Origin of the sequence: Acinetobacter sp. 826659, assembly GCF_000588515.1 — a bacterium.
Lineage (GTDB): Bacteria > Pseudomonadota > Gammaproteobacteria > Pseudomonadales > Moraxellaceae > Acinetobacter > Acinetobacter pittii.
Map to the genome: position 1 here is coordinate 57672 of NZ_JFYD01000001.1, position 57671 is coordinate 115342.

Consider the following 57671-nt stretch of genomic DNA (forward strand, 5'->3'; position numbering starts at 1 on the left):
GGCAAACATGTGTTGCTCCAGATTATGCTCTTGTTCATGAAGATGATTTAGAAACATTTATTGAAGAATACAACGCCACAGTCTCTCGATTCTATCCAAACGGACCAGACTGTGATGATTACACTTCAATTGTCAATGAACGTCATTATGCTCGTTTACAAGGCTTGCTTGATAGTGCAAAACAAAATGGCGCACGAATTATTGAACTTGGAATCAAACCTGAATCGGCAAAGAATCGCACTCGTACTCTTGTTCCAACACTTGTTGTGGGAGCAAAAGATGATGATGCAATTATGAGAGAAGAAATCTTTGGCCCAATTCTACCCGTTCGCATCTACCGTAATATTGATGAAGTGATTAACTACATCAATGAACGAGACCGCCCACTCGCCTTATATTATTTTGGCGAAAAAGATGCTGACTGCAAAAAACTACTACGACGTACCACTTCAGGTAACGTTGGTATTAACAACACCATAATTCATGTAGCACAAGACGATCTACCGTTTGGTGGCATCGGCCCAAGTGGTATGGGCGCTTATCACGGAATTGAAGGTTTCCGTTCTATGAGCCATGCAAAAGGTGTCTTTGATCAGGGCCGCTGGAATTTCCCAAGCTTCTTACATGCTCCTTTTGGAAAATTCATGGAGTTAGCACTTGCCATTACTTTGGGTAAGAAAAAAGCTAAATCTTAATTATTTTTCATACTCAGCGGGATTGAGCACTAAGTCTAAATTCCGCTTATTTAATTAACAATATCTAATAAGGAAACAACTTTATGAAATGTATCACTTTTAACGGTGCTGGCGGCCCTGAAGTTATTACAGTTAGTGAAAGACCTATGCCTGAATTAAAAGATGATGGGATATTAATTGAAGTTGTTGCAGCAGGTATTAACGGTCCAGATGTAATGCAACGAAAAGGTTTGTATGCACCACCGCCTGGTGTGACAGACATTCCTGGACTAGAAGTTTCCGGAGTTGTTAAACAAGTAGGCAAGCAAGTCACTAAGTTTAAAGCTGGAGATGAAGTCTGTGCGCTAGTTCCAGGTGGTGGCTATGCTGAATATGTGGTTGCCCATCAAGACAATGTACTCTTTATTCCTGAAGGCCTAACTTTAATTGAAGGTGGAATTTTACTAGAAACCTTCATGACAGTTTGGTCACATCTTTTCCAACATGCAAAATTCCGCCCAAACAGTTCAATTTTAATACATGGCGGTACTTCTGGAATTGGTACTACTGCAACAATGTTAACTCGAGCTTTTGGAGCAACCCAAATTTTCACAACAGTATCGAGCAAAGAACATCAAGAAGCCAGTTTAAAAATTGGTGCTGATGTAGCCATAAATTATAATGAAGATGACTTTGTTGAAGTTGTTAAAAAACATACTGATGGTAAAGGTGTAGATTTTGTCTTAGATATTATTGCCGGAGATTACATCCAGCGAAATTATGTGGTCGCTGCAATGAACGGCACAATATTGCAAATAGGTGTGCTTAAAGGGTTAGCAGATAAAGTCAATATTTTTCCAATGCTCGCTAAACGCCTAACTCATACAGGCGCTACCCTACGCTCTCAATCTGCAGAAGCCAAAGCAGAAGTGATGACAGCACTGCAAGAAAAGGTATGGCCTTTAATTTCAAAAGGACAATTAAAACCATTATTGTATAAAACATTCGATCTTGAAGAAGCACGCCAAGCTCATGAGTTCCTTGATCAAGGGCAACATGTAGGTAAGTTAGCTTTAATTATAAAAAAATAAAGCTAGCTATAAAAAGAGACCAACATATGGTCTCTTTTTTTAATTGATTAGATCGCGTTTCTAGTCATCTCACCATTCACCAATCTTAAAATTTGCAACGGATTGCTGTCTTTTAAAGCCTCCGGCAATAAACTTTGCGGATAGTTTTGATAACACACAGGTCTTAAGTAACGGTCAATGGCCAAGGTTCCAACTGAAGTACCTCGGGCATCTGAAGTGGCTGGATATGGTCCGCCGTGTACCATGGCATCACAAACTTCAACACCCGTTGGGTAGCCATTTATGAGTAATCGTCCAGCTTTCTCTTCTAACACCGGAACCACATCTGCAAATTCACTTAAGTCTGCTTCGTCAGCAATTAAAGTCGCGGTCAGTTGACCATTCATGCTTTGTAGTGTCTGAATGAGTTGGGCTTTATCTGCCACTTCAATGATGACTGTGGTTGGCCCAAAGATTTCTTCTTGCAGAAGTTGGTCGCCTGCCAGTAACAACTCAACATCCGCTTTAAACAGTTGTGGCTGTGCCTGATTGCCTTGGTGGGTTTGACCTGCCAAATGTTTAATGCCTTGATGCTCAATTAAGTGCTCAAGACCATCGGTATAGCTTTTTAATGTTCCGGCATTCAGCATAGTTTGTGCAGGTTTGCCACCCATAATTTCGGTTAGGTTGCTAATAAGCTGAGTAAACTCGGCTGATTTAATTCCTAAGATTAAACCTGGATTGGTACAGAACTGACCACAGCCTAAAACGACTGAATCTGCCAAGTCCTGTGCAATTTTTTCAACACGGTTTTTTAAGGCTTCTGGCAACATCAACATCGGGTTAATACTGCTCATTTCAGCAAACACTGGAATCGGTTGTGGGCGGGCTGCTGCCATGTCACATAGAGCGCGACCACCACCAAGTGATCCAGTAAAACCTACAGCCTGAATTAAAGGATGTTTCACCAGTGGTTCACCCACGCCATTACCATAGATCATGTTAAATACGCCTTTAGGCATATTTGATTTTTCTACTGCACGTTCGATTGCTTGAGCCACAAAATCTGCTGTGGCCATATGTCCGCTATGCGCTTTGACTACCACAGAACAACCCGCAGCTAGTGCCGACGCTGTGTCACCACCCGCAGTTGAGAATGCTAAAGGAAAGTTACTTGCCCCAAAGACTGCCACAGGACCAACACCGATTTTAATCTGGCGCAAGTCTGGTCGAGGTAAAGGCTGACGCTCAGGTAAAGCGGTATCAATACGGGCACCTAAAAAGTCACCACGGCGCAGCACTTTGGCAAATAAACGCATTTGTCCACTGGTACGGCCACGTTCACCTTGTAAACGTGCAAGTGGCAAAGCAGTTTCCTGTGAGACAATTTCAAGAAAATCTGTACCCAAAGCATCGAGCTCATCTGCAATATTTTCTAAAAAAACAGCACGCTGTTCAGGAGACGTATGGCGGTAAGTCTTAAACGCTTGACTGGCGGCTTCACAGGCTTGATTGACCTCTTGCTCGGTTGCATGGTGAAACTCATAAGGCAGAGCTTCACCAGTCGTAGCATGAATACTTTTTAATAAGGTTGTACCTTGTGCGCTGCGTGAACCGCCAATAAAGTTGTGTCCAATGACCATTTTTATATTCCTTAGAGAGTAATAACTGAACCGATCGGTAATTCGGGTTGCATATGAGCAAGTTTGTTTTTGAGTGGATGGCCGAACTCTTTCATTTCAATTTCAAACTCATCGTTGACTTGCGCTTGAATACCATCGGCAAAAGATAGAGTCGCTGTACCGAAATAATGGATATGAACATCCCCTGCTTTTAAGAATTGTTGATACTTAAAGTGGTGATATTCCAGATTTGCCAAGCTATGACACATATTGTCTTCACCCGACAAAAATTCTTTTTCCCAAATAATTTGTCCATCACGGCGCAAGCGGCTGGTTCCGACTAAATGTTTTGGTAATTCACCTGTCCGTAAAGCTGGACCAAAACTACAAAAACGTAATTTTGAATGAGCCAGATATAAATAGTTACGACGCTCCATTACGTGATCAGAATATTCATTGCCTAGCGCAAACCCGATTCGGTAAGGTTTTAAATCTTCTCCAATCACATAGAGGCCTGCGATTTCAGGTTCTTCGCCGCCGTCTTCAGCAAATGGGGGTAAAGGTAATTCAGCTCCCGGTCTTACCACAATTGAACCATCGCCTTTATAAAACCATTCCGGTTGCGCACCGATCTGACCTTCTGCTGGACGCCCCTTTTGTAGCCCCCATTGAAATATTCGCATAGTGTCGGTCACCGAGTTGTCATCACTTAAATTTTGTTGATGCATTTTGTCGCGTGCAGATGCAGAACCTAAATGGGTTAAACCTGTACCGGAAATTAAACAATGCGTTGGATCTGGATGGTCTAAAGGCGGCAGTACCTTTAAATCTGCTAATAAAGATGAATAATCATAAGTTTCGGACTCAAACCCTAACGCCTCAACTTGTTGTTCCAGTGAAACTTTATTGCGGATTGCTAAAAGTGCTAAATCACGAACCGATCGAATACCTTTAACCGGATATACCATGTTGCCTTCTACTTTCGCGACGGCACGTTGATTTGCACGATTTTCAAATTGAATAATTTGCATGTTTTATTCCTTACAAAGGCTTTTGAATATTCACTGTTTGTGTTTTTTGACGTTCGAGCTTGGCATAGACGATGTAAGTCAGAATCAAGCCAAAAAGCATGACGATAGATAAGAAATACAAACCAGCAGCCATATTTCCCGTGTATTCTTTTAAAAGTCCGATCCCAAATGGACCGACATAACCACCTAAATTTCCAACGGAGTTAATTAAGGCAATACCAGCCGCTGCACTTGCACCCGTTAAGAAACGACCCGGTAATGTCCAAAACACGGCAGTCGATGAAAATAGACAGAACGCAACTACAGCCAAAGCTGCCAACTGCATAACTGGAGAATTTAGCCAACCGCTTAAAAACATTGCACAAGCACCTAGTGCATACAGAAAACTTAAGTGTCCGTAACGATCGTTCAGGCGGTCAGTACTACGCGGAATAATGAGAAGTCCAATAATTCCAAAAATATAGGGAATGCTAGATAAGAACCCAATTTGAATATCACTACCTCCGCCAAATTGCTTAATAATGGTAGGAAGCCAGAGATTTAAACCATAAATACTTAACGTTACCGGTAAATAGTAGAGTGCTAATAAAAGTACGCGTTTGTCTTTTAAAGCATGTAGTGGATTGGCATGTCGGGTTTGGTCATATTCGGCTTCATCTTTAACGAGTTCATTTTTAAGCCATTGTTTTTGTTCAATGCTTAACCATTTTACTTTATCAATGTTATCGGGCAGCCACAAAAATGTAGGTAAAGCCAATAAAACCGCGGGCAAGCCAACTGCAACAAACAACCATTGCCAGCCGTGCAAATTCGCAATGCCATCCATTCCAAGTAATAGACCAGCTAAAGGCCCTGCGATCATCATGGCAATCGGTTGTGAAAGCACAAACATTCCCATGATTTTTCCGCGATGTCGCACCGGATACCACTGTGTAATTAGGTATAAAACACCAGAAAAAAACCCCGCCTCTGCTACACCGAGTAAAAACCTTAAGAGATAAAAACTTTTAGGGCCTTGAATAAGCGCCATGGCCATGGTGATGAGGCCCCATGTTAATAAAATGCGGGTAAACCATTTACGAGCACCAAATTTGTCTAAAAGCAAATTACTTGGAACTTCAAAAAGAAAATATCCAATAAAAAATAAGCCAGCTCCTAGACCATAGGCAGCATCACCAATTCCTACATCGGCACCCATATGCAGATGGGCAAACCCGACAGCGGCCCGATCAATGTATGCCACCAGATATAGTATGACTAATGCAGGTATCAGCTTAAACGTGACCGTCCGTATTACATCCTTTTCGAAATCCATGTTCGACTCCATTTCCTATTATTTACTTATAGAGCATCTTGCTCGTAAATTATCCTTTCAATTTAAAATATAGTAATACTATTTAAATTTCAAACCTTTTAAAAATAAAATTTATGGTGTATTTTTAATTTAATCAATTCTAATAGTAATACTATATAGGGAAATTTGTATGAATAACAAACAAGTTCTTCGTTCGGCTGCTTGGTTTGGTACAACGGATAAAAATGGCTTTATGTATCGCAGCTGGATGAAGAACCAAGGAATTCCAGATCATGAGTTTCAAGGCAAGCCCATCATTGGGATTTGTAATACGTGGTCTGAACTCACCCCATGTAATGCGCATTTTCGAAAAATTGCCGAACACGTAAAAAAAGGAATTTTAGAAGCGGGCGGCTACCCTGTTGAGTTTCCAGTGTTTTCAAATGGTGAGTCGAATTTACGCCCTACCGCCATGTTTACCCGCAACTTAGCCAGTATGGATGTCGAAGAAGCGATTCGTGGTAACCCTATTGACGGTGTGGTGTTACTGACAGGCTGTGACAAAACCACCCCTGCCTTATTAATGGGTGCCGCAAGCTGTGATATTCCAGCCATTGTAGTAACAGGTGGCCCCATGCTTAACGGTAAACACAAAGGTAAAGACATTGGTGCGGGCACCATCGTTTGGCAAATGCATGAAGAGTTAAAAGCAGGAAAAATTGATTTAAATGAATTTCTGTCTGCCGAATCTGGTATGTCACGCTCAGCTGGTACATGTAATACCATGGGCACCGCTTCTACAATGGCGTGTATGGCTGAAGCCCTAGGCACTTCTTTACCACACAATGCAGCCATTCCAGCGGTAGATTCGCGCCGTTATGTGTTGGCTCATCTTTCTGGCATGCGTATTGTTGACATGGTTCATGAAGATTTACGCCTTTCTAAAATCTTAACCAAAGAAGCTTTCGAAAATGCCATTAAAATCAATGCAGCTATTGGTGGTTCAACCAATGCCGTAATTCATTTAAAAGCAATTGCCGGACGTATTGGGGTTGATTTACAACTCGATGACTGGAACCGTGTCGGCCGTGGCATGCCAACCATTGTCGACTTACAGCCTTCGGGTCGTTTTTTAATGGAAGAGTTCTATTATAGTGGTGGCTTCCCTGCCGTAATTCGCCGTATGGGCGAAGCCAATCTTTTGCCACATCCACAGGCTTTAACCGTAAATGGTCAAGCCATTTGGGAAAATTGCCAGCAATCACCTATTTATAACGATGAAGTGATTCGAAAAATAGATAATCCAATTCGACAAGATGGCGGTATGTGTATTTTGCGCGGTAATTTAGCCCCTAAAGGTGCGGTGCTTAAACCATCTGCTGCCACACCTGAACTAATGAAACACCGTGGTCGTGCAGTCGTATTTGAAAACTTTGATGATTATAAAACCCGCATTAATGATCCAGAGCTTGATGTCGATGAAACTTGTATTCTTGTGATGAAAAATGCCGGCCCTAAAGGCTATCCCGGCATGGCCGAGGTTGGAAATATGGGATTGCCTCCAAAGGTTTTAGCCAAAGGCATTACCGACATGGTTCGTATTTCCGACGCACGTATGAGTGGAACAGCGTATGGCACCGTAGTTTTACATGTTGCCCCTGAAGCCATGGCGGGCGGACCTTTAGCTGTAGTTCAAAATGGTGACTTTATCGAACTTGATGCCTATGCAGGTAAACTCCACCTAGAAGTGAGTGATGAAGAACTTAAGCAACGTCTTGAAAATTTAGCACCACCAGCTCCACCAAGTTTTATTGGCGGTTACCGCAAACTCTATGTAGAACATGTTTTAAAAGCCGATGAAGGCTGTGATTTTGATTTCTTGGTCGGTTGCCGTGGCTCAGAAGTTCCACGTCATTCTCATTAATATTTATTCTTGAAAAAGATGATCTTGTTAAAACACAAGGTCATCTATACCATAGGATATTCAACATGTCGTAATAGTGAAATATGAGTAAAGCTGACTATAAAAATCCTATTCCAAGCAAAAGCCAACATGCATTGATTGTTCAACAATTGGGATTAAAAATTGTTTCTGGAGAAATTTCAGAAAATGAAAAACTCCCAAGTGAAGTTGATTTATGTGAGGAATATAAAGTCAGCCGTCCTGTCTTTCGCGAAGCAATTCGTGTTTTAAACGCGAAAGGCTTAACTTACTCAAGACCAAAAATCGGAACGGTGGTTAGACCTAAAGACGAATGGCATTTACTCGATCCGGATGTATTGTTTTGGCTAATTCAAACCACGCCTGAACACGAATTTTTTAAAACACTTTCTACTGTACGACGCGTTTTGGAACCAGAGCTTGCTTACATTGCGGCAAGTACGGCCAACGAAGAAGATATTGAACGTATTAAACATGCCTATGATGGGATGGAAAAAGCGACAACCGTTGAAGAGTTTATAGAGCCAGATATTCAATTTCATTTGGCAATTGCCAAAGCAACCCATAATGACTTATTGACTTATATGTCAAAAATGCTGGTTTTACCTTTACAACAATCCATTCAAGTCACCAGTCTGCGCCCAAATTTACAAGGCCATTCACTACCTAGACATAAAGCGATTTTAACAGCAATTGAAAATAAAGATCCGCTCTCTGCTCGCCATGCTTCACTTGTTCAGCTTGACGACACCAAAATGGCTTACGATTTAATTAAAAAATAATTTTTATATATTTTCTATTTAAAGCCTGATCACTCCAAATAAAGTCATCAGGCTTTTTTATTTATAAATTAGAATACCTTTTTAACTGAGACAGTAAATGTCGAATCAATCGGATTTGAAATTGGCGCGTCTGGTTCACCATTACTATACTTTTTATAAAACCCATCTTTATCCCAAGCTTTGGTATAGGCTAGTCCTGTAGTCCAACCCTCACCTAAATCTTTAATCAGCTCGACTTTCATATCTTGAAAGTTAGCTTTCGAGAAATTTTTAATTCTTTCATAGCCATAGTGAGCACCAAAAGTCCAAGACTCATTAATAGGCTGAGTAAAAGTTAAATCTAAATAAGTTGTTCCTCGTGAACGTTTACCCTCAGGTCCCTCCGTCGTATCTGAGTTATAGCCTGCATAATCTGGGGTATAGGTAATATAATATTTAAGAGTCAAAGGCCCATAACCAATTTGAGGCACAATTTCGCCATAGTTATAGCTTGTATTCCCCGTTTCAGGCGTACTTTCAGCTCCCGGATAGTAGTAATAAAAAACCGTCATTCCAGCCGAAAACTTATCAAAAGTTTTTATATAACCTGTGTAAAAATCCCACTCAACTGAAGCATTTCGAAGATAGTTAGAACTTACATTTGAAGCCCAAGTCCCCACAAATAATCCATTCGGATTTGCATAATCTAGACCAATTTGTAAAGCAGGCTTGCCCCAAGTTTGTTGAAAACCACGTGAAATATATTGACTTGCGAAGGTTACATTAGCACTGTATGGAGAAATTTGTTCTTGTTCGTTTACTTGTTCAGCATATACAACACCAGTAGACATAATAAGAGAAGCTATCCCTAAAATTTTTCTCATCTAATAATCCTTTTAAATATTACCTATAGGTTTAAAGTTTTAAAATAACATGATAATTCAATTTAAAACGTATTAAAAAGTTATAAATTTAAATTTCTGGATACTTCTTCTTCGCTATAGATCTCTTCAATACAATCTAAGATTTTAGGAATATATGAACTTTGGTCCATATTGCGCATCGATAGAGAAATGGGACTATAAGCTTCTAAATCTAAGATATTTAAATAAGTTAGATTCTTCATACCAATATCACAGGCGCTTTCTGGAATAATACAAATACCCTCTCCAGATGCCACTAAGCCAAGAGCCATATGAATTTCGCGGACTTCAGTCAGTTTGGCAGGAACAAGACCTAATTTGGTAAATAAAGCTTGAATAGTAGTCGAAAAATTCGGCTTAGGTGTTGTGGGATAAGAAAAAATTGTCTCATTGATAATTTGAGATAAATAAATTCCTGATTCTTGGAACTCACTTAAAGGATGTTTTTTATGAATCGCGAGTTTTAATTTTTCTTTTCGAAGTAGAAGTCGCTTAATGGCTGGATCACTAATGGGTAAACGACCAAAACCTAAATCGATTTTGCCTAACTTTAAAGCTTCGACCTGATCTCGTGTACCACATTCAATAAGCTCGACATGAATATCTGGATTTTTTTGTCTAAATAGATAAATGACCTGCGGTAATCGCCCATAAAGAAGCGAACTCACATAGCCAACTTTAACAACATTCTCGACCAGCTTCATTTTTTTAGCCATAGAAGCTGCTTGAGCCGTATGCGTTAGAATTTGTACTGCATGTTGGTAAAAAAACAGCCCAGCTTCTGTCACTTTTAATGGACGTGAGCCTTTCACAAACAGATCAATTCCTAACTCTTCCTCTAATTTCTTGATTTGACGCGTGAGTGGTGGTTGAGCAATAAAAAGCTTCTCAGCGGCTTTAGTCAGACTTTGTTCTTCAACAACGGTAACAAAATAACGTAGATGTCTTAATTCCATTAATATACCTTTTTAGTATCTTAAAATACCGTTCTATATCTATTTTAGGCTATTACATTCTTCTATGGTATGTAAACAAGTTCGTAATAGTTGAAACTTCATGTATAGAACCATAGAAACCATACTTGTGGATATTCCAACTATCCGTCCTCACCAGTTGTCTGTGACTACCATGCGTACTCAGACTTTGGTACTCGTTAAAATTACGACCACGGATGGTATTGTAGGTTGGGGTGAAGCGACCACCATTGGTGGACTGAACTATGGTGAAGAAAGTCCTGAAAGTGTCAAAGCCAATATTGATACTTACTTTGCACCATTACTCGCATCAGTTAAAGATTTAAATGTGGCTCAAACACTAAAACTGATTCGTAAGAATATTAATGGTAACCGTTTCGCGAAATGTGCCATTCAGACTGCTCTACTTGATATTCAGGCAAAACGTTTAGGCGTGCCATTAAGTGAAGTTTTAGGTGGCCGTCTGCGTAATAGTTTACCTGTACTTTGGACGCTCGCGTCTGGTGACACAGAAAAAGATATTGCTGAAGCTCGAAAAATGATTGAGTTAAAACGTCATAACACGTTCAAACTCAAAATTGGTTCACGCCCTTTGCAACACGATGTTGATCATGTAATTGCAATTAAAAAAGCACTCGGTGCAGATATTAGTGTACGCGTTGACGTAAATCGTGCATGGTCAGAGCTGGAATGTATTCAAGGTATTCAACAGCTACAAGATGGCGGGATTGATTTAATTGAACAGCCTTGTGCTATTCAAAATACTGAAGCACTTGCTCGCCTCACCCATCGTTTTGATGTCGCAATCATGGCGGATGAAGCTTTAACTGGTCCTGACAGCGCATATCGTATTGCAAAAAGTCATGGTGCAGATGTATTTGCGGTGAAGATTGAACAATCTGGTGGTCTGATCGAAGCGTGTGAAGTTGCCAAGGTTGCAGGTTTGGCTGGAATTGATCTTTATGGCGGCACTATGCTTGAAGGCCCTGTAGGTAGCATGGCTTCTGCTCATGCGTTTGCAACCTTTGAAACATTAGCGTTTGGTACTGAATTATTTGGTCCGTTATTGCTTACCGAAGAAATTCTGAAAGAACCGCTACGTTACGAAAACTTTGAATTGCACTTGCCAACGGCTCCCGGCTTAGGCATTGAAATTGATGAAGATAAAGTCGAGAAGTTACGTCGTTAAGGCAACAGGATAAGGAGTTTCCCATGTTATTTCATGTACGTATGGATGTGCATATTCCACTTGATATGCCAGCCGACAAAGCAAATGAAATTAAGGCTGTTGAAAAAGCCTATTCGCAAGAATTACAGCGTCAAGGCAAATGGCGTCATATCTGGCGTATTACAGGTCAGTACTCGAACATCAGTATTTTTGATGTCGAGAGCAATGAAGAATTGCACAATATTTTACAGGGTTTACCTCTCTATCCTTACATGAACATCGAAGTTATGGCACTTAATCGCCACCCTTCTTCTGTTCGTGATGATGATTCGTAAACCAAAAGAATTTTTTAAATGTGATCTCTGAAGTCCATTTAAAAACCAAGCAGATTATTCAGAAGGTAACAAGGAACGTGGCGGCACTTATTCGCTAGCAAAACAAAATGCCCGCAGCGTTGCCACCCAAAACCGTATTGCATACTTAAGGAGTTTTAGTATGAACCGTCAACAAATTGATGCGCTTGTAAAACAAATGAATGTCGACACTGCAAAAGGTGAAGTTGATGCACGTGTTCAACAAATTGTAGTGCGCCTTCTCGGGGATTTATTTCAAGCCATTGAAGATTTAGACATCCAACCTTCAGAAGTATGGAAAGGTTTGGAATATTTCACAGATGCTGGTCAAGCAAACGAACTTGGTCTTTTGGCAGCTGGCTTAGGTTTAGAGCACTATCTTGATTTACGTGCAGATGAAGCTGATGCCAAAGCTGGTGTTACGGGTGGCACACCACGTACCATCGAAGGCCCACTTTATGTAGCTGGCGCGCCTGAATCTGTTGGTTTTGCACGTATGGATGATGGTACAGAATCTGGCAAAATCGATACCTTAATTATTGAAGGTACCGTAACTGATACTGATGGCAATATCATTGAAAATGCCAAAGTTGAAGTATGGCATGCCAACAGTTTGGGTAACTACTCATTCTTTGATAAGTCTCAATCTGACTTCAACTTACGCCGTAGTATTTTGACTGATGCTGATGGTAAATATGTCGCATTAACGACGATGCCTGTAGGTTATGGTTGCCCGCCAGAAGGTACAACTCAGGCCCTTCTTAACAAATTAGGCCGTCATGGTAATCGTCCATCTCATGTTCACTACTTCGTTTCTGCACCGGGTTACCGCAAGCTTACAACTCAATTCAACATTGAGGGTGATGAGTACTTATGGGACGACTTTGCTTTCGCAACCCGTGACGGCTTAGTTGCAACAGCAGTTGATGTAACTGACCCAGCTGAAATTCAACGCCGTGGTTTAGATCACGCTTTCAAACACATCACATTTAACATCGAACTTGTTAAAGATGCCGCTGCTGCTCCTTCAACTGAAGTTGAACGTCGTCGCGCTAGTGCTTAATTGAAAGTATATGTGAGTTAAAAGTTCGCTTTTGACTCACAAAATTTATTCCATTTATTACTACCATTAAGAATTTAAATAAATTTTTAGCGGTAGTAATACATCACGTTACCTCATGCTCTAGGGTTTCTCACATGATTGACAAAAGTAAGTCCTCACTAAGCGAGGTTCTATCGCAGATTAAAGATGGTGCAACCATTCTGATTGGTGGTTTCGGTACCGCAGGACAACCCGCTGAACTCATTGATGGTCTTATTGAACTCGGTGTTAAAGATTTAACCATTGTCAGCAACAATGCCGGTAATGGCGATTATGGTCTGGCGAAACTGCTGAAAGCCGGTTCAGTTAAAAAAGTGATCTGTTCTTTCCCACGTCAGTCAGATTCTTATGTATTTGATGAACTGTACCGTGCCGGAAAGGTCGAGCTTGAAGTCGTGCCGCAAGGTAATCTGGCGTGTCGTATTCAGGCAGCTGGTATGGGCCTAGGTGCTGTGTTTACACCAACAGGCTTTGGGACACTTTTAGCTGAAGGTAAAGAAACCCGTGAGATTGATGGGAAAGATTATGTACTTGAATATCCGATCAAGGCTGACTTTGCCTTGATTAAAGCCTACAAAGGCGACCGTTGGGGCAATCTGGTTTACCGTAAATCTGCACGTAACTTTGGCCCAATTATGGCGATGGCTGCTGATGTCACTATTGCTCAGGTGTCTGAGGTCGTTGAATTAGGTGGATTAGACCCTGAGCACATTATCACCCCGGGTATCTTTGTACAGCATGTTGTACAAGTAGCGCCAGCACAGTAAGCAATAAGGAGAAATAACATGAGCTACCAGAAACTCAGCCGTGACCAGATTGCACAACGTGTGGCACAAGATATTCCCGATGGTGCCTATGTCAACTTGGGTATTGGCCTACCAACCAAGATTGCCAGCTACTTACCTGATGATAAAGATATTTTTCTTCATTCTGAAAATGGCCTGTTGGCTTTTGGCCCACCGCCAGCTGCAGGTGAAGAAGACCCTGAACTGATTAATGCGGGTAAAGAGTTTGTGACCATGCTTGAAGGCGGTAGCTTTTTTCACCATGGCGACTCGTTTGCGATGATGCGTGGTGGTCACCTTGATATTGCAGTACTCGGTGCATTTCAGGTTGCCGCCAATGGTGACTTGGCCAACTGGCACACGGGTGCACCGGATGCGATTCCTGCGGTGGGTGGTGCGATGGATTTGGCGGTTGGTGCCAAGAAAGTATTTATCACCACAGACCATGTGACCAAGCAAGGTGAGCCGAAGATTGTGGCTGAGCTGACTTATCCGGTTACGGGTAAGAAATGTGTGGATCGTATTTACACTGACCTATGTGTGATTGACGTGACTAAAGATGGTTTGAAGGTGATTGAGAAAGTGGAAGGTCTTAGCTTTGATGAGCTACAAGCTTTAACGGGTGCAACTCTGATTGATGCGACTCAAGGGTAAGGTTTACACAGCATAGCCAATGCTACTACGGTCATTGCCTGTAAATGATAGTGGTCTTCGAAAGCCCTTTGTATAGGCAATACCTTACTTTTTAAGGATAAAAAGTAACAAAAATCCTTTGTTACTCTGACACAACATCCCTGTTGTGCTGAGCAACGAGGCGACATCCGTGTCGCCATCGCGAAACACTGAATAGAACTCTTTGAATACGGTTCTTGCTTATTAATTTGGATTTTACCGTAATTCGCTATTGTGACAGGCGACATGGATGTCGCCCGTTGGACAGGGAGGCATGGAAGCCTCCTCTGTTCAACAAAGGTTTTTGGTTACTTTTTTAAAAAAGTGACAAGAATTAGCTACTGGCATTTGACTCAACACGATAAGACTCTGTCATGACTACTTTTAACTTAGTAACCATGATGATCGCCAGCAAAATCTGGAAAAGTCTAACAATGTGGCAATGACAGCAACAGATTTCAAAATGGAAATGTAAGAATGAAAAACGCTTATATCATCGATGCCATCCGTACCCCATTCGGCCGTTATGCCGGTGGCCTTGCACCTGTCCGTGCCGATGACCTTGGCGCTGTGCCGATTAAAGCTTTAATCCACCGTAACCCGAATGTAGATTGGGAACAGGTCGATGATGTGATTTATGGCTGTGCCAACCAAGCCGGTGAAGATAACCGTAACGTTGGCCGTATGTCAGCACTTCTTGCAGATTTACCGTATCAGGTTCCAGCAACCACCATTAACCGTTTGTGTGGTTCTTCACTCGATGCGATTGCCATTGCTGCCCGTGCTATTAAAGCCGGTGAAGCAAACTTGGTGATTGCAGGTGGTGTAGAAAGCATGAGCCGTGCACCCTATGTGATGGGTAAGTCAGACAGTGCTTTTGGCCGTAGCCAGAAGATTGAAGATACCACTATGGGGTGGCGTTTCATTAACCCGAAACTTAAAGAATTGTATGGTGTAGACACCATGCCCCAGACTGCCGAAAACGTGGCTGAACAGTTTAACGTGAATCGTGCAGATCAGGACCAGTTTGCCTTGGTGAGCCAACAACGCACCGCAAGCGCGCAAGCCAAAGGCTTTTTTTCTAAAGAAATCGTGGCAGTTGAAATCCCTCAGCGTAAGGGCGATGCTGTTGTGATTGATACCGATGAGCATCCTCGTGCATCGACCACACTTGAAGCTTTAAGCAAACTTAAGCCTGTGGTTAAAGCAGATGGTTCTGTGACTGCAGGAAATGCTTCAGGCATTAACGATGGTGCAGCCGCTCTGCTGATTGCATCTGATGAAGCGGTTCAGGCTTATAACCTCAAACCACGTGCCAAGATCATTGCTTCGACAGCAGTGGGTGTAGAACCACGCATTATGGGTTTTGCTCCAGCACCAGCGATTAAAAAATTACTAAAACAAGCCAATCTGACTTTAGATCAGATGGATGTAATTGAGCTGAATGAAGCTTTTGCTGCTCAGGCTTTGGCCGTCACCCGTGATTTAGGTTTGCCAGATGATTCTGACAAGGTAAATCCAAACGGTGGTGCCATTGCATTAGGTCATCCACTTGGTGCATCAGGTGCGCGTCTTGTGACTACAGCCTTGAACCAGCTTGAACAAACAGGTGGTCGTTATGCCTTGTGTTCAATGTGTATTGGCGTGGGCCAAGGCATTGCTTTGATTATTGAACGTGTTCAAGCACTTTAAGGAGAAACAAATGCCATCTTTTCAATCTGCTGATGCACAAATTAACTATCAAACTTTTGGTGAGCCATCTTCCCCTGCTCTGGTGTTTTCCAATTCTTTGGGCACTAACTATGGCATGTGGCAAAAACAGTTTAATGAATTAAAAAATCAATTTTTTGTGATCTGCTATGATACTCGTGGTCATGGTTCATCATCTTCACCTGACGGTCCATACATTGTAGAGCAATTAGGTGAAGATGTTGTTCGTTTACTAGATCATCTGAATATTACCAAAGCTGCCTTTTGCGGTATTTCTATGGGTGGTTTAACGGGTCAATGGCTTGCGATTCACTACCCTAACCGTTTTAGTCATGTGGTTGTGGCAAATACTGCCGCTAAAATTGGACAAGAACAGGTATGGTTTGATCGTGCAAAATTGGTACGTGAGCAAGGTTTACAACCAATCGCAGCTACAGCAGCTTCGCGATGGTTTACAGATCCCTTTATCCAAAGTCATGCTTCAATTGTCAACAACCTGTGTAACGACTTAAGTGCTGGCAGCGCAATGGGTTATGCCAATTGTTGTGAGGCTTTGGCTAAAGCGGATGTCCGTGAGCAGTTAAAAGACATCAAAATTCCTGTATTGGTGATTGCTGGAACTCAAGACCCTGTAACGACTGTTGCAGATGGTGAGTTTATGCAGCAACGCATTCCACAATCAAAACTTGCAGAAATAGATGCCTCTCATATTTCCAATGTAGAGCAACCAGAAGCTTTTAATAAAATCCTAAGGGATTTTTTATTAGGTTAATTTAATGATTCAAAAAAAAATGACCTATAAAGGCCATTTTTTTATATCTCGTAGAAACTTAATACCGAATCATCACCGATTTTAATTCGGTGTAATCTTCAATAAATGCATCTGAAAACTCTCTACCAATTCCTGAAGCTTTCACGCCGCCAAATGGAACTGAAGGATCTAAGAAAGTATGCATATTGACCCATAAGGTCCCTGCTTCAATTTTAGGAATTAAACGCAAAGCTTTCGATAAGTCATTTGTCCAAATACTTGCCGTTAAACCAAAGCGTGACTGATTCATCAGTTGAATGAGCTCTTCATCAGTGTCGAATGGCATTACCCCGACCACTGGACCAAAAGTTTCCTCAGAAAATAAAGGATCATCTGTATTTTTAAAGGAAATTAAAGTCGGCTGTACAAAATATCCTGTCTGATCTAGAGCCTCACCACCAGCAATAATCTGTTTGTTGGCTTTAGCCATATCTAAATAATGTTTTACTTTATTAAAATGTGGCTGATTAGAGAGTGGACCAAACATATTTCCCTCATCCATAGCCGATCCAATTTTAAACTGCGAAAGTGCTTTAGAAAGTTTTTCCACCAATTCATTATATTTTGTACGGTGTACAAAAAAACGCTCTGGGGATGCACAAACTTGCCCCTGATGCACAAAAGTTGCTTGTAGCAAAGTCGGTAATGTCTCATCGATATTTGCATCAGCCAAGATGGCTATGGCATTTTTACCACCCAGCTCCAGACTTACACGAGTTAAATCACTGCTCATCGCGAGCTTACCAATCGCAATGCCTGTTGGTACTGAACCTGTAAACGAGACTTTCTTAACGAGCGGCGACTCAATTAAATATTGTCCTGTATCGCCCTTACCTGTCACTACATTAATTACACCAGCTGGAATACCTGCCTCGATGGCAAGTTCAGCTAAACGCAATAAAGATAAACTGGCAAACTCACTTGGTTTAAGCACAATGGTACAACCAGTTGTTAAAGCTGAACCGATTTTCCATACACCAATCATCAGTGAAAAATTCCAAGGTACAATCCCTGCAACCACACCCACTGGTTGTCTTAAAGTAAAGGCTGTATATTTCTCACCTTGCATAGAAGGAATAGAGGGTTGCATGGTTTGACCATTAATTTTAGTTGCCCAACCTGCAAAATATCTTAAGAAAATAACAGATTGTGCGATTTCAAGATGTCTTGAAATATTGATAAGTTTTCCAGTAGACAACGTCTCGAGCTGTGCAAGCTCTTCCCCATATTGCTCAATTAAATCTGCCAACTTATTTAGTTTAACGCCACGTTCATACGGCGTAGTTTCAGCCCAAGCATTTTGAAAAGCATGTTCAGCACTTTTCACCGCACTTTCCACATCGTGTTGACTACCAATACTAATTTGAGCAACAACTTGTTCAGTCGATGGATTTACAATATCCACTTTATCTAAATGCTCGGCAGCAACTAATTTTCCATCAATAAAATGTCCATGTTGACGTGCCATAAATTGCTGCACGCTTTGTAAAATCTGAACTTCACTCATTTTTTATTTCTCTCAATTCATTTAAAAGGATTTATTAATAGATGTATTGCAGAATCAACTGCGCATAGACATTGGTTTTGTCATCGTAGTTTTGAGTACCGCCACTATGGATATCGTGTTTTGGTTTATAAAGTCCCACTAAAGGAATCACGTTGAATTTTTTATTAACTGACCAGACCGAAAAGACATCCAGCTCATGTCCATCTACATTAGTTAAAGACTTATTTACTGTTTTGAACTTATAGGCCAAAGCACCCAACATAAAATTTTCTTTCAAATTCATCATGTAAGAGACTTGATGAATGTCGGCATTTTTATTGAATGGTCCAGCATAGTTTCCGGCAACTTCACCCTGAAACCATGTACCAAAGCCGACCGTATTTCCATAAAACATAGGGTCGTATTGGTCTGAAAAATGACTAAAACGGTAGCCTAATGAAGGCGTATATTTTGAAGATAAAAAGTTATAGTTCAGCGCTAAGTAGCCAGCATTTTCTTGGCCATCTTTTTTATCTTGAACTACAAACTCAGTTTTAACTTGTATCTCTGGTAAAGGTTGATAATTAAAGCGTAAAGCATAATTTTTAAGGTCTTGTCGTCCTGAAACGTGTTCAGCATCTTCAAGGTCTAATACGTTTAAATAGGTAAACCCAACGCCCTTATCTTTAAGCTGATACATCAGATCAGTCACAAATAGTTCTGGGGAAAATTGTGCTTTATTATCTGACTTTAAATAAGCCAGCTTTAGCGTTGTATTCTCTTGCGGTTTATATTGAAGCAAACTTGTAAAATCAAAGCTTCGACGAGCTGCCAGATAATATGCGCCGCCCCGATCTAGTGTGCCATCCGCAGGCGCTTTTCCAAGGTTTAATGCATCACCCGCAATAAAGAACCCGTCACCAATCATGATATTTTGCCGACCAATACTTAAATCATAGGTCGTTAACTCATCTTTATTGGTGCCGTCTTTAAAACCAATGATCCATTCATTCACATCTGTTTTACGTTCTTTGCCATTACTATTTTGGCCTGCGTCACCATCACCAAATGTGGCCGAACTAATACCACTCAAACTTGCATAGAGCTGATTGTTTTTAAAGGTGTATTGTCCTTTAGCACCATATTTAAGATGGCCTTCTTGCCAATTGATTCTTTCATCATGTAGGTTTTCGCCGTTATAGCTTTTACCACTACTAAAAGCTCCAAAAGTTGCTTCAAATGTTGGCTTAATTTCTAGCTCACTAGCATGCACAGTTGAAAAAAATGAGACAAAGAAAGTCCCTCTCATAACCTGAGAAAATAAATTTTTCATTGAGAAATTCCTTTTTGCGAACGGTCTAACCGTGCTCAGATATGGGTAACTTATTCGTTACCCATCCTCGTTCATGTTTGTCTTTAGTGATGGTCGTGCTGCGTGCTTTGCTCTTCTTCACCCAAGTTTAAAGTCGGGGTGTTGTCAAAGAAGTTCCAAGGTTTGATTAGGGTATAAACCCATTCTGTCGGCATAATTGGCCATTCTTCAGCACGTGCCACATGGGTTGTGCCTGTTGTCATCCACACCACAAGGTCTTTATTTTCAATATTTTCGTTGTTACCAATGAACTGTCCTAACCCTGTATCATGAGTTGATCGATTTGAATATTTCCCTTCAGGATAGCGTTCGTCTGGATTGTATTGAGTCACCCAAATTTGCTTATCCATAAAGTTCAAACGTTTAAATAACCATTCATCTTTAGAAAAATTGGCTCCTTTCGCCACAGGGTGTGTTCCACCTGCAAAAGGAATGAGCTGGTAAGAAACCGGATTACCTAATTTATTTTCCTTATTGAAATTCGTGAGTAAGCGAATGGTAGATGGATCAAACTTTTCAGCTGCATTTTGCTCATTGGTAATGACTTTACTGTCAATTTGCATTGAACTTGTACGAACACCACCTTTGTCATTGGCTTTCACTACAGGGTCCATATGCATAAAGCTGTTATTTTCCCCATCTACGTCCATGTCTAAGCGGAAGTTATAGATGTGCTGATGCGTTGTACCCACAATATTATGGTCAATTAAAGTTCCATATTTGGTGTCTTCTTTGGCAGTATTGTCATGCATGGTGCGTGCTTTAACACCTTTAACAGCTTCAATACCCGTTGCACCCGCATTAATTCCAATTACACCATTTTGGGAAAATACCCAGTCAAACATGTAATCGTAGTTTCCAACTGTACTAATCCAGCGCACGACAAGTTCACGGCGTGCTTCACTCGCATCCTGATTGCCAAAAATTTCGTGATGTTTATATTCAGGTCCTGCATAACGTTCAAACACGGCAATGGCATTTGGAATCACTTGTGGCTGGCCTTTATAGTCTGCAATCACGGCATCAAGTAAAACTGCATTGTCGGGTGCATCTGTTCCCAGAATAATAGATGAGGTAAGTGTTCCCATACCATATTCGCCAGAATCCAAATAAGATTTGAAGTACCATCCAATATCAGGGTCACCATATGGAACTACCATTCCACCTAAGTTACCTTCATACATGACTTTACGCTTCACACCTTTATCTTTATAGGTCACTGTTGAAAGCTGTAAGCCAACACGAGAATCTAACGCCACATGCAAACACCAGTTGCCCCAATGTATGGTTTGACCGGTAATGCTAAAGTTCTTACCCTCAGGTTCAGTAATATTGAGTGGTTTTAACTTACTTGCTACGGGCTTATTCGACATATAAGGTCGATTTGCCATCGGCACAGGAATGATCGCACCTTCTTCAATCTTGATAATTTTTTCTTTATCTAAATCGACTACAGCAACTAAATTTTCAATTGGATGCGCCCAGTAGTTACCATCCCCAACATCGAGGTAAGCAACGACTTTTAATATATTGAGTTGTTTATCCAGACCATCTTTACCGCCAAAATATCCAACAGTTAGCGGAGTAGCGATCACTTTCTTCACATCGGTAATGCCGCGTTTGCGCAAAGCTTCCTGATATTCTTTACTCGTCTCAATTACGCGCTGTACGGCTTCAAAATTATCTAGAAGCACCATACCGTGAGTATCTTTAAGTACATTCCATTTTGTGACTTGTTGAGTATTAAGATTAACTTCACCTTCAATCGCTTGATTGCCCTTTAATAAAATAAATGAGGCAATACGATCTTCTTTAAAATCTTTATGATTAATAAAGTAATCCCAGACTTTGGCTTTTTCAGGTTCTTTAAGCTTTAACTCGGCAAAACGCATATTTTTATAGGCGTATTTCGAGCGATTAATCACATCAAATGTTTTTTTAATTTCGTCGGAATTTAAGCTATTGAGTGGATGAAACGTATTTTCAATTTTAAAAGTTTGATCTAACCCAGACTGGAAGACTTCATTAAAAAAATCTTTTCCAATAACAGGCTTACCATCCTTAATTAATAAAGGCACACTGAGTTTGAAAGGTTTGCCATTTATCAAAACCTGATCTGAATTAGGTTTAGCTCGAACCACCATAGAACCTTTGGTGATCATATAAGTATTGGTAAAATCATCTTTGACAACTTTAGCGCCTTGCTCACTCATGTTTTGATAAAGTGAGACCATGTCGGCCTTTCCACCATGAGCAAACGCTTGAGTATTAAGTCCCCAAAAGCTTGCAGCGATTGATAAGTTAAGTGCCAGTATTTTTTGTATGTCATTCAATAATCGTTGTTTACGCATTGGTTTCATCCTTTTCATCTATCCCTGAACTATCTGAATCAGACAGTTAAAATGCACTTTCCTGTGAGTGAAATTCATTAGATCAACTTAATAGTTTTATGGTTATTAAGCTTATCTAACCTGCTCTAATGAATTTAATTTCAACACAGTTACATAGGGCTAGCTTGTTCAAGAATGACGTCGAATTTGTCTAAAAATGACATTGAGAGATGAAAGATTTAAACCGGCATACCCTCTCTAAATTCTTTAGGAGAGATACCATATGTTTTTTTAAAGATCTTTGAAAAATGAGCGCCGTCCCAAAAACCCCATTTCAAGGCAATCTGGGTAATCGAACTCTGTTTGTTCTTTTTATCAAGCAAATCCGCTTTGACTTTTTCTAGGCGTTTGAGCTGTATATATTTGTTAATAGATAAATTTTCTTGAAGAAATAAACGGTAGAGATGACGTAGCGACACCCCAATATGCTCTGCAATTAATTTAGGGGTTAAATCTGGTTTTGCTAAGTTTTCTATAATATAACGCTCAGCTTTTTCCATTAGATTATTTGAGCTATTTATATTTTTATAATTGATTGTGGGTTTGATTAAGGCGATCAGCGCATCTTCAAAAGCATTGCCATCCTCGGTTGCGTACCAAAGTTTGATGTTTTCAGCAGACATATTTTTCAAAATATTCTTGAGTAAAAAACCACTCATATTTTGCGTAATGAGCTTTCCAAAATATTCGGTACTAATATTTTCTTTCAGTAATTTTTCACGCGACAGGTGCACTGAAATCTGGCTTACCAAACCTTGCGGGTACATCGAAATTGTTTCGACTGGGTCTACCAACACAATATCGCCTTCATTCAGGCTTAAGGTTTCATTTTTATATTCGAGCAACATTTTTCCCGAATACTGCAAAATCAAAAAACAAAAACGATTATTCACTCGATCGATTTCATCGGCTTTTCGGACAATTTTATTGGCATTGTTTTTGATAAAAGCAATTTCGGTATCGCCCAATAAAAAGCACTGAACTTCACCAATGAATAAATTACGGGTCCCGTCAAAATCGGTTTCAAAATTGCCGCACACACTTTTAATATGGTGCGTCCATGTGAGTAATGCATCGCTTACATATTGGTTCATCCCTTACCTCTCTATACATGTACCACTGCTCAAAATTTTGCGTTTGTGGTGGTGCACTGTCTTGGCTTATTTGCAATCTTGTTTTATTGATAAACAAATTGTGTGCCAAAAATTCCTTATCCTTGGAATTGTTTTGCTGATAGTCAGCTAGATGTAAAGAAGCTGATAAATCAATTTAATTTATCAGCTTAATGGGACTTATGCTACTCCTGCAAAGTCTCGCAGCATGGTAATAAAAATATCCTTTTGCTCCTCAGAATACTTTTTAAACACCTCATTTTGGTGGCTGTCGGCAATATCAAATAAATACTGCGCCGTTTGTTTACCTTTCTCGGTCAGTGCATATAAATTATCGTGATCGACCAATAATCCTTCAAATTTTAAGATTTCAGCCGACCTTTCAACTTCCTGCATTGGCATAGCAATATCACGCGGTAAATCTTCCTTACTTGAGGCAGTACCACTGGCTAAAACGAGCAACAGCCGTGATTCACTGGTCCGGAAACCAGAAGCCATTTGCTTAGGAATATAGTCGGTTTGATAAGCTTTAAAAGCACGGCTCATCAAATAGCAGACATTGTTATATAAGTGCCCATAATGTGTTTGGTCTACGCCGTTCTCTTCAGTTTGCTTAACTTGAAGGCTTGGATGCGGCATGACACAAGAATATGCACCTTGATGGTAAACCAGCGGGCTTCGACCTTGGTCATGGAAACGAACCACTTTACCAACAATAATCCAGTGGTCACCACCTTCAATCACTTGATAGCGTTCGCACTCAAACACCGCAGAACAATTTTCTAAAATGGGTGCACGTCCTGCGCCAAGTTGAAAATTTGTGTCGGCAAATTTATCAATATTGCGTCTCGAAAACTTATTAGATAGCTCAATTTGCGTACCCGATAAAATATTGACTGCAAAATGTGTCGCTTCTTCAAACACTGAAAAGCTTGAAGACTTTTTATCAATGCTCCACAAAATAAGTGGTGGATCGAGTGACACCGAATTAAAACTATTTGCGGTTACACCAACTTTCTCACCTTGTGCATTTTGTGCAGTAACAATGGTAACGCCTGTTGCAAAATTTCCTAATGCTCGTCGGAACTGTAGTGGATCGACCGTAAACTCATCTATTTGTTGTAATACATTCATCATCTTTCTCCTAAACCTTCTCTTACATCCATATAAATCGCGAGAGCATTAGATATCTAAAACTAGTCTCGGTGTTTTAGAGCGTGAACAGCACACTAATATTTGCTCATTGCTGGATTTTTCTTCATCAGTAAAATAAACATCTCGATGATCAGGTTCGCCTTCAATTACATCGCACATACAGGTTCCGCATACGCCTTGCTCACAAGACATTTCAATGTCGATGCCTTCTTTAGCCAAAGCCTGCAAAATGGTTTCACCAGCTTCAACCATAATGATTTTTCCGCTCCGCTCAGCCACCACCTCAAATGAATCTCCCGAGGTGTCAGTTTCAACTTGGAAATATTCTTTGTGGATTTGCTGCTCAGGAAAATCGTGAGTCGTGGCAAGGTTAATCACCCAGTCCATGAAACCGACTGGACCACAGGTGTAAATATGGCTCTCAAGGTCAATATCTTTGATGGCAGATTCAAAAAATGCTCTATGGCTTTCGCCTTCGGATTTAAAATGGAAAGTTGTGTATTGTGCTAACACACCATTTTTAATTTCATCAACAAAAGCACATTTTTCAGGGCTAGCCCCGCAGTAGTGAAGCTCGAACGATGCACCTTCGTGTGCAAGTTGATAGGCCATCGTGATTAACGGCGTAATCCCGATTCCACCGCCAATCAATACACTGTGTTTGGCTTTTAAAAGTGGAAATAAATTTTTTGGCTCACTGACCTGAATTTGCATGCCATCTTTAATTTCATCAAAAGCCGAGACTGAGCCACCACGTGATTCAGGGTCACGTAAAATTCCAAGGCGAAACTTTCCTTCGTCATTTGGATTTTGGCAAAGCGAATATTGGCGCACCATGCCATTTGGTAAGTGCACGTCAATATGCGCACCCGCTTCAACTTTTGGCAAGGTTGTAGAAGTTGCAGATTCAAATTCCATGACTGCAATATTTCCACCTTCCACATGGCGATTTTTAACGACAACATCATAAAGTGTAGTCATGATTTAACTCCCTTTTCATGCGTAAGCTCGTGGCTTAGCGCATGAATAAACCACCGTTAATATCCCATGTTGCACCAGTCACAAACCCCGCATTTGGACTCGCAAGCAACCCACAAGTTTCAGCAATAAAGTGCATACTTCCTAAGGATTTAACCGGAATATTCTGGATGAACTGTTCCATTTTTTCGTCTGGCACCACACTATGAACGATTGGTGATTCCATCGGTCCCGGTGCAACTGCATTAACCGTCACCCCTTTTGCCGCAAACTCTTTGGCAAAAATTTTGGTTAACGTCACAATCGCGCCTTTGGTTGCCGCATAGTGTGCACCTGTTGCAGTACCACCGTTTTGTCCTGCTAACGACGCCATATTAATGATGCGTCCATAGCCTTTTTTCGCCATATATTGGCCAATAATTTGGCAAGCCTGAAAGGTGCCGCGTTGGTTGACTTGGGTCACCCAATCAAAATCGGCTGCGGTAATTTCTAATACTGGCGTTGCTTTAGTGACGGTAGCATTATTAATTAACACATCAAGTTTAGAAAATTTCTCTTCAATCCATTGCACCGCTGCATGAAAATCTGCCTCAACTGAAATATCTAATTTCAAGGGAAACATATTTTGGGCATATTGACTTTGAGCCTTGGCATTTTCGGCTTTTTCAAGCGTACTTGCCGACAAAATCACTTGATGGCCTTGGCTCGCAAAATATTCAGCAATGACATTACCGAGTCCAGAAGCAGCACCTGTCACTAAAACAACTTGTTTCATGTTACCGCTCCTAAAGAATGTAGCTAATACCAGCTAAGGTATCGGTTGAGTTAACCAAGTTAATGATTTTACGGTTAATCTTAAAACCTGTAGCCGCATCACGAGTTAGATGGTAGGTAATATCAGCTGTGTAATGCTTGAGGTTTTCTTTACGGAATTCACGTAAGTTTTGAGCACAGCGTAAAACGATTTCATCATCTTGATCTTGAATCACTCGTACACGAGAAATGCTACGCACAGTATTTGCTTTAGGCGCGGTAGAAATCGCTTCACCATTTTCAAGACGCTGTACACGTAAAGTACGCATATGTTTATCGTCATAGGCATAATTTAAGTTGTTTTCGTAGTCAGTGAGATTTGGGTCAATTGGAATGATATAAACCCCTTTTTCATTCCATAAATTAAGCCATTCACGGTACTCGCTGTGGTCTAACATATCTGCCTCAGCCCAGATGAAAGCAGTGACTTCATTTAATAATTGCAGATTCATATTCATTGCTCTCTCCTTAAGCCGTCATCATCTTTTTCCACTGCTGGTATGCTGCACGCATACCTGTTTCAGCACTGACATCACTTTTTAAGCCATCTTCAGTTTTGACTTCACCCGGTAAACCGCGGTTGAGCATGATCCATAAATCATTACCGGCATTGGCACCATGTTGTACGCGTTCCCAAGCTTCTGAGTCATCTGGCGTACCAAAACCAAATGGACCTTGGAAATGTTCATGCAAACGTAAGCGATATTGGTTGGCAATTTGCGGGCCACCATCCATCGTAATCACCGAGTGATGAATTTCTGTTTCAGCAACTGAAATTGGCTGTAACACACGGAAGAACGCCATCGAACATGCAATATTCGGGAATAAATTTAAGTTAAAGCCAGAACCACCAACTGCTCGAACAATACGGCGTACTTCTAACTCTTCATGGCCTTCGTCGCGCAAAGCTTGAGCCAAGTCTTCGAAACGCTCTTGAATTGGACGTTCCATGAGTTCTTCGTCTAAATCGACCAGTTCAGGAATCATCACCATGACACTGTGACCATTACCTAAGTCTTCAACAAAGCCCGGTTGGTTTTCGAAGTTAAAGAGTTCTTCGGTTTTTTCATCTACAGAACTTAAGAATGACTTATGTACCAACGGGAAGTGATATGCATCGGTAGTATTTTCAAGCTGGATTTTCCAGTTACCCGGAAAACGGAAACGGTGTTCACCTAACACTTTAATTGGATAACCCGCGCCCTGTTTCATAAACAGGTCAATCCATTTTTTCGCAGGCCCAAGGAACTCTTCAAGCGGTTGAATGTCTTCTTTAAATGAAGCGAAGATCATGCCGTTATATTCTTCTACCCGTAGACTCACCAGTGGTAATTCTGATTTATCTAAACAATCGCCGTAGCTTTCCGGAGATGGCACACCACGTAAACTACCGTCAAGTGCATAACTCCAACCGTGGTACGGACATACAAAACTATTAGTTTTTCCTTTTTTATGTTCGCATACGGTTGCTGCACGATGACGACAACGATTTAAAAGTACATGGACTTTCTTTTTACGGTCACGCACCACAACCACAGGCTGTTTACCGATATTAATGGTTTTATAGCTTCCACCTTCCGGAATTTCACTCGCATGTGCAACCCACACCCAAGTGCTATAAAAGATTTTTTCCATTTCTTCATCAAAAATGCGTTCATCTTTATAAAGAGAAGTATGGGCACGGTCACTTTGAACTAAAGCATCGTAATCAGTGCCAATGTTATGCGTCGGGATAATACTGTTCATATCAATAGTCCTTTTAAATATGTCCTGGGTCATTCCTGGGAAGGTAGCGGCAATTCAGCTTCACTGTGCCAATGCGATACGGGACGACTGAAAATATTCTGTGTTTGGAAATGTTTAATTTTCCATGTTCCATCTGCTTGCTTTTGAAACTTCACATTGAGCTTTGCTGTATTCAGATGACTACGGCCATCTTTAAACGTTGAAGTCTGCAACATCAGCCATGAAGCATTTGCATCATTTTGATTTACATAAATTTGTTCTGAATTTACAAAGTGTGCATTCATGACAAAGTGAGATTCTTTTTGGGTATAGCTTTTAAACATGTCGTAAATCGACTGCCAAGAAGCATAACGGCCAAAAGATTTGGCATATTTCTCGCCAATACCTTCCCAAATACAGTCCTGATCAAAAAGATTCATCAGCTCGTCAAGGTCTGTATTTGCATTGAGCTCGTCGCAGATTTCCATATAGCGGTTCAGGCAGTTACGAATGGCGTTGTGCGCTTCTAACTGTTCTAGTCGCTCTATGATTTCTGCCATATTCACTTTGTCAGTCATTGCCATCGCCTTAACGTTGGATAATCAATTCACGCCCAACACGAGCTTCAACTTTGCAATATTTCCAAAGTTTGTATGGCCCTTCACCCACCACGGTCGTTCTAAACAAGTTACAAGCCGCGTGTACGGTTTCAATATCCGGAACATCTGCAAGCAAGTAAGTTGTCCAAGGCCATCCCGTACTTGGGCCAACCATGCTTTGGTCATCATCAAGATTTCCAAAAACATGTACGCCCGGTAAGTCATGAATGCCATTCCACATTTCACCAAACGCTGCCCAAACCGCTTTGGCTTCAGCAGGTTCTGCATCAAAAAAGTTTTGGTTAATACCCATGCAGAACAAGACACGTAATGATTTTTTAGCTTCCATTTCAATATCCTTTTAAAAATTAAACTTATAAATAACCTGGGGTTGGTTTTAACCCGAAACTGATTGAGCCTGCATTTTGTAAAGTCGCATCGCCCATAAATGCATGCTGAGTCACCACGTTGGTGTCATTCACAAAACGGCTAAATGGATTGTTGGTATAAATCGCTGTCATGCCTGCGAGCATTTGCATTTTTCGGGTCACTTTGGCGCAAACTCGTGCTGCATGGGTACATGCCAAACGCATGTCACTGATCTGTTCAGCTGTTGCTTCACGACCAGCAATAATTTCATTCCAAACAATATCCATGGTTTGATAAAACCAAGATTTTGCAGCCTGAAACTCTGCATCAGCTTGAGCGAACTCATATTGAGTCACGGGGCGGTTGGCAATTTCTGACCCACCTGTAATAGATGCTTTACCCGGTGCTAATTTTTCAAACTCTTCTAATGCAGCAGCTGCAACACCAATACCCACCACGGTTAATACTTGCGTCGCTAAAGACAGTGACGGATATTTAAAAAATGGCTCACTTAGTTTCGAAGGTTCACCACGTACAAAGGTCCATTTCTTTTCGACTAATACATCTTCGACCACCAAATCATGGCTTCCCGTACCTTTTAGGCCAACGGTGTCCCAAGTCATTTCGATTTTGGCTTTTTTGGCAGGCATCACTGCCATACGTGGTAAGCCTTGCATTTCATTGTTTTTAAGCGGTGAAATCCCCACACCAACAATGTCCGCTCCCATACAACCGCTTGAGAATTTCCAACGCCCACGAACCACTACACCTTCATCGGTAATTTCAGCTGGTTGAGGTGGAAAAATACCTCCAGCAAATACAACATCTGGCCCGTTTTGATATAACTCTTTAAGTGTTTCTTCAGGCAAACTTCCTAAATACGCAGGGCTCATACCGAAACTTGCCACCCAACCCACTGAACCATCAGCTTTAGATAAAGTTTCGATCAACTCACAAAACTGACGTGGTGACCATTCTTCCCCGCCAAAACGTTTAGGCACCAAGGCACGATAAACACCAATTTGTTTAAGTTTTTCGATAATGTCTTGGCTCACATACGCCTGATTATCAAATTCACCTGTACAGGCACGCTCACGAATTTCTTGACACAAAGCATCTAAGTCAACTGCTTTGTCTTGAGAAGCAAACTCCATTTTAGACAACTTATTCATCATCTAACTCCTTGTAATTTATTGCATTGCATCAACACAAAATTTAGCTATAGCGCATAATTGCTCATCTTTTTGATGCTTTGATACGATCTGTAAGCCCACTGGTAAACCTTCACTGGTTTCAAGTGGCACTGAAATGGCTGGATGACCTGATAAATTAAATGGTCGAACTAAAGCTGTAAGATTCAAAAAAGCGACCGTGTTTTCAGCTTCAGAAACTTTCGGTGGAATTTGCGGAAGTGTCGGTAGAACCAATGCATCATATTTTTCTAGTAGAGCGTCAAGTTCTTGGGTCAACTGTGCTCTCACAACTTCTGCTTGTTTCACTTGCTCTAAAGTTGTTGCGGCAGCTTTTAATAAACGACCATTTACATCAGAACCAATTAAGCCCGTTTGAGTTAATTCACCAAAAGCTTGCCAATTTTCATAATTAATAATCTGCATGCCTGCGTCATAAGCCGCTTCAAAGTATTCAACTTTTTCTAAAACGGTCTCTAAATTCGCTTTTTGAAATGCTTGATAAATACAATTCCAAACAACGTCATCTGTGCTTACATCCAAAACAGCAAGTTTTGGTGCGCTAGTACATGCAGAAGGCTTGAAAGTTGGATCAATAATTTGCATGGCCTTTTCAATCATCTCGACTGAATTTGCAAAAGGACCAACGCAATCTAAAGAACTTGACGGCGGATATACGCCTTTTCTGCTAACACGGCCAAAAGTCGGTTTTAAACCAAAAACTCCGCAGCACGCAGCGGGCATACGAATAGAGCCGCCAGTGTCTGTGCCTAAAGTAAAGTCAGCCTGTTTAGCAGCAACTGCCGCAGCCGAACCACTCGAAGAGCCACCTGGAATAAGTTCAGGATATTTAGGATTTATAGGTGTACCAAAAGCATGGTTAATGCCTGTAATACCGAAAGCCAATTCGTGCAAATTTGTCTTGCCAATAATTTCGCAGTCAGCTTTCAAGATGTTTTTAACAACCTCGGCATCATCTTGAGCAGCTTCAACATTTAATAAAGCTCGACTGCCAGCAATGGTTTTTAGACCTTGAATATCAATTGTGTCCTTGACCATGACCTTGAGCTTGCCACTTCCTTTGTGCACGCTTTGGCTAACAATATTCATTCACTTTTCCATGTATTTTTATCTATTAATCAAAATATGGGAAAATTTAATGGAATTGTCAAGTATTTTTTATAATTTGTTCTCAAGGAAATATGCAAAATTTTGTTTATAATAGGATTACCCTTTTTTCACTAAGTTATTGCTTAGCTATGCTTGATCATTTAGAACAATTTCTTCCTAATAAAGAACCGTCGAGTATTCAAAATTTCCCTTTTTTTTGGGTTTCCCAAGTGAATGGAAAGTATTCACAACTGATTGAAAAATCAATAAAAAAGCTAGGTATTGATAATACACGCCGTAAAATTATTTTAAGCACTAATGCCCTTGGGGAAGCCAGTATTACCGACATTGCCAATCTTTCTACTTTAAAGTTAACGACGGCAACAAAAGCTGTATATCGCTTGGTAGAAGATGGAATTGTCGAGGTCTACTCTTCTACTTCTGATGAACGGATCTCGATGGTGAAATTAACGGCCAAAGGTATTGAGCTGGTTGAACAGATTAATCAAATTAGTGTGGTCACCTTGGCAGGCATCCTGAATGCTTTTTCAGAAGACGAGCTACATAATTTAAATACCCAGTTAAAGAAATTATTTGACCTGATGCCATCCAGCTAAATATTTCTCATCAGGATAAATTAGCTCTCTTAGAGCAGTTAAAAATTTCCTTTTCTTTAGCTGCTCTTTCGTTAAAACAATAAAAATAAATAAAATCAAACTCTTATATCATAAATTTATCTATATATAATTACTTAACATACTTTTTAGGTATTCTAACATACTCAATAAGTAATGGAATTTTACATATAAAAAGAAAATAATAATTCCATGATCTTAAAAATCCCATTAACTCCTAATTGGGTTTAGACGCACTCTTCCGGTCTGTACGAGACCAAATTACTCATTTCTAGCCTATTTATTATTCTTATCTAAAAGGGGGAAATATCGAAAATTTTAGAGGAATAATAAAAGTTAGATATCAATTTCTTTAAGCGTTTTATACATAAGGATTAAGTGTATGAACCAAAGTAATATCGCTGTTGAAAGGACACAGAAGAAAAGCAATGCATATGCATGGTATGTCGTCATACTTTGTATGCTGGCATATATATTTTCATTTATTGATCGCCAAATTTTGGCGCTGATGATTGAACCCATCAAAGCAGATCTCCAACTTTCAGATACACAATTTAGCTTGTTACATGGCCTCGCCTTCTCACTGTTTTACGCCGTTATGGGTTTACCCTTAGCCTACATCGCCGATCGTTTTTCACGACCAAAACTGATTTCAATCGGGATTATTGTTTGGAGTCTAGCAACGGCAACTTGTGGTTTAAGTAAAAACTTTATTCAACTGTTCTTAAGCCGTATGGCGGTCGGTGTTGGTGAAGCTGCGTTATCTCCAGCCGCTTATTCAATGTTTAGCGACATGTTTAGTAAGGACAAACTAGGACGTGCTGTCGGGATTTATTCAATTGGCGCTTTTTTGGGTGGAGGTATTGCCTTCTTAGTTGGCGGTTATGTCATTAACCTGCTTAAAGGCGTGACACTCATTGAAGTTCCTTTATTAGGGGCCCTTAAAGCATGGCAAATTGCCTTTTTAGTGGTGGGTTTACCCGGCATCATTATTGGTTTGCTGTTTATTTTGACCGTTAAAGACCCTGCACGTAAAGGCCAACAACTCAACCAAAATGGACAAGTTGACCAAGTTAAATTCACACAATGTCTTCAGTTTATTAAAAAACATTCGAAAACATTTGCTTGTCATTATTTAGGTTTTACCTTTTATGCAATGGCACTCTACAGCCTGACTAGCTGGACACCTGCATTTTATATTCGTAAGTTTCAACTCGCACCAACTGAAACAGGCTATATGCTCGGTACGATTCTGTTAATTGCCAATACCTTAGGTGTGTTTTGTGCAGGTTGGCTAAATGACTGGTTTATTAAAAAAGGTCGCCAAGATGCACCAATGTTCACAGGTGTAATTGGTATTGTTGGCCTGATTATTCCAATTGCATTTTTTACCCAAACAGATCAGCTTTGGCTTTCAGTTAGCTTATTGATTCCTGCAATGTTCTTTGCATCTTTCCCTCTAGTGATTTCAGCAACTGCTTTGCAAATGTTAGCCCCAAACCAATTTAGAGCACGCCTTTCTGCCCTCTTCCTTTTGGTAAGTAACTTAATTGGACTCGGTATTGGTACAACACTGGTAGCCATTATTACAGATAAAGTTTTTGGTAGCCCATTAATGGTGGGTTCTTCTTTATCTATTGTGGGTGGTTTGTCCTGTGTACTGGCTTTGGCTCTACTTTTTAAAGGCTGTAAATCCTTTAGTGAAAGCATAAAGCTTGAAAAATTACATTAATTGAAGCAACAGTCACTTATAAAAGCAGGAGTTCCCTTTAAACAATTTAGGGAACACCACACCAATATTTCACAATACGTAATGCCGAGGACTGGCATATATCTTGGAAATGGATTATGGAATTATTTCACCGTTTTAAACCACACACTTTAGCTGTTGCCACTTTATTTATTATGTGCAGCAGTTCTTGGGCTGCAAATCCAAATCAGCAAACTGAAGATGAGTGGAAATTCACTTTAAAAAATGCCTATATCAACCGTGATTTTGATAATGACGCCCTTAAAGATACCGGTAGTTGGTCTCAGGCAGCATCTTTATTTTATAAATCGAAAATGCATGACACTCCACTAGTCATAGCAGATAAGCCTATCACCATTGGAGCTGATGCTTCCGTTCAATACGCCGTACGTTTGAGTTCAGACAAACATGTCGCAGATACTGTTTTGCCTTTTAATAAAGAAACGCAATCTCAAGCATCTGATTATCTAAAATACGGCGCGACTTTAAAACTAGGTTATGACAAAACTCTTTTAAGTGTCGGTGAACTCTGGCTAGATTTACCTGTAACGGCTGTTGATGCTAGTCGTCAGTTACTCACTTCATATTGGGGAACCAATCTTAAGTCGCAACTTTCAGATCAACTTTATGCCGAAATTGGTCGAGTTGAAAAAGTCTCGCCACGAAATGAAGAAGATTTTAAAAAGTTTTCGTTCACAGCAAATGGAATTACCAAAGAATCTGATGGCTTAAATTATATTGACCTGCGCTATCAGTTTACGCCGTCTTTGAAGGGCGAATATTATTTTGGTAATTTAGAAGATCTCTACAATAAACACTATGTAGGGCTTGAGCATACGTGGAAACAACCAACTTTTGCCCTAACCTCCAAATTTAAATACTTTAATGCGAAAGATGACGGCAATACCTTTGATATTGATGCCCAGAACATTGGTTTACTTGAAACAGTTAAAGTAAAAAACCACACCTTTGGTTTGGGTTACCAACAAATTATTGGTGAGTCGGCTTACCCTCTACCAGATGGTTTCTTACCAGAAACCTATTTCATTAACTGGAATGCTACAGGTTTCTTTAAAGAAGATGAAAAGTCTTACCATGTCATGTATGGCTATGACTTTAAAGATTACATTCCCGGCTTAAACGCAATGGTGAAATATGTTTACGGTCATGACTTTAAAGCAGCTAATGGTGAGAAAAACCATGAAACCGAATCAAACATCATTCTGAACTATGCCTTTCAGCAGCCGCTCTTAAAAGGCTTTGCCCTGCAATATATTCGTATTGACTACAACGTTAAACACGGCAATGACTTTGGCGAAGACCGTTTATTCGTCAATTACACCAAAAAATTCTAAATAAAAATTACCCCCTAAAATTTAGGGGGTAATTTTTTATCCTAATTTATTAACCAATCTCAAAGGTAAAACCTTCATGGCAATACTCATTGGTAACCATGGCCACTGCGGTACATAAGCTTTTATAGGTTGTTTTTCGATCGCTTTGACTAAAGCTTTACACCCTGTTTTGGCGTCTACTTCAAAAGGTAGATGTTTAGCACCTTCATTCATTTCAGTTCGGATGTAACCTGGGAAAATGGTTGAGACTTTAATTGGAGTATCTAGTAATTCAGCACGAATACCCTCGGCCAAGTGAGCAACTGCAGCTTTACTTGCCGCATAGGTCGATAAATGTTTTGGTAACCCACGCATCGCACTCATAGACGACATGACCACCAAATGACCTGCATTTTGCGCTCTAAAAATTTCAATCGCTGCCTCACACTGTGCTAAAGCAGAAATAAAATTTGTTTCAGCTGTGGCTCTGTTAATTTCGAAATTACCTTTACCAATACGGCGACCATTTCCGACTCCGGCATTTACAATAATTCGGTCTAAATAGCCAAATTCTTGTTTAAAGGCACGAAAAACTTCAAAAACCTGATCGTAATTGGTAACGTCCAGACTTTTCGCAATGACTTTAATACCGTACTGATTCTCAAGTTCCGTTTTTAAATCTTCCAATCTGTCTAAACGGCGTGCACAAATCGCCAAGTTATAACCTTTTGCTGCAAATTCATGCGCCATACCTGCGCCTAAACCAGAACTTGCACCTGTAATTAAAATTGTCTTCGCCATGCTTTTATCCTTATTTTAAATCCATGTCAGTAAATCTGGACGCTCGGCTTTTATAAAATGGTGTTCATTTAAACTTAAAACCTGAGCTTCATTTCCAACTAAACGTAAAGTCGTGAGGCTTGTATTAGCAATTGCCCAATTCAAAGCAAAAGTTCGATTAGGGCTCAGTTCAAGCAGCTTGCCAATTGCTACGGAAATCACGCCACCCGAGGTAAAAACGACTGCATAACGAGGTTTGGTTTTTGCCAACTCATCACAAAGTTGCTGTAGCGCCGTTTCGACTCTTTCTTTAAAGTGTGGCCAAGACTCATCATATTCATGATGAAAATCTCCATCTGTCCATCGTCCAATAGCGCCTTCAAATATTTTGGCAAGATATGCGCGAGGGTTCTGTTCTTGTGCTACGTCAGCTTTTAACAATTCAGGCTGTTCAAAACGTGGCTCATAACGTGCAAAAACCTGTTGGTGGTTAAACTCATTCCATAAATTATTATGATGAATTACCGCACCTGGAAAGCATTCATTGAGTGCGAGCTTTGCAGTTTGCTCGTGGCGCTGCATAGTTCCTGCAACCACATACGGTTGTTCTTTCAATATTTGCTTAAAATATTGGCCTAATAAAGTCGCTTGAGCTTCACCATTTTCAGACAACTCATCATAATTACTTTTGCCAAATGATGCCTGCCCATGTCTTACCAGATAAATTGTGGTCATTTTCTTAAAATACCCTGTATTTTCTGTAGAGATTGCTGAGCAAATTCTGAGTCTTGCAGTTTTTGCTGCGCGATAAGTTTTAAAGCTCGAATATGTAGCGCATGAATGACAATCCAGAAATCTTTAAAAGCGGGGTTTCGGGTTTGTTTATGGTAATAACGATAATAGATTTGCTGGGCAATCACGGCTAAACGGAATACACCGAAGACTTCATAAAAAGCCCAGTTTTGAGGCTCCAGACCTGTTTTTTGCAAATAATAGTCAACGACTTCTTTGCGAGAGAACATTCCCTTTAAGTGAGTCGGCTGACGGCGTGTTGATCTAAAAATCATATTATCCGTTGGCTCAACCCAATAGGCCAAAGCACTGCCCAAATCCATTAATGGATCCCCCAAGGTCGCCATTTCCCAATCCAGCACCCCAATCACATCTGTTGGATGCTCTGGATCTAAAATCACATTATCAAAACGCCAATCATTGTGAATAATACAAGTCGTCGAGTCTTGAGGGATATTATCATTTAGCCATTTTCGGACATATTTAAATGAAGGAACGTTGATTGTGCGGACTTTTTCATAGCGTTTATCCCAACCTTCAACTTGTCTACGACAATATCCCGCACCTTTGCCTAGTTCAGCTAAAGGCGTGTTCTCATAGGGAACTTGATGTAGCTCAATCAACTTATCAATAACATTTACACAAAGCTCATGAACATCTTCTTCATTAAAACCAAGTTCAGGCGGTAATTTTGCACGAGGAATAATGCCTTCAATCCGTTCCATGACATAAAAATCACAGCCAATGACCGATTCGTCCTGACAAAGTGCAACCATTTTAGGAAGCACTGGATAATAAGGCGCAAGATTTTTCTGCACCATATATTCACGGGCCATATCGTGGGCTGACTTCGCTTTTGTTCCTTTTGGGGGACGTCGCAAAATTAAATCGGTATTTTCATATTTTAAACGATAAGTCCAATTCGACGCCCCGCCCGTATATTGAGTAACGACTGCTGGGCCAACCAACTCAACCCCTTGGTTTTTTAACCAGTTTTCAACTGCCCCAATATCAAGCTCTTCACCTTCACGTACTTCACCGCCTACATCAATTACCGACATATTCACTTCCTTTAAACTTATACTTTCTTATGACGACCATAACCACGTTTGGCCAACTCTAATTTGGCAATCATGCCTTTATGTACTTCATCTGGACCATCAGCTAAACGTAAACTGCGTGCTTGGGCAAAGAAACCTGTTAATGGCGTATCTCTTGAAACACCTGCACCGCCATGTAGCTGAATTGCCATATCGACTACTTTTTCTAAAACACTCGGAGCGACCACTTTAATTGCAGATATTTCTGTTAAAGCAGCCATATTGCCTAAAGTATCCATTTTATAAGCAGCATACAAGGTTAAAAGTCTGGCTTGATCTATGGCGACTCGAGCATCAGCCACGCGTTCGAGGTTTCCACCGAGTTTTAAAATTTCTTTGCCAAACGCCGTTCTAGACATGCCTCTATCAATCATGAGTTCTAGCGCTTTTTCAGCAGCGCCAATACAACGCATGCAATGGTGAATACGCCCTGGCCCTAAACGCCCTTGTGCAATTTCAAAACCTTGCCCCGCTCCACCAATAAAGTTTTCAATAGGTACTCGAACATTATTAAAGTGAACCTCACCATGTCCATGCGGCGCATCGTAGTCACCAAATACAGGTAACATCCGTTGAATTTCGACACCTGCGGTATCAATCGGTACTAAAACCATGGAGTGTTGATGATGGCGGTCTTTGGTTTCATCTGGGGTATGCGCCATAAAAATAATGACTTTAGCATTTGGGTCACCTAAACCAGACGACCACCACTTTTTGCCATTTAAAACAATTTCATTACCGTCGATGAGTGCAGTCGCTTGCATATTGGTTGCATCGCTTGACGCAACATCGGGTTCAGTCATACAAAAAACCGAACGAATTTTTCCGTCCAATAATGGCTCTAACCATTGCTGTTTTTGCTGTTCATTACCATAGCGCCATAACAATTCCATATTTCCTGTATCTGGTGCATTACAGTTAAAAACGGTAGGTGCCAATAAGCTACGGCCAGTCAATTCAGCAATATGCGCATATTCTTGAACTGATAACCCTGCACCGAGTTTTTCATCGGGTAAAAACATATTCCAAAGACCAGCTTGTTTAGCTTTAGTTTTCAGAGTTTCTAACAGTTCAGGCCACTGCCATTTTTTCCAGTTCCCATCTGGATTTAGCTCATGAACCTCTTCCCAAAATTTTGCTTCGACAGGTTCTATTTCTTCTAAAATAAATTTTCTTGTTCGCTCAGCAAAATCTTGAGCTTTCTTGGAGAGTTCAAACATTCTTTTTCCTTTACATCATTATCTGGTCTTTACATCAACATAACTTGAAACTTAATATGAATGAAATGATTTTATTAAATAACATCTCATGAATAATATTCATAACTTACATGGTCTAGACCTAAGTTTTTTTCACCGAATTGATATCAATTTATATCCGCTTTTTATCGCGATTTATGAGCAAAAAAGTATTTCGAATGCTGCAAGTAGTCTCAATATTACGCAGTCAGCAGCAAGTCATGCTTTGCAGCGTTTACGCCAGCAACTTGAAGATGATGTATTTATACGTGTAGGCAATAAAATGTCTGCCACTCCTTTTGCAGAACAGATTTATCCAACTGTGAAGCAAGCACTTTTAACCATCCAAAATATTAGCCAACAGAAACATGTCTTTGATCCAACAAGTTTAAAAAGCTTAAAAATCGCCGTTCATGATGAGATTGAACCGATTATTCTTCCAAGACTGGCTCAACATTTTCAAAATCTTAATTTAGATTTGCAGTTTGTGAGTATGAAACTCGATCGAAAACATATTATGACTGACTTAGCGACACAACAGCTCGATTTCGTGATTGACCTAGAACAATACTTATCTCCAAAAATTACCTTTGATCATTTGGTAACAGATGAGTTTGTCATTTGCAGCCAACTTAAAGAAGTCGATTTAGCTAGTTATATCAGTGGTCGGCACATTGGTGTTTCGTCACGCCGTACGGGCGCTTTACTTGAAGATATTTATTTAAACCAACACCAAAAAATCTCTAGAAATGTATTTATGCGCTGTCAAAACTATTCAACGGCATTACAAGTTTTAGGAGCTCAAGCCGACGCAATACTCACTATGCCCCGAATGATTTTGCAGCATTTGTCTTATAGTCCTGAAATTTGCTTACATTCTCTGCCTTTTGAGATAACCAATATTAAAATGGGTATGTTTTGGCACGAAGATTTAAGGGATAATTTAAGACATCAATTTTTGCGACATGAAATTATTAAACTTTTTCATTAAAGCAAATTGATCTACTAAGCTTCTATCGTACAAGGATCAGTAATGAGTAAAGATGAACGGATAATCCAGAATCAGGACAACAAAAAAACGATTCGTCATGAAGATTACATTGCTGGTATTGGTAAAGGCATGGCGATTTTAGATAGTTTTAGTAGTAATCAACATCGTTTAAACATTTCTATGGCTGCTGAAAAAACTGGGCTTACCCGAGCAGCAGCAAGACGTCATTTATTAACTTTAGAATATTTAGGGTATCTTGAGTCAGATGGTCACTATTACTATTTAACTCCGAAAGTTCTTAAATTTTCAGGAGCTTATTTAGGTGCAGCCCAGCTTCCGAAAGTATCTCAGCCTTTATTAAATCTTCTAACTAACCAAACTTCTCTCATTTATTCGGTGATGGTACTTGATGGTTATGAAGCCATTACCATTGCTCGTAGTGCGGCCCACCAACAAACTGACCGTGTAAATCCATACGGCTTACACTTGGGTAACCGCTTACCTGCTCATGCGACATCTGCGGGTAAAATTTTACTGGCACATTTAAGCCAAGAAGAACAATTGGACTGGCTCCAAAAATATCCTCTTCAGCGTTTAACTAAATATACGCATGTCGAAAATGATAAATTTTTAGAGTTACTACAAGAGATTCGAGAACAAGATTGGTGTTATTCGCGTGAAGAACACGAATTAGGAGTTCATGCGCTCGCCGTACCGATTTATGGACAAGACTTTAAAGTGGTTGCAGCTTTAAATATTGTTTCTCCAACTATGAAAACAACTGAAGAATATTTAATTCAACATATTCTGCCGCTATTGCAAGAGACTTCGCGAGATTTGAGACAAGTTCTTTAAATCTTGCTTAGGCTATTTGAATAGATAGAACGATCCTGAATAAATGCTTAGGCTATTTCTAAAAGTAATTGAAAGGGATTTTCAAATAACGGATGCCATTCGCTTCAGGTTCCGGAAAATTTCCACCATTCATATTAATTTGAATTGAAGGCAAAATTAATTTTGGCATTGCCAAAGTCGCATCTCTTTCTTGACGCATTTTGATGAATGAGTCCTTGGAAACTTGTCGATTTAAATGAATATTGCTTTGCTTTTGAGTTTTTATATCTGTTTGACAGATATATTCATCACGGCCTTCGGGCTTATAGTCATGGCATAAGAACATACGCATATTGTCGGGAAGTGTATAAAGTTTTTGTACCGAATCATAAAGCTCAGCAGCACTTCCTTTAGGAAAGTCACATCTTGCTGAGCCATAATCGGGCATAAATAAAGTATCCCCGACAAAAACAGCATCAGCGATCACATAGCTTAAGCAAGCTGGCGTATGCCCTGGTGTAGGAATGTTATAGGCTTCTATCTCCCCTATTTTGAAATGTTCATAATCTTCAAACAAATAATCAAAGGGCTGATTTTCATTAAATTTCTTAAAATCAAAATTATAGATAGCCGAAAATGTTTCTTGTACTACCGAGATTTTTTGACTAATCGCAATTGTACCGCCCAATTTAGATTTTAAATATTGAGCCGCAGTCATATGGTCCGCATGTACATGGGTTTCTAAAATCCATTGTACTTTGAAGTTTTGCGCGAAGACATAATCGACGATCAGATCAGCATTGGTTGTTTTTGTAGTGGCCGATGCGGCATCGTAATCAAGCACGCTATCAATAATAGCGCATTGAAGAGTCGCTAAATCTGCAACAACATAGCTAAAAGTATTGGTGTTTTCATCAAAAAAATCTTTTACTAGAGGTTGTTGCATAGGCTTAATTTCCTTTATTTAAAATTCGGTAAATAAACATTCCTAATAACATTGCGACAATAAAATAAAGCGCTTCAAAATGCCCTAATCCAATCAGAGTTAAAGCGGGCGCTGGACATATACCTGCTATTCCCCAGCCTATACCGAAAATAAAAGCACCCACAATTAACCTTTGGTCAATCTGTGTATTCGTTGGTAATTGAATTTTCTCATTAAAAAGCGTTTTAGGACTTTTTATAGCCTTTTGAAATGGAATAAATGCTACAGCAATCGCGCCTAACATCACAAACATTAAGCTAATATCCCATTGCCCAAAAATATCTAAAAAACCTAACACCTTTTCTGGATTAGACATGCCCGAAATCATTAAGCCTAATGAAAACAAACCACCAAATATAAAAGCAAAAATGTTTTTCATAGGATTACCCCAGCACATGACGAATGATATAAACGGTTAACATGCCAGCAAACATAAAAACTGCTGTCGCTATCATCGAGCGTTTTGATAGCCTGCTCATACCACAAATGCCATGGCCACTTGTACATCCAGAGCCTAACCGTGTTCCAAAGCCAACAAGTACACCTGCTAAAATAAGTGCAAATGTATTGGCTTTAATTTCAATTTCGGGCTGAAAAAAATAACCATATATGAAAGGTGTAATCACAAGTCCTGCAATGAACCAGAATGCAGGACTTTTAAAAGTATCTTTAGTAGGATTTATGACTTGAGCAAGCAATCCACTAATTCCAGCTATACGACCATTTATATATAAATATCCAACTGTTGCGATGCCGAGTAATAAACCACCCAAAAAGGCATAGACAATATTTGACATATAACCACTCTTAACAATATATGTTTTTATAATCTGTATTATACGCTTATTCTTTTAGAAATACTTAATAGAAAACTTTTGAGTTTATAATTCTTCTTAACAAGAAAAAGCCCCAAGATTTTGGGGCTTTTATCATTAAATTAGATCTTTAATGCCTAATTGTTCAGGTAATTTTTCCATGACTTTATTCAATCTATTATTTGCTGGAGAGATACAACCTGTGTAATGGCTTAATTTTGTTTCAGTACCATTTGGTTGAATCCAAGTAATGTAATAGCTAGACATATCGGTTGCTGTTTGCTGACAACCCGCAGTTTTAGATTGAGTTCCTGTTTGAGGTCGGTAAGTTTTTAATTCATCTGCAAGTTTTTGATAATCTTTTACGCTACCTTGGATTTCTTTAACACCAAGTGTTTTTGTATATTGTTTACCTTCAAAACGAATTAAACCTGTAGGCGCCACTTCTACTGAGTAAATTGGGCATGCACCAAAACACGGACTAGAAGCATAGCGTATTGTTTCTTGTGTATCCGAAGCTTGCTGAACAGAAGCGCAACCCATTAAAGCCAAACCGGATAGAGTTGCAAGAACTAAAAATCTCATTACATCACCTATTATTATCAAGTGGCTTTAATTTATCAAATCATACACTTCTTGTCATTAAAGACTAATTTTTGTGATTTTATTCATTATTTAACTTTTAATTTTACTTAGGCTATTGAGCAAGATAAAAACATTTTCTTTCATCTATAAAAAAAGGCCCATCTTTCGATGAGCCTTAAGCCATAAAAGCTTAAATTCCTGAAATACAAATTATTACTCGATAGTAATAATCTGCGTCGACCATTCTAGCGCAACCCAATAAATTATATAAATATAATATAAGTATATATTTAAGCTCGTTTTTCCAACAAAAAACACCGTATTTTTAAAGTTTAAAACTTAATAATGTTTATTTTTAATTAAAATTCACAATGTTAAGTTAAACAAAACTTAATAAAAGTTAAGGTTTTATTTATAGGTAAAACATCCTAAGAAACTGGTCAATAGTTAAGCTATATCTAGCGTTCAGGTTGAATTGACCATAAGGCTATTTTAAGTTTAGCAACAACATCAAGCACTTTTTTACTATTTGGTAAAGCTATCTAGTTAAAAATATAGAATTTACTTTCACTCTTTTATATAAAAAATATATTAAAGAGTAAGACAAAAGAGAAATACTCTCTTTTGCCTTTCTTAATTATTGTTCTAAGCTATAAGCGATCACATAATCACCATGATCAGGTGATTGACGTGCTCCACCTGCGGTAACAACCACATACTGTTTACCTGTTTTAGGTGAAACATAGCTTATTGGTGTTCCTTGGCTACCTACTGGCATGCGTGATTTCCACAATTCTTTACCTGTAGATGAATCAAATGCACGTAAGTAGTAATCTTGTGTTGCAGCAAAGAAAACTAAGCCACCTTGAGTTGCCATAGGCCCACCAATTGTTGGCATACCGATCGGTGCTTTTAAGCCCATCTTGATACCCATCGGCCCAGTATCTTCAACTGTACCTAATGGTACTTGCCATACAACTTGACGAGTTTTCAAATCAATCGCAGTCATGGTGCCAAATGGTGGTTTTTGACAAGGAATGCTTAGAGCCGACATAAAGCGGTTTTTATTCACTTTATATGGTGTACCTTTCATTGGTACAGCTCCCATACCTGTGTTTACTTTCTCTCCACCATTCGCCTGAATCTTAATATCTTCAGGAGTTTGCTCCATCAATTGAATCCATAAGCCAAGGCGCATATCGTTCACGAACATATAACGATGAGTCGGGTCAAAAGCGATGCTACCCCAGTTCATACCACCCAACGAACCTGGGAAGCTTAATGAAACATCAGTACCTGGTGCAGTAAATAAGCCTTCGTAACGCATTGACTTGAAGTTAATACGACACATCAGTTGATCGAACGGCGTTGCGCCCCACATATCTGACTCAGTTAAAGTCTGATTACCAATTTGAGGCATTTCAACTGAACGAGGTTGAGTTAAGCTGTATTGTTCACCCGGAATATTGGCAGGTTTAACTGGCTGTTCAATTACTTTAGTCAACGGTTTACCCGTTACTCGGTCAAGAACAAAGAATTGGCCTGATTTAGTTCCAATAACAACAGCTGGTTTAGTCGTACCATCCTTTAATGGGAAGTCGACTAGACTCGGTTGCATTGGTAAGTCAAAGTCCCATAAATCGTTATGAACAGTTTGATATACCCACTTCTCTTTACCTGTTGTCGCATCAAGTGCTAACACAGAAGTATTGTATTTGTGATCTAATGGATTACGGTTACCACCCCAAATATCGACAGATGAACTACCCATAGGTAAGAACACCGTATTCATTTGCGGATCATATGACATTGCAGCCCATGAGTTTGCCGAACTACGTTTATAGGTTTCACCCGGTTTAAGAACATAATTCGGGTTTGGATTGCGCGGGTCAAATGCCCAGCGAAGTTTACCCGTAATCACGTCATAACCACGAATAACACCACCTGGCATATCTGCGGCTACGTTGTCGGCAATACGGCTACCCACCACAATAGTTGTTCCAGCAATAGTCGGTGCAGAAGTCACTTCAAAACGTGGAGCTTTTGTTCCCGCGCCAAGACCTTCTAGCAAATCAACCGTTCCATTTACACCAAAATCAGCACAGCGCTGACCGTTATCTGCATTCACTGCAATTAAACGACCATCAGGTGTATTGGTATATACACGGCGTGGACATTGTGTATTGGTTGCAACCGCAGTTACTGCATTTGCACCAGCTAAAGTTGGTTGTACAAGCGGTTTTGTTGAATCAAAGTATGCAACACCGCGGCAACGTTCCCAAGCATCGGCTGTAGAGTTCACCTCAGCTTTCCAGAGTTGTTTGCCCGAATCAGCATCTATCGCAAAAATGTTGTTATGTGGGGTACATAAAAATACTTTATTTCCAACTTGTAGCGGAGTCATTTGGTCTTCGGCACCATTACCGCTACCCGTTGTAAAGTCTCCCGTTCTAAAGCGCCAAGCTTCTTTTAATTTATGAACGTTATCTCGGTTAATTTGATCGAGAGCAACAAAGCGGCTACCACCTGCATCATTACCATAATTTTCCCAATTTACCTGTTTTTTTGCAGGATCAACTGGTACTAGAGGTAGTTTTTCACCTGAACTTGCTACTGTTGGATGTGGTTGGAACATTTGATAGAGCGCAATCAACATTCCCACAACAACTAATCCACCTACCGCATAGGATGAAGATGCCAAACTCGTTTGAAATTGGTAACGTCGGATTGAAGGCAAAGTAAATAGCAAGGCAGCAAAAAGACCAGCAGGAAACATTAAGCGCGAAAATAATGGCCAAAATTCCCATCCAGCATCAACAAATGACCAAATTACGGTACCAACAAAAACAGCCGCAAAAATCCAGACACCTAGCGCTTTTTTTCGGAAAATACTAATTGCAGAAATGGTAATAAATAATCCTGCTATAAGGAAATACCAAGAACCACCAAGAGATACTAGCTTTCCACCACCTACGATGTAAAAAACACCAGTAGCCAATAAAACTAGACCTAATATAAAACACCATATTTTGAATAAGATATGAAACTTAGAATCTGACTCAGACATAGATCCTACTCCACATATACTGAACCCGAATAGTTCAAGCATTTGGGCCAGTTAAACTATGTCTAACCAGCCATCAATATTGTTAAAAATTGACTTTCACACTAAGACCAGCCACCCAAGCATCATCAACTTCTTTTACACCAGCAGGTTGATGAATATATTGAATGTTTGGACGTAACATGACGGCCGGAGACCATTGATAGGTATAATTCAACTCGACATTTAGCTCGTCGTCTTGAATCGGAATATAGTCAGATGCAATCGAATCATAGCTATAGTATCCACGACTTTCATTTGTTGCGATCTGTTTATCTTTAGCACGGTCATTAACTACATAATTGGCTATACCAAAACCAATCGAATCATTTGGACGGCTATCAAACGGTCCCTTATACCAAAGAGCAAGCTGTTGCGTACTTTGAACAAAAGTTGTTGCTTTATCATTTACAACACCATTAAAACTTACATATAAACCGCGTTTCGGATCTTGGCCTTTATTCGTCAGTTGTTGTTGTGCATTAATCCAGAAACTTTGTTTTCCATCATGAACCTTACCCGCAGTTTTAATATCATTGGCTTCTGCGGTCGAATACAGTGCACCTACTTTATATTCTCCCGGCAAGCCATTGAAAGCAGCAAGTTTTGGTTTCCACGCCAGCTCAACCGGTATGGTTGCACCCTTCACATTGTTCATATCCAGATTAAAACCATCACTATTTGATTCGGTTTTAATGTTGTCTGGATTTACTTCATACACACCCAATCCCAAAGTCCATTCAGGTGCAAACTGATATTTAACGTTTGTCGCCCAAACACCTACTGGTGAGTTATACCAAATTGAACCGATTGATTTTCCTAACTGCCCACCGCAAAGCAATAAGTTCTGAAATTCACATTGAGAACTATTAAAGTCCTCTGACATTCCCATACGACCAAATTTGACCTGTACAGTATTATCAACAAAGCCCTTCTTCACCCATGCTTGAGACAGACGCCAGATTTTACCGCGACCATAAATTTCTTGAGCATTGCCCAATTGGCTAGAACGTGGGTCTTTAATACGCTCCAAAGTAAGCGCATTTCCGTCACGTTTGGTCACGACTAGGCTCGCTGTTGTATCTTTCCATCCAGCAATTTTTTCTAAATCTAGGTTTGCACCTAAAGAAAGTTGTGCAGCATTTTCAAAAGTATTGCTGTCGTTGTAACCACCATCTAAATTGGTGGCGCTTTGGCTCATAATTGAAGCAGTAAATTTATAGCCCTGTTGCTCTAATTGCTGGCGTTTTCCATTCCAATCACCAAGCAACCATTGACGGTCTTGTGACCACGGCTCATTTGCAAGTGCAAATTGGCTGCCCAATACAGCAATTGTTAGCACACTCAATTTCATTACATTTGGCATTTCAAGTCCCTTTTGTCTTTTCTGAGATGCGCCCCTGTTTTGAGGCGCTTTATTTTTTTGTTATTTAACTTGCACAAACCCGAGCTCAGATGTAGCACCGAAGCGATCAGTTACATTTGCTGTAATTGAGGCAACTTTGACTGTTGGTTTCCAATTGGCTTTTGCTTTACCTTCGGTATCTGTAGCTACTGTTATTGTTCCTAAATATTGCTCAGCTTCTTTTGATGCTGCATTTTGGTTGCCAAAAAACTCAACTTGATAGCGTTGATTTGGTAAGCCATTAACTTCTACTGTAACTGAACCTTGATTCGCTGTTAACTTAGGAGCTTTAATACCCTGATTCGGCTGAGCATTACAGTCCTGTTGATTTGGCTGAGTACATGTTTTTTGTTGTTTAGATGGGTCGACAACCACCCCACCACCACGAGAACCTACAAATCCTGCATGCTCAAGTGCAGGTACTCCAAATACAATTGCCCCTAAACGCTGATCTGGTACACATGAACCACCTGCTTCACAACGTTTAACATCTTTACCATTGTCCCAAATCAGGTTTTTAGTCAATGTAATTCTTGCATTTGCATCTTTTTCAGAGCGAATGGCTACACCAATACGGTTACCATGTACTTTATTGCTATCAAGAATGTTGCCATCACCCGTCATATTGAAACCAATCGAGTTATTGGTCATTTCGTTGTAGGCGATATAGTTACGTTTGCCCCAGTTAATCTGTAAACCATCTGAATAGTTTTCGAATTTATTACCAACTACGGCATTGTCATTACCCCACAAAATTTCAATACCTTGTGATGGTTCTGGATTTGCTTTGGTTGAAACAAAATGGTTATTCGCAATTAAGTTAAAAGCAGCACCACGTGTCAGTTCTAAACCATCTCCATTGTCTTGGAAAATGTTATCTAAAACTTTGTTGTTATTAGTCGTGGTTGCGGTTGGGTTACCTTTACCATCATCACCAGTGAGCATGACACCAGCACCCCCGTAGTTGTTACTAATACGGTTGTGTTGAATCAGGTTATTACTCGAGCGGTTAATCAATACCCCAATACAGAAGCGATGAATGTCTAAACCTTTTAAAGTGATATTGTTGACGTCACGTAGTACCAATCCTGGTAAAGTCATCGTACGTACATTGGTACCGTACTGTTCAGGGTTTGCACCAGGACAAGCTTTTGCACCTTCGCCTTTAATATAGTTTGAACCATCAATTGCGATGTATTCACCAGTTTTATCCCACTGTGTACCAATGATTTTAACTGGAGCTTTAATTTCAGGAAGTGCGCTGTTTAATTTAATCGCATAAGGTGCTTTGCCTACTGCTTGAATCAAAATGTCGCTAGCTTCGCTTGGGTTTGCATTGGCTTGTTCAATGGCCCAGCGTAAAGAGCCTTTATTGCTATCGTCTTGATAACGGTCAACCACATAAGTTTGAGCCGCAGCTACTCCTGAAACCATCAAACCTAATGCAAGGGTAGTTAAACGTAATGTAGTCATTTCATCATATCCTTATGATTTATGGGTTGGTTGGTTGAACGGTTTGTAAAATCTGTTTGAGCTTGGTCACATCAATTTGACCCGGTGCAGAAGCCTGACCAATCATGCCAAAGCTATAACTTCCGCCCATATTGGCAGTCGCAACACGAGAAATCGTACCTAATTGCCCCATTGACATCGTCAATAAAGGTTTAGTGGTTTGCTGGCTTACTTTTAAAGTTGCGTTCATTAAAGTGAAAACGTCTTGTTTAGATTTAGGCATTACAGCAATTTTGAGAATATCTGCGCCCATTTGATCTTGTTTTAACAAGCGTTTTTCAATTTCATCTTGGCTTGGTGTTTTTTGGAAGTCATGATTAGACATGACAATCAGCACTTTCTTTTGATGTGCTTTTTGAACAATTTCTGAAACTACTTTTTGATCACGGAACATTTCAACATCTAACCAGTCCATGAACGGATTCTTTAAGTAAGCCTGATAAGTCTTACCATAATCCACATCACTAATTTCAAGCTGGCCACCTTCGTTTTTGGTACGAATTGTGGCGATCATTGGTTTATTACCTAGAATCTTTTTTAATTCATGCCCCAATGCAATCACTTGTTTCGTATCACTCGCAAAACTGAGTAAATCGATACGAAACTCTGCCAAATCAGCATCTGCTGTATTTGCAATGACCTGAGCTTGTGCCAAAGCTTGTTCTTTGGTTTTTGCGGTAATCGGAACAATCGTTTTAACGGCTGTAGCGGCAGGGTGTGTTTGAGCGGCTAAAGCAACAGGGTCAGCATTCACCTGTGCTGTAAAAAATGGGAGTGCAAGCAAACTTAAGCTTAATAATGTTTTCATGTTCATATGGTTCATCCTTAAAAAGGCTACACGCATCCTTGAATAATCAGGTGTAGCCTTAGGTGTTTCTTAAATATCAAAAAATACAGTTTCGTCATCACCTTGAATGCGAATATCAAAGCGGTAAACAACTTCACCATTTTCTTCAAAACGTTTTGCAATAAGTGTTTGGCGACGTGGTGCCCATTCAATGCTATTTAGAATCGGGTCATTGGCATTTGCCTCTGCTTCATCGTCAAAATAAACTCGTGTATGAAGACCTAAGTTAATACCGCGAGCGAAAATGACTAATGCAATATGAGGTGCTTGAGTTGAACCTTTACGGCCTGCTGTCGCGCCCGGCTTAATTGTATTAAAGCTCCAAACACCCGTTTCAAAGTCTGCACCTGTACGGCCCCAACCTTGAAATGCAGGATCAGCTTTTTGCTCACGCGTATCTGCCTGACTTGGATAAATACCATTCGCATCGGCTTGCCAAATTTCGATCAGCACATCGCGTAGCGGTAAACCTAATCCGTCAAACACTTGGCCTTCAAGACGAATACGCTCACCTTTGGTCTGATCTTGTACTAACTGGTTATTAAAGTTGTTTTCAAACACTTCAATATTTGCTTGTTGTGGCAATAAGCCAATGTGAACGTAAGGTCCACCTGTTTGAGATGGAGTTTCTTTTAGTTCCTGAAAATTCCAGTTATTCATGCTCGTGCTCCCGATTAAGTCAATTCGTTTTCGAAGTAAGTCGCTCGACGGCCACGTAAAGTGATGTCAAAACGGTAACAACGGCTATCAGCTTCGATAAAGTTGTTTTTATCTTCTAGTGCAATCAAGGCACGACGTTGATCTTCAGAAGGGATTGTTTTTAAGATCGGGCAAGTGTCAATGAGCGTATCGCCTTCAAAATAAAACTGCGAAATTAGGCGCTGAGCCCAACCATCAGCAATTAAAGAGAAATGAATATGTGCAGGACGCCATTCATTAATACGGTTACGCCATGGGTATGGACCCGGTTTAATGGTACGGAAAATATAAAAACCGTTTTCATCAGTTAAGGTACGACCACAACCACCAAAGTTAGGATCCATTGCACCAATAAACTTGTCGTTTGGATGACGGTAACGACCAGAAGCGTTGGCCTGCCATACTTCTAGAAGTGCATTTTTTACAGGACGACCAAATTGGTCACGAACATAGCCATGAACAATGACACGCTCACCAATTGGCAAACCATCTTTGGCATAGTTCAAAATCAAATCGTTATCTTTTGGGCCAAACAGATTTGAAGAAAAATGTGGTGCAGTAACTTCAGTTAAAGTCTCATTAATTGAGATCAATGCATTTTTTGGCGAACGTAATACACTTGTTTTATAACCTGGCGTATACGCTGGTGGATGATCATCTGTATTACGTTGGGCGTAAGCACCCCAGCTATGTTGTGACATCTTTATCTCCTTAATCCTGTTCTTTCGCTGCAATTGGGTTTACCTCTATCCCCAACTCTTTAAAGACTTCTTCAGCCATATGCATTGCAGCGTTTGCAGCAGGTAAACCTGCATAGAGTGAACTGTGTAAGATCAGCTCTTTTAAATCTTCTTTAGTTACACCATTGTTAAAGCAAGCACGTAAATGCATGCGTAGTTCGTCTTCACGACCAAGCGCTAATAAAATTGCGATAGTGACTAAACTACGTGTATGACGCGGTAAGCCCGGACGAGACCACACCTCACCCCATGCATAACGGCTAATAAAATTTTGAAAATCTTGGTTAAAGTCATTCAGATTTTGCAAAGACCGACCAACATGCTTTTCACCCAAAACTTCAGTCCGCACCTCAATGCCTTGTTTATAGCGTTGTTCATCATTCATTGTGATAGACCTCTATTAAGTTGCATCGGTATGCGCAACAATTGATTTAACAAATACAGCAACAGCCGCAGCAGTCGCTGGAATTAGTAATAAACTAAGAATGGCGGTAAACGACCAATCATTGCCGAGTAGTACAGCCCCAATCCAAGCACCAAATACCGCACCGAAGCGTCCAATACCAGTCATCCAAGACACGCCAGTTGCACGGCACTGCGTTGGATAAAAACGAGCGCTTAACGCAGGCATTGAAGATTGCGCACCGTTAATTGCGATACCCGCACAAAGCACCAATACTGCAAGTAATGTTGAGTTTCCTAAGCTTTGACCAACAGCAATCGCAAATAGACCTGCAGCAAAGTAGAAAATAGCAATCACTCGATTCGGGTTGAATTTGTCCATCGCCCAACCAATAAACAAGGCACTTACCACACCACCGAACTGGAACAATCCACCGATAAATGCAGCACGCTCCATTGAGGCACCTGTTTCACGCATAAGCGTTGGTAACCAGCTTGTAAGCAAGTAAACAACCACGAGCCCCATGAAATAGGTCAACCAAAGTAAAAGTGTTCCTTTCGCATATGGTTTAGAAAACATAATTCCAAAGACATTTTTCTTTTGAGCTGTCTCGGTTTTCTCTTCAGGTACGTGAAATGCAGTCGCATTTTGGATCTGAGCTGGCGCAATATGATTTAAGATTTTGCGTACTTTTTCAGGATTCTTACCTTTCACAATTAAAAAGCGGTAAGACTCAGGTAAAACTAAAATCACTAAAATCATTAAGATCAAAGGTGACCAGCCACCAAGTAAAAATAGACTGTGCCAACCATAAGTCGGGATCAGCCAACTACTGATAAAACCACCGGTTGCCATACCTAAGTTATAACCACAGAACATACAGGTCACGAGTAATGAACGAATACGTGTTGGGCAGTATTCAGAAAATAATGTGGTAGCATTTGGCATCGCTGCACCAAGCCCAATACCTGTCAAAAAGCGTAAAACGACAAGGCTATCTAAGTTAGTTGCATAAGCAGATGCCAAGGTGAAGCCACCAAATACAAGCATCGAAAAAGCCAGTACGATTTTGCGACCAAAACGGTCAGCTGTCGGACCAGAAACCAAAGCTCCAATAATCATTCCACCAAGTGCAGCACTCATCACTGGTCCTAACTGAGAGCGATCAACTCCCCAGTCTTGTGCCAAAGCTGGTGCAATAAAACCCATTGCAGCAGTATCAATACCATCAGTAAAAATAATTAAGAAACAGATGATTGCGATCATCCATTGATACTTACTGAGTGGAGCATCATTAATTAATGCTTGAGCATCGATACTTTTATTTGGTGCAGCGTAATCCTGAGACGCCATATTTGCCTCCTTAAGGCCAATTCCTTTTAAATCACTAAGCTATTAGATTTGCTGAATAAACCTAGTCAATTCCTGAGTAAATCTTTGCGGTTGCTCAATATTAGAAAGATGAGATGCTTCCAATTTAGCAATCTGACTATTGTTGATAGCGCGCTGCATAAACTCAGCATCTGCTACTGTAGTTACTGGATCTTCTGTTCCCGCAACCAGCAGTACCGGAATTTGGATTTGTGCAATTTCATCTCTTAAATCGGCATACGCTAAAGCACGACATGCATTTGCATAACCTTGTGCCGGTGTGTTTGCAAGACTTTGAATCGTCGTCTGCGCAACAACATTATGTTGATAGTCGAATTTTTCACTGAACCAGCGGGTATGCGTGGTTTTAACTAACTCAGCTAAACCACTCTGTTCCACAGAATCAGCACGACTCAACCAAGCCTCCGCCTGACCAATTTTGGCTGCCGAGTTCGCAACAGTTATAGTTAAAAAGCGCTCTGGATAATGAATACCCAACCAAAGCCCAGTAATTCCACCCATTGAAATGCCACAAAAATGAGCTTTTTCAATACTCAAGGCATTTAAAATATCAACTACATCTTCAGCTAAGTTTTGCAATGTGGTGTCACTAATTACATCACTTTCACCATGACCACGTGTGTCGTATGTAATGACATTAAAATGACTTTTTAATTCACTTACCTGTGACTGCCACATACCATGGTCTGTGCCTAATGAATTAGAGAACACAAGCACAGGAGCATCTTTTAAACCGTCAATATAAACAGCTAGCTGTTTTCCTTGGCGATTGCTAATAGTCTGATTCACTTTGACTCTCCTTGTGCTTCTTGCAAAACTGCATCAATCTGTTGCTGAATATTGCCTAAATAGTTTTCCGGTTTGAAAATATCCCGTATTTCTGCTTGGCTAAACTGTCCTTTCACTTCTTCTAGTTGGCTAACAACATTAAACAAATGCTGGTTTTGTGCTACCGCTGTTTTACATGCAGCTTCAACTAAATGATGAGCATTTAAACGTCCAATTTTAGGAGCAAGTGCCATCATTACAGCTTCTGCCATAATCAATCCATTCGTACATTCAAGATTCTGTTGCATATGCTGAGCATTAACTTCAAAACCTTGTAAGACTTCACCAGTACGACTTAATGCTCCAGCACAAAGCTGAAAGATTTCTGGAACTGCTAACCATTCTGCATGCCATGCACCTAAGCTACGCTCATGTTCCTGCACCATACTTTGATAGATGCTAGACATAAGTGCCGGTACACGATTCGCCGCGGCTAATACGGATGCCGCCGCAACTGGATTACGCTTATGAGGCATGGTTGATGAACCACCACGCCCCTTGGCGGTTGGCTCAAACAACTCTGCAATTTCAGTTTGCATCATGAGTGACCAATCCCGTGCCATCTTGCCCGTATTCCCAACAATCATGCCAAGCACACTTGCGATTTCTACAATACGGTCGCGCTCACCATGCCATGTACTTGTGGGTACAGTCAGATTCAGCTGCTGAGCAAATGCATTAACCACAAGTGAACCTTGATCTTGCAAAGAAGCTAATGAACCCACAGCACCACCTAACTGAGCAGTCAGTACACGTGACTTCATTGCTTGAATACGGTCTAAATCACGTTTAAATGCAGAAGCCCAACGAGCAAGTTTATGCCCCAAGGTAATTGGCAAAGCTTGCTGTAACCATGTACGCCCAATCATGACTTGATGGCGATATTGCTTGGCTTGCTGTAATGCAGTCGCATAGCATTGTTGAAGTTGAGCTTCCACAATGTTCAACGCATCACGACATTGCAAAATACAAGCTGTGTCTAAAATATCCTGACTGGTTGCACCCCAATGCACATAACGCGAAGCATCTTCATCAACATCTTTAACAATTGCTGTAAGCTGTTTTACAAATGGAATTGCGATATTTCCAGCTAAGCCAGTTGCGACAGCCAAAGCTGAAAAGTCAAACTTTTCTATTGTCTGCTCAGCTACTTGGGCAATTGTATTAGCCGCATTTTGAGGAATCACACCAACTTTTGCCTGTGCTTGAGCTAACGCAACTTCAACCTGAATCATATATGTGATTAAAGATGAGTCACTAAAGATGTCAGTGACGTCTTTTTGATAAAACAAGCTGGCATATAACTGGCTCATGATTAGACTCTCTCAATAATCAAAGCAATGCCTTGGCCCACACCAATACACATTGAACACAAGGCATAACGGCCACCTGTTTGCTCAAGCTGGTTTAAAGCTGTAGTGACTAAACGTGCCCCCGACGCACCAAGTGGATGGCCCAATGCAATGGCACCACCATTTGGATTTACCTTGTTGCTATCATCTGGCAAACCTAAATCACGGGTCACTGCCAAAGCTTGTGCAGCAAAAGCTTCATTGAGCTCAATCACATCCATCTGCTCTAAAGTCAGGTTGGCTTGTTTAAGTAATTTTTTAATCGCTGGTGCCGGAGCAAAGCCCATAATACGTGGTTCTACACCCACTGCTGTTGAAGCAATGATCTTTGCACGCGGTTTGAGGTTGTAAGCTTGAACTGCCTCATCAGAAGCAATTAGTAGAGCTGCTGCACCATCATTAATGCCTGAAGCATTACCCGCAGTGACAGTGCCATCTGGTTTAACCACAGGTTTAAGTTTGCTTAAACCTTCAAGTGTGGTCGATGCACGTGGATGTTCATCGGTATCAATCACAACAGCATCACCTTTACGCTGAGGGATTTCAACTGGCACGATTTCTTTAGAAAAAAAGCCTTTGGCTTGCGCGCTTGCGGTGCGTTGTTGGCTCACCAAGGCAAACTGGTCCTGATCTGCACGATTGACGTTAAACTGTTCAGCAACGTTTTCGGCAGTCTGGGGCATGGTATCTACACCATACAATTCTTTAAGTTTAGGGTTAATGAAACGCCATCCCATGGTAGTGTCTTCAATCTTCTGGCTACGGCCAAAAGCACTGTCTGACTTACCCATCACATAGGGTGCACGGCTCATGCTTTCTACACCACCGGCAATCACCAAATTCGCTTCACCTGCCTTGATGGCACGGGCAGCAATGGCAATGGCATCGAGTGAAGAACCGCACAAACGGTTAATAGTCATTGCTGGCACCTGATACGGTAAACCTGCAAGTAGTGCCGACATACGGCCGACATTACGGTTGTCTTCACCGGCTTGGTTGGCACAACCATAGATCACATCATCGACCTGTTCCCAATCTACACTTGGGTTACGCTGCATGAGCGCTTTAATCGGCACAGCACCAAGGTCATCGGCACGGACAGGTGCAAGGCCACCTGCGTAACGGCCGAAGGGAGTACGGATGGCATCGATGATATAAGCATTTTTTAATGTCATTTCCCTATTTCCTTACCCTTGAGTCGCATCAATCAGAGTTGCACCAGTCAAAGCCTGTAACTCATCAAAGCTAAGACCTTCAACTTTCTCAATTACCTTTAAACCATCTTTGGTCACGTCAATCACACACAGGTCGGTGTAAATTCGGTCAACACATTTTTTGCCTGTCACCGGATAGCTCAGCTCAGCCACAATCTTCGGTTCACCTTGTTTGGTCACATGGTCTGTAGTGATAAATACTTTCTTGGCACCCACAGCTAAATCCATCGCACCACCTACTGCAGGAATCGCATCCGGTGCTCCCGTGTGCCAGTTTGCCAAGTCACCATTCGCGGCAACCTGAAATGCACCAAGTACTGCAATATCAAGGTGACCACCACGCATCATCGCAAATGAGTCGCCATGGTGGAAAAAGCTGCCGCCTTCAAGCATGGTCACAAATTCTTTACCTGCATTAATCAGTTCAGGGTCTTCTTCACCTGCCGCTGGCGGTGGGCCAAAAGCCAACAGGCCATTTTCAGAATGAAGAAAAATATCTTTATCGTTAGGTAGGTAGCTTGCAATCTTGGTCGGTAGGCCAATACCCAAGTTCACATAGGCACCATCTGGAATATCTTGTGCCACACGTTGTGCAATCTGGTCACGGCTGAGTTTCTGGTAGCTCATGTTATTTCTCCTTATTGCTTACTGTGCGGGCGCTACTTGTACAACGTGCTGTACAAAGATACCCGGGGTGATGATGTGCTCAGGGTCTAATCCACCTAGCTCTACTACTTCAGAAACCTGAGCAATGGTGACATCCGCAGCCATCGCCATAATCGGGCCAAAGTTACGTGCAGATTTACGGTAAACCAGATTGCCCCAGCGATCGCCTTTGTAAGCTTTAATCAAGGCAAAGTCAGCCTTGATTGGATATTCGAGTACATAATCTTTACCATCAATTTGGCGAGTTTCTTTGCCTTCAGCTAAAAGTGTCCCAAAGCCTGTTGGGGTAAATACAGCGCCTAGACCCATACCAGCTGCCTGAATACGGCAAGCCAGATTACCTTGCGGGACCACTTCAAGCTCAACCTTTCCAGCACGGTACAACTCATCAAACACATAAGAGTCAGACTGACGTGGGAAAGAACAGATGACTTTTTTAACTGAACCAGCTTTAAGTAGTTTCGCCAGACCATAATCACC

At 40.5% G+C, this 57671-nt stretch carries 55 protein-coding genes (2 of these 55 cut by a window edge); 16 read left to right on the top strand and 39 right to left on the bottom strand.

Features of this window, described 5'->3' with window-relative positions; translation table 11 throughout:
• Positions 1 to 695, top strand: partial view of a coniferyl aldehyde dehydrogenase gene (locus J663_RS00285; protein ID WP_033847156.1) — the end only. It extends 751 nt beyond the left edge of the window; the window shows 695 of its 1446 coding nt (coding positions 752-1446); its start codon lies off the left edge, out of view; its stop codon occupies positions 693 to 695.
• A gap of 83 nt (positions 696 to 778) precedes the next feature.
• Complete coding sequence (locus J663_RS00290) at positions 779 to 1765, top strand: NAD(P)H-quinone oxidoreductase (RefSeq protein ID WP_033847157.1); 987 nt, start codon at positions 779 to 781, stop codon at positions 1763 to 1765.
• Between the two features lie 47 nt (positions 1766 to 1812).
• On the opposite strand, the gene J663_RS00295 is transcribed toward J663_RS00290, so the two are convergent.
• The 3 genes from J663_RS00295 to abaQ are packed head-to-tail and all read right to left on the bottom strand — an operon-like array spanning position 1813 to position 5712.
• The gene (locus tag J663_RS00295) at positions 1813 to 3387 is read right to left on the bottom strand and encodes an aldehyde dehydrogenase (NADP(+)) (protein WP_033847158.1); all 1575 of its coding nucleotides are present in this window, start codon (positions 3385 to 3387) and stop codon (positions 1813 to 1815) included.
• 11 nt (positions 3388 to 3398) lie between these two features.
• The gene (gene araD1, locus J663_RS00300) at positions 3399 to 4397 is read right to left on the bottom strand and encodes an AraD1 family protein (RefSeq protein ID WP_033847159.1); all 999 of its coding nucleotides are present in this window, start codon (positions 4395 to 4397) and stop codon (positions 3399 to 3401) included.
• A gap of 10 nt (positions 4398 to 4407) precedes the next feature.
• Entirely contained in the window at positions 4408 to 5712 is a 1305-nt protein-coding gene (gene abaQ, locus J663_RS00305) for a multidrug efflux MFS transporter AbaQ (protein ID WP_032047606.1), read from the bottom strand.
• 169 nt (positions 5713 to 5881) lie between these two features.
• Between abaQ and J663_RS00310 the strand changes: the two genes are divergently transcribed.
• Complete coding sequence (locus tag J663_RS00310) at positions 5882 to 7615, top strand: IlvD/Edd family dehydratase (protein WP_033847160.1); 1734 nt, start codon at positions 5882 to 5884, stop codon at positions 7613 to 7615.
• 83 nt (positions 7616 to 7698) lie between these two features.
• Positions 7699 to 8415, top strand: coding sequence for a FadR/GntR family transcriptional regulator (locus J663_RS00315; RefSeq protein ID WP_033847161.1), 717 nt, complete (start codon positions 7699 to 7701; stop codon positions 8413 to 8415).
• Between the two features lie 68 nt (positions 8416 to 8483).
• On the opposite strand, the gene J663_RS00320 is transcribed toward J663_RS00315, so the two are convergent.
• Together J663_RS00320 and J663_RS00325 are read right to left on the bottom strand one after the other, a co-directional pair.
• Positions 8484 to 9278, bottom strand: a complete 795-nt coding sequence (locus tag J663_RS00320; RefSeq protein ID WP_033847162.1) for a TorF family putative porin — start codon at positions 9276 to 9278, stop codon at positions 8484 to 8486.
• Between the two features lie 80 nt (positions 9279 to 9358).
• Entirely contained in the window at positions 9359 to 10273 is a 915-nt protein-coding gene (locus J663_RS00325; protein WP_017386078.1) for a LysR family transcriptional regulator, read from the bottom strand.
• Positions 10274 to 10373: 100 nt separating this feature from the next.
• Between J663_RS00325 and J663_RS00330 the strand changes: the two genes are divergently transcribed.
• The 7 genes from J663_RS00330 to pcaD (J663_RS00360) all read left to right on the top strand — a co-directional run bounded on the left by J663_RS00330 (position 10374) and on the right by pcaD (J663_RS00360) (position 16853).
• A complete protein-coding gene (locus tag J663_RS00330) occupies positions 10374 to 11480 on the top strand; it encodes a muconate/chloromuconate family cycloisomerase (RefSeq protein ID WP_025465977.1) in 1107 nt (368 codons plus the stop codon).
• A 23-nt stretch (positions 11481 to 11503) separates the two neighbouring features.
• A complete protein-coding gene (gene catC / locus J663_RS00335; protein ID WP_017386076.1) occupies positions 11504 to 11794 on the top strand; it encodes a muconolactone Delta-isomerase in 291 nt (96 codons plus the stop codon).
• A gap of 160 nt (positions 11795 to 11954) precedes the next feature.
• Positions 11955 to 12875 carry a catechol 1,2-dioxygenase gene (gene catA / locus J663_RS00340; RefSeq protein WP_001081620.1) on the top strand — a complete coding sequence of 307 codons (921 nt, stop codon included), beginning with the start codon at positions 11955 to 11957 and terminating at the stop codon, positions 12873 to 12875.
• Between the two features lie 134 nt (positions 12876 to 13009).
• Positions 13010 to 13681 (top strand): 3-oxoacid CoA-transferase subunit A, encoded by a 672-nt coding sequence (locus J663_RS00345; RefSeq protein WP_017386040.1) that lies wholly within the window; start codon positions 13010 to 13012, stop codon positions 13679 to 13681.
• Between the two features lie 18 nt (positions 13682 to 13699).
• Positions 13700 to 14353 (top strand): 3-oxoacid CoA-transferase subunit B, encoded by a 654-nt coding sequence (locus J663_RS00350; protein WP_032003739.1) that lies wholly within the window; start codon positions 13700 to 13702, stop codon positions 14351 to 14353.
• 495 nt (positions 14354 to 14848) lie between these two features.
• Entirely contained in the window at positions 14849 to 16063 is a 1215-nt protein-coding gene (gene pcaF / locus J663_RS00355) for a 3-oxoadipyl-CoA thiolase (protein ID WP_033847164.1), read from the top strand.
• Between the two features lie 10 nt (positions 16064 to 16073).
• Complete coding sequence (gene pcaD, locus J663_RS00360; protein ID WP_033847166.1) at positions 16074 to 16853, top strand: 3-oxoadipate enol-lactonase; 780 nt, start codon at positions 16074 to 16076, stop codon at positions 16851 to 16853.
• A gap of 58 nt (positions 16854 to 16911) precedes the next feature.
• On the opposite strand, the gene J663_RS00365 is transcribed toward pcaD (J663_RS00360), so the two are convergent.
• The 13 genes from J663_RS00365 to J663_RS00425 form a co-directional block, all read right to left on the bottom strand.
• The gene (locus J663_RS00365; RefSeq protein WP_033847168.1) at positions 16912 to 18399 is read right to left on the bottom strand and encodes an NAD-dependent phenylacetaldehyde dehydrogenase; all 1488 of its coding nucleotides are present in this window, start codon (positions 18397 to 18399) and stop codon (positions 16912 to 16914) included.
• A 34-nt stretch (positions 18400 to 18433) separates the two neighbouring features.
• The gene (locus tag J663_RS00370; RefSeq protein ID WP_081404588.1) at positions 18434 to 19651 is read right to left on the bottom strand and encodes a hypothetical protein; all 1218 of its coding nucleotides are present in this window, start codon (positions 19649 to 19651) and stop codon (positions 18434 to 18436) included.
• A 143-nt stretch (positions 19652 to 19794) separates the two neighbouring features.
• Positions 19795 to 22110 (bottom strand): primary-amine oxidase, encoded by a 2316-nt coding sequence (gene tynA / locus J663_RS00375; protein ID WP_081404551.1) that lies wholly within the window; start codon positions 22108 to 22110, stop codon positions 19795 to 19797.
• A gap of 209 nt (positions 22111 to 22319) precedes the next feature.
• A complete protein-coding gene (gene feaR, locus J663_RS00380; protein ID WP_001077875.1) occupies positions 22320 to 23234 on the bottom strand; it encodes a transcriptional regulator FeaR in 915 nt (304 codons plus the stop codon).
• 198 nt (positions 23235 to 23432) lie between these two features.
• On the bottom strand, positions 23433 to 24389 hold the full coding sequence (locus tag J663_RS00385) for a p-hydroxyphenylacetate 3-hydroxylase reductase component (protein ID WP_080592267.1): 957 nt from the start codon (positions 24387 to 24389) through the stop codon (positions 23433 to 23435).
• A 45-nt stretch (positions 24390 to 24434) separates the two neighbouring features.
• Positions 24435 to 25388, bottom strand: a complete 954-nt coding sequence (locus J663_RS00390; RefSeq protein ID WP_033847175.1) for a PDR/VanB family oxidoreductase — start codon at positions 25386 to 25388, stop codon at positions 24435 to 24437.
• A 34-nt stretch (positions 25389 to 25422) separates the two neighbouring features.
• Entirely contained in the window at positions 25423 to 26160 is a 738-nt protein-coding gene (locus J663_RS00395; RefSeq protein WP_005069114.1) for an SDR family NAD(P)-dependent oxidoreductase, read from the bottom strand.
• A 10-nt stretch (positions 26161 to 26170) separates the two neighbouring features.
• The gene (locus tag J663_RS00400) at positions 26171 to 26656 is read right to left on the bottom strand and encodes an aromatic-ring-hydroxylating dioxygenase subunit beta (protein ID WP_033847176.1); all 486 of its coding nucleotides are present in this window, start codon (positions 26654 to 26656) and stop codon (positions 26171 to 26173) included.
• 10 nt (positions 26657 to 26666) lie between these two features.
• Complete coding sequence (locus J663_RS00405; protein WP_033847177.1) at positions 26667 to 27944, bottom strand: aromatic ring-hydroxylating oxygenase subunit alpha; 1278 nt, start codon at positions 27942 to 27944, stop codon at positions 26667 to 26669.
• Between the two features lie 29 nt (positions 27945 to 27973).
• Positions 27974 to 28507 carry a nuclear transport factor 2 family protein gene (locus tag J663_RS00410; RefSeq protein ID WP_081309571.1) on the bottom strand — a complete coding sequence of 178 codons (534 nt, stop codon included), beginning with the start codon at positions 28505 to 28507 and terminating at the stop codon, positions 27974 to 27976.
• Positions 28508 to 28511: 4 nt separating this feature from the next.
• Complete coding sequence (locus tag J663_RS00415) at positions 28512 to 28871, bottom strand: hypothetical protein (RefSeq protein ID WP_017481023.1); 360 nt, start codon at positions 28869 to 28871, stop codon at positions 28512 to 28514.
• 25 nt (positions 28872 to 28896) lie between these two features.
• Complete coding sequence (locus tag J663_RS00420) at positions 28897 to 30045, bottom strand: acyl-CoA dehydrogenase family protein (RefSeq protein ID WP_080593013.1); 1149 nt, start codon at positions 30043 to 30045, stop codon at positions 28897 to 28899.
• Between the two features lie 36 nt (positions 30046 to 30081).
• Complete coding sequence (locus tag J663_RS00425; protein ID WP_033847185.1) at positions 30082 to 31191, bottom strand: amidase; 1110 nt, start codon at positions 31189 to 31191, stop codon at positions 30082 to 30084.
• 149 nt (positions 31192 to 31340) lie between these two features.
• On the opposite strand from J663_RS00425, the gene J663_RS00430 reads away from it, so the two are divergent.
• The 3 genes from J663_RS00430 (at position 31341) to J663_RS00440 (ending at position 34931) form a co-directional block, all read left to right on the top strand.
• Positions 31341 to 31808 (top strand): MarR family winged helix-turn-helix transcriptional regulator, encoded by a 468-nt coding sequence (locus J663_RS00430; protein WP_002121038.1) that lies wholly within the window; start codon positions 31341 to 31343, stop codon positions 31806 to 31808.
• A 400-nt stretch (positions 31809 to 32208) separates the two neighbouring features.
• The gene (locus J663_RS00435) at positions 32209 to 33558 is read left to right on the top strand and encodes a spinster family MFS transporter (protein ID WP_033847189.1); all 1350 of its coding nucleotides are present in this window, start codon (positions 32209 to 32211) and stop codon (positions 33556 to 33558) included.
• 116 nt (positions 33559 to 33674) lie between these two features.
• Entirely contained in the window at positions 33675 to 34931 is a 1257-nt protein-coding gene (locus J663_RS00440) for an OprD family outer membrane porin (protein ID WP_033847191.1), read from the top strand.
• A gap of 36 nt (positions 34932 to 34967) precedes the next feature.
• Here J663_RS00440 and J663_RS00445 read toward each other — a convergent pair whose 3' ends face one another.
• Genes J663_RS00445 through J663_RS00460 form a run of 4 tightly spaced genes read right to left on the bottom strand, consistent with a single transcriptional unit; the run spans position 34968 to position 38802 of the window.
• The gene (locus J663_RS00445; protein ID WP_033847192.1) at positions 34968 to 35711 is read right to left on the bottom strand and encodes an SDR family oxidoreductase; all 744 of its coding nucleotides are present in this window, start codon (positions 35709 to 35711) and stop codon (positions 34968 to 34970) included.
• Between the two features lie 15 nt (positions 35712 to 35726).
• Positions 35727 to 36425, bottom strand: a complete 699-nt coding sequence (locus tag J663_RS00450; RefSeq protein ID WP_033847194.1) for a histidine phosphatase family protein — start codon at positions 36423 to 36425, stop codon at positions 35727 to 35729.
• Positions 36422 to 37543, bottom strand: coding sequence for a phosphotransferase family protein (locus tag J663_RS00455; protein WP_033847196.1), 1122 nt, complete (start codon positions 37541 to 37543; stop codon positions 36422 to 36424). Before J663_RS00455 ends, J663_RS00450 begins: the two co-directional genes overlap by 4 nt.
• Before the next feature lie 17 nt (positions 37544 to 37560).
• Complete coding sequence (locus J663_RS00460) at positions 37561 to 38802, bottom strand: acyl-CoA dehydrogenase family protein (protein ID WP_033847199.1); 1242 nt, start codon at positions 38800 to 38802, stop codon at positions 37561 to 37563.
• Positions 38803 to 38890: 88 nt separating this feature from the next.
• Between J663_RS00460 and J663_RS00465 the strand changes: the two genes are divergently transcribed.
• A complete protein-coding gene (locus J663_RS00465; RefSeq protein WP_033847201.1) occupies positions 38891 to 39811 on the top strand; it encodes a LysR family transcriptional regulator in 921 nt (306 codons plus the stop codon).
• A gap of 42 nt (positions 39812 to 39853) precedes the next feature.
• The gene (pcaU, locus tag J663_RS00470) at positions 39854 to 40666 is read left to right on the top strand and encodes an IclR family transcriptional regulator PcaU (RefSeq protein WP_002120879.1); all 813 of its coding nucleotides are present in this window, start codon (positions 39854 to 39856) and stop codon (positions 40664 to 40666) included.
• A gap of 58 nt (positions 40667 to 40724) precedes the next feature.
• Here the strand turns inward: pcaU and J663_RS00475 are convergent, their stop codons facing one another.
• The 17 genes from J663_RS00475 to J663_RS00555 form a co-directional block, all read right to left on the bottom strand.
• Positions 40725 to 41591 (bottom strand): MBL fold metallo-hydrolase, encoded by an 867-nt coding sequence (locus J663_RS00475; protein WP_033847203.1) that lies wholly within the window; start codon positions 41589 to 41591, stop codon positions 40725 to 40727.
• A 4-nt stretch (positions 41592 to 41595) separates the two neighbouring features.
• Entirely contained in the window at positions 41596 to 42009 is a 414-nt protein-coding gene (locus J663_RS00480; protein ID WP_033847204.1) for a DUF6691 family protein, read from the bottom strand.
• Positions 42010 to 42013: 4 nt separating this feature from the next.
• Positions 42014 to 42427: a YeeE/YedE family protein gene (locus J663_RS00485; RefSeq protein ID WP_033847205.1), complete on the bottom strand. Its 414-nt coding sequence runs from the start codon at positions 42425 to 42427 to the stop codon at positions 42014 to 42016.
• 135 nt (positions 42428 to 42562) lie between these two features.
• A complete protein-coding gene (locus J663_RS00490) occupies positions 42563 to 43030 on the bottom strand; it encodes a DUF6438 domain-containing protein (RefSeq protein ID WP_033847206.1) in 468 nt (155 codons plus the stop codon).
• A gap of 637 nt (positions 43031 to 43667) precedes the next feature.
• Entirely contained in the window at positions 43668 to 46097 is a 2430-nt protein-coding gene (locus J663_RS00495) for a glucose/quinate/shikimate family membrane-bound PQQ-dependent dehydrogenase (RefSeq protein ID WP_033847207.1), read from the bottom strand.
• Between the two features lie 82 nt (positions 46098 to 46179).
• A complete protein-coding gene (locus J663_RS00500) occupies positions 46180 to 47499 on the bottom strand; it encodes a carbohydrate porin (RefSeq protein WP_033847209.1) in 1320 nt (439 codons plus the stop codon).
• Between the two features lie 60 nt (positions 47500 to 47559).
• Positions 47560 to 49011 carry a right-handed parallel beta-helix repeat-containing protein gene (locus tag J663_RS00505; RefSeq protein ID WP_033847211.1) on the bottom strand — a complete coding sequence of 484 codons (1452 nt, stop codon included), beginning with the start codon at positions 49009 to 49011 and terminating at the stop codon, positions 47560 to 47562.
• A 19-nt stretch (positions 49012 to 49030) separates the two neighbouring features.
• Positions 49031 to 49858 carry a type I 3-dehydroquinate dehydratase gene (gene aroD, locus J663_RS00510; RefSeq protein WP_081404589.1) on the bottom strand — a complete coding sequence of 276 codons (828 nt, stop codon included), beginning with the start codon at positions 49856 to 49858 and terminating at the stop codon, positions 49031 to 49033.
• A gap of 69 nt (positions 49859 to 49927) precedes the next feature.
• Positions 49928 to 50557: a protocatechuate 3,4-dioxygenase subunit alpha gene (gene pcaG, locus J663_RS00515; RefSeq protein ID WP_002121089.1), complete on the bottom strand. Its 630-nt coding sequence runs from the start codon at positions 50555 to 50557 to the stop codon at positions 49928 to 49930.
• A 14-nt stretch (positions 50558 to 50571) separates the two neighbouring features.
• Positions 50572 to 51297: a protocatechuate 3,4-dioxygenase subunit beta gene (pcaH, locus tag J663_RS00520; RefSeq protein ID WP_000077913.1), complete on the bottom strand. Its 726-nt coding sequence runs from the start codon at positions 51295 to 51297 to the stop codon at positions 50572 to 50574.
• Between the two features lie 10 nt (positions 51298 to 51307).
• The gene (gene pcaC / locus J663_RS00525; protein WP_000997505.1) at positions 51308 to 51721 is read right to left on the bottom strand and encodes a 4-carboxymuconolactone decarboxylase; all 414 of its coding nucleotides are present in this window, start codon (positions 51719 to 51721) and stop codon (positions 51308 to 51310) included.
• A 15-nt stretch (positions 51722 to 51736) separates the two neighbouring features.
• Entirely contained in the window at positions 51737 to 53092 is a 1356-nt protein-coding gene (locus tag J663_RS00530; RefSeq protein ID WP_032006318.1) for an MFS transporter, read from the bottom strand.
• Positions 53093 to 53134: 42 nt separating this feature from the next.
• Entirely contained in the window at positions 53135 to 53920 is a 786-nt protein-coding gene (gene pcaD / locus J663_RS00535; protein ID WP_033847216.1) for a 3-oxoadipate enol-lactonase, read from the bottom strand.
• Positions 53917 to 55272 carry a 3-carboxy-cis,cis-muconate cycloisomerase gene (locus J663_RS00540; protein ID WP_033847219.1) on the bottom strand — a complete coding sequence of 452 codons (1356 nt, stop codon included), beginning with the start codon at positions 55270 to 55272 and terminating at the stop codon, positions 53917 to 53919. Before J663_RS00540 ends, pcaD (J663_RS00535) begins: the two co-directional genes overlap by 4 nt.
• A 2-nt stretch (positions 55273 to 55274) precedes the next feature.
• Positions 55275 to 56486: a 3-oxoadipyl-CoA thiolase gene (gene pcaF, locus J663_RS00545; protein WP_033847221.1), complete on the bottom strand. Its 1212-nt coding sequence runs from the start codon at positions 56484 to 56486 to the stop codon at positions 55275 to 55277.
• Positions 56487 to 56498: 12 nt separating this feature from the next.
• Entirely contained in the window at positions 56499 to 57152 is a 654-nt protein-coding gene (locus tag J663_RS00550; protein WP_005802097.1) for a 3-oxoacid CoA-transferase subunit B, read from the bottom strand.
• 18 nt (positions 57153 to 57170) lie between these two features.
• Positions 57171 to 57671 carry the 3' portion of a 3-oxoacid CoA-transferase subunit A gene (locus J663_RS00555; RefSeq protein WP_032053885.1) on the bottom strand. It continues 171 nt past the right edge of the window, so only the last 501 of its 672 coding nucleotides appear in the window; its start codon lies off the right edge, out of view; its stop codon occupies positions 57171 to 57173.

Bases quoted from the DNA above. Each gene is read 5' to 3' on its own strand.
- J663_RS00395 (WP_005069114.1), bottom strand. From the start codon at position 26,160: ATGAAACAAGTTGTTTTAGTGACAGGTGCTGCTTCTGGACTCGGTAAT.
- J663_RS00415 (WP_017481023.1), bottom strand. From the start codon at position 28,871: ATGGAAGCTAAAAAATCATTACGTGTCTTGTTCTGCATGGGTATTAAC.
- J663_RS00490 (WP_033847206.1), bottom strand. From the start codon at position 43,030: ATGAGATTTTTAGTTCTTGCAACTCTATCCGGTTTGGCTTTAATGGGT.
- pcaU (WP_002120879.1), top strand. From the start codon at position 39,854: ATGAGTAAAGATGAACGGATAATCCAGAATCAGGACAACAAAAAAACG.
- pcaF (WP_033847164.1), top strand. From the start codon at position 14,849: ATGAAAAACGCTTATATCATCGATGCCATCCGTACCCCATTCGGCCGT.
- pcaG (WP_002121089.1), bottom strand. From the start codon at position 50,557: ATGAATAACTGGAATTTTCAGGAACTAAAAGAAACTCCATCTCAAACA.
- J663_RS00400 (WP_033847176.1), bottom strand. From the start codon at position 26,656: ATGAATATGAATCTGCAATTATTAAATGAAGTCACTGCTTTCATCTGG.
- J663_RS00290 (WP_033847157.1), top strand. From the start codon at position 779: ATGAAATGTATCACTTTTAACGGTGCTGGCGGCCCTGAAGTTATTACA.
- J663_RS00310 (WP_033847160.1), top strand. From the start codon at position 5,882: ATGAATAACAAACAAGTTCTTCGTTCGGCTGCTTGGTTTGGTACAACG.
- J663_RS00345 (WP_017386040.1), top strand. From the start codon at position 13,010: ATGATTGACAAAAGTAAGTCCTCACTAAGCGAGGTTCTATCGCAGATT.
- pcaF (WP_033847221.1), bottom strand. From the start codon at position 56,486: ATGACATTAAAAAATGCTTATATCATCGATGCCATCCGTACTCCCTTC.
- J663_RS00365 (WP_033847168.1), bottom strand. From the start codon at position 18,399: ATGAGTGAAGTTCAGATTTTACAAAGCGTGCAGCAATTTATGGCACGT.
- J663_RS00465 (WP_033847201.1), top strand. From the start codon at position 38,891: ATGAATAATATTCATAACTTACATGGTCTAGACCTAAGTTTTTTTCAC.
- J663_RS00485 (WP_033847205.1), bottom strand. From the start codon at position 42,427: ATGTCAAATATTGTCTATGCCTTTTTGGGTGGTTTATTACTCGGCATC.
- araD1 (WP_033847159.1), bottom strand. From the start codon at position 4,397: ATGCAAATTATTCAATTTGAAAATCGTGCAAATCAACGTGCCGTCGCG.
- pcaD (WP_033847166.1), top strand. From the start codon at position 16,074: ATGCCATCTTTTCAATCTGCTGATGCACAAATTAACTATCAAACTTTT.
- J663_RS00460 (WP_033847199.1), bottom strand. From the start codon at position 38,802: ATGTTTGAACTCTCCAAGAAAGCTCAAGATTTTGCTGAGCGAACAAGA.
- J663_RS00455 (WP_033847196.1), bottom strand. From the start codon at position 37,543: ATGTCGGTAATTGATGTAGGCGGTGAAGTACGTGAAGGTGAAGAGCTT.
- J663_RS00500 (WP_033847209.1), bottom strand. From the start codon at position 47,499: ATGCCAAATGTAATGAAATTGAGTGTGCTAACAATTGCTGTATTGGGC.
- J663_RS00420 (WP_080593013.1), bottom strand. From the start codon at position 30,045: ATGGAGTTTGCTTCTCAAGACAAAGCAGTTGACTTAGATGCTTTGTGT.
- catC (WP_017386076.1), top strand. From the start codon at position 11,504: ATGTTATTTCATGTACGTATGGATGTGCATATTCCACTTGATATGCCA.
- J663_RS00410 (WP_081309571.1), bottom strand. From the start codon at position 28,507: ATGGCAATGACTGACAAAGTGAATATGGCAGAAATCATAGAGCGACTA.
- aroD (WP_081404589.1), bottom strand. From the start codon at position 49,858: ATGAAAACATTATTAAGCTTAAGTTTGCTTGCACTCCCATTTTTTACA.
- J663_RS00540 (WP_033847219.1), bottom strand. From the start codon at position 55,272: ATGAGCCAGTTATATGCCAGCTTGTTTTATCAAAAAGACGTCACTGAC.
- J663_RS00405 (WP_033847177.1), bottom strand. From the start codon at position 27,944: ATGAACAGTATTATCCCGACGCATAACATTGGCACTGATTACGATGCT.
- J663_RS00450 (WP_033847194.1), bottom strand. From the start codon at position 36,425: ATGACCACAATTTATCTGGTAAGACATGGGCAGGCATCATTTGGCAAA.
- J663_RS00330 (WP_025465977.1), top strand. From the start codon at position 10,374: ATGTATAGAACCATAGAAACCATACTTGTGGATATTCCAACTATCCGT.
- J663_RS00320 (WP_033847162.1), bottom strand. From the start codon at position 9,278: ATGAGAAAAATTTTAGGGATAGCTTCTCTTATTATGTCTACTGGTGTT.
- catA (WP_001081620.1), top strand. From the start codon at position 11,955: ATGAACCGTCAACAAATTGATGCGCTTGTAAAACAAATGAATGTCGAC.
- J663_RS00390 (WP_033847175.1), bottom strand. From the start codon at position 25,388: ATGACTACACTTTATGATGTTGTCGTTAAAAATCGCCATGTGGAAGGT.
- J663_RS00530 (WP_032006318.1), bottom strand. From the start codon at position 53,092: ATGGCGTCTCAGGATTACGCTGCACCAAATAAAAGTATCGATGCTCAA.
- J663_RS00440 (WP_033847191.1), top strand. From the start codon at position 33,675: ATGGAATTATTTCACCGTTTTAAACCACACACTTTAGCTGTTGCCACT.
- J663_RS00430 (WP_002121038.1), top strand. From the start codon at position 31,341: ATGCTTGATCATTTAGAACAATTTCTTCCTAATAAAGAACCGTCGAGT.
- abaQ (WP_032047606.1), bottom strand. From the start codon at position 5,712: ATGGATTTCGAAAAGGATGTAATACGGACGGTCACGTTTAAGCTGATA.
- J663_RS00550 (WP_005802097.1), bottom strand. From the start codon at position 57,152: ATGAGCTACCAGAAACTCAGCCGTGACCAGATTGCACAACGTGTGGCA.
- J663_RS00425 (WP_033847185.1), bottom strand. From the start codon at position 31,191: ATGAATATTGTTAGCCAAAGCGTGCACAAAGGAAGTGGCAAGCTCAAG.
- tynA (WP_081404551.1), bottom strand. From the start codon at position 22,110: ATGAAACCAATGCGTAAACAACGATTATTGAATGACATACAAAAAATA.
- pcaH (WP_000077913.1), bottom strand. From the start codon at position 51,297: ATGTCACAACATAGCTGGGGTGCTTACGCCCAACGTAATACAGATGAT.
- J663_RS00495 (WP_033847207.1), bottom strand. From the start codon at position 46,097: ATGTCTGAGTCAGATTCTAAGTTTCATATCTTATTCAAAATATGGTGT.
- J663_RS00315 (WP_033847161.1), top strand. From the start codon at position 7,699: ATGAGTAAAGCTGACTATAAAAATCCTATTCCAAGCAAAAGCCAACAT.
- J663_RS00325 (WP_017386078.1), bottom strand. From the start codon at position 10,273: ATGGAATTAAGACATCTACGTTATTTTGTTACCGTTGTTGAAGAACAA.
- J663_RS00445 (WP_033847192.1), bottom strand. From the start codon at position 35,711: ATGGCGAAGACAATTTTAATTACAGGTGCAAGTTCTGGTTTAGGCGCA.
- J663_RS00435 (WP_033847189.1), top strand. From the start codon at position 32,209: ATGAACCAAAGTAATATCGCTGTTGAAAGGACACAGAAGAAAAGCAAT.
- J663_RS00480 (WP_033847204.1), bottom strand. From the start codon at position 42,009: ATGAAAAACATTTTTGCTTTTATATTTGGTGGTTTGTTTTCATTAGGC.
- J663_RS00295 (WP_033847158.1), bottom strand. From the start codon at position 3,387: ATGGTCATTGGACACAACTTTATTGGCGGTTCACGCAGCGCACAAGGT.
- J663_RS00475 (WP_033847203.1), bottom strand. From the start codon at position 41,591: ATGCAACAACCTCTAGTAAAAGATTTTTTTGATGAAAACACCAATACT.
- feaR (WP_001077875.1), bottom strand. From the start codon at position 23,234: ATGAACCAATATGTAAGCGATGCATTACTCACATGGACGCACCATATT.
- pcaC (WP_000997505.1), bottom strand. From the start codon at position 51,721: ATGAATGATGAACAACGCTATAAACAAGGCATTGAGGTGCGGACTGAA.
- J663_RS00350 (WP_032003739.1), top strand. From the start codon at position 13,700: ATGAGCTACCAGAAACTCAGCCGTGACCAGATTGCACAACGTGTGGCA.
- J663_RS00385 (WP_080592267.1), bottom strand. From the start codon at position 24,389: ATGATGAATGTATTACAACAAATAGATGAGTTTACGGTCGATCCACTA.
- J663_RS00505 (WP_033847211.1), bottom strand. From the start codon at position 49,011: ATGACTACATTACGTTTAACTACCCTTGCATTAGGTTTGATGGTTTCA.